At 43.3% G+C, this 50,916-nt stretch carries 46 protein-coding genes; 26 read left to right on the top strand and 20 right to left on the bottom strand.

Going from position 1 to position 50,916, the window contains the following annotated elements:
- Positions 1-615 precede the first annotated feature (615 nt).
- The 3 genes from Q4561_RS18655 to Q4561_RS18665 all read right to left on the bottom strand — a co-directional run bounded on the left by Q4561_RS18655 (position 616) and on the right by Q4561_RS18665 (position 3,339).
- The gene (locus Q4561_RS18655) at positions 616-1,053 is read right to left on the bottom strand and encodes a hypothetical protein (protein WP_303462762.1); all 438 of its coding nucleotides are present in this window, start codon (positions 1,051-1,053) and stop codon (positions 616-618) included.
- On the bottom strand, positions 1,040-1,318 hold the full coding sequence (locus Q4561_RS18660) for a hypothetical protein (RefSeq protein ID WP_303462763.1): 279 nt from the start codon (positions 1,316-1,318) through the stop codon (positions 1,040-1,042). Before Q4561_RS18660 ends, Q4561_RS18655 begins: the two co-directional genes overlap by 14 nt.
- A gap of 818 nt (positions 1,319-2,136) precedes the next feature.
- Positions 2,137-3,339, bottom strand: coding sequence for a glutathione S-transferase family protein (locus Q4561_RS18665; protein ID WP_303462764.1), 1,203 nt, complete (start codon positions 3,337-3,339; stop codon positions 2,137-2,139).
- Between the two features lie 214 nt (positions 3,340-3,553).
- Here Q4561_RS18665 and Q4561_RS18670 point away from each other — a divergent pair, with 214 nt between their 5' ends.
- The 4 genes from Q4561_RS18670 to Q4561_RS18685 are packed head-to-tail and all read left to right on the top strand — an operon-like array spanning position 3,554 to position 9,249.
- Positions 3,554-4,273, top strand: coding sequence for an ABC transporter ATP-binding protein (locus Q4561_RS18670; RefSeq protein ID WP_303462765.1), 720 nt, complete (start codon positions 3,554-3,556; stop codon positions 4,271-4,273).
- Positions 4,273-5,715 carry a DUF3526 domain-containing protein gene (locus Q4561_RS18675; RefSeq protein ID WP_303462766.1) on the top strand — a complete coding sequence of 481 codons (1,443 nt, stop codon included), beginning with the start codon at positions 4,273-4,275 and terminating at the stop codon, positions 5,713-5,715. Before Q4561_RS18670 ends, Q4561_RS18675 begins: the two co-directional genes overlap by 1 nt.
- Positions 5,712-7,040 (top strand): DUF3526 domain-containing protein, encoded by a 1,329-nt coding sequence (locus tag Q4561_RS18680; protein ID WP_303462767.1) that lies wholly within the window; start codon positions 5,712-5,714, stop codon positions 7,038-7,040. The genes Q4561_RS18675 and Q4561_RS18680 overlap by 4 nt, the downstream gene beginning before the upstream one ends.
- On the top strand, positions 7,030-9,249 hold the full coding sequence (locus Q4561_RS18685) for a TonB-dependent siderophore receptor (protein ID WP_303462768.1): 2,220 nt from the start codon (positions 7,030-7,032) through the stop codon (positions 9,247-9,249). The genes Q4561_RS18680 and Q4561_RS18685 overlap by 11 nt, the downstream gene beginning before the upstream one ends.
- A gap of 251 nt (positions 9,250-9,500) precedes the next feature.
- Here Q4561_RS18685 and Q4561_RS18690 read toward each other — a convergent pair whose 3' ends face one another.
- The 5 genes from Q4561_RS18690 to dapA form a co-directional block, all read right to left on the bottom strand.
- Entirely contained in the window at positions 9,501-9,824 is a 324-nt protein-coding gene (locus Q4561_RS18690; protein WP_303462769.1) for a hypothetical protein, read from the bottom strand.
- A 140-nt stretch (positions 9,825-9,964) separates the two neighbouring features.
- Positions 9,965-10,882 carry a DMT family transporter gene (locus Q4561_RS18695; RefSeq protein WP_303462770.1) on the bottom strand — a complete coding sequence of 306 codons (918 nt, stop codon included), beginning with the start codon at positions 10,880-10,882 and terminating at the stop codon, positions 9,965-9,967.
- 206 nt (positions 10,883-11,088) lie between these two features.
- Positions 11,089-11,802 (bottom strand): phosphoribosylaminoimidazolesuccinocarboxamide synthase, encoded by a 714-nt coding sequence (purC, locus tag Q4561_RS18700; protein ID WP_303462772.1) that lies wholly within the window; start codon positions 11,800-11,802, stop codon positions 11,089-11,091.
- Between the two features lie 12 nt (positions 11,803-11,814).
- Positions 11,815-12,918: an outer membrane protein assembly factor BamC gene (gene bamC / locus Q4561_RS18705; RefSeq protein WP_303462773.1), complete on the bottom strand. Its 1,104-nt coding sequence runs from the start codon at positions 12,916-12,918 to the stop codon at positions 11,815-11,817.
- A gap of 12 nt (positions 12,919-12,930) precedes the next feature.
- Complete coding sequence (gene dapA / locus Q4561_RS18710) at positions 12,931-13,815, bottom strand: 4-hydroxy-tetrahydrodipicolinate synthase (protein ID WP_303462774.1); 885 nt, start codon at positions 13,813-13,815, stop codon at positions 12,931-12,933.
- Positions 13,816-13,995: 180 nt separating this feature from the next.
- On the opposite strand from dapA, the gene Q4561_RS18715 reads away from it, so the two are divergent.
- Positions 13,996-14,559: a glycine cleavage system protein R gene (locus Q4561_RS18715; RefSeq protein ID WP_303462775.1), complete on the top strand. Its 564-nt coding sequence runs from the start codon at positions 13,996-13,998 to the stop codon at positions 14,557-14,559.
- Positions 14,537-15,007, top strand: coding sequence for a thioredoxin-dependent thiol peroxidase (gene bcp / locus Q4561_RS18720; RefSeq protein ID WP_303462776.1), 471 nt, complete (start codon positions 14,537-14,539; stop codon positions 15,005-15,007). The genes Q4561_RS18715 and bcp overlap by 23 nt, the downstream gene beginning before the upstream one ends.
- 212 nt (positions 15,008-15,219) lie before the next feature.
- Here the strand turns inward: bcp and Q4561_RS18725 are convergent, their stop codons facing one another.
- A complete protein-coding gene (locus Q4561_RS18725) occupies positions 15,220-16,308 on the bottom strand; it encodes an AI-2E family transporter (protein WP_303462807.1) in 1,089 nt (362 codons plus the stop codon).
- 280 nt (positions 16,309-16,588) lie between these two features.
- Between Q4561_RS18725 and Q4561_RS18730 the strand changes: the two genes are divergently transcribed.
- Positions 16,589-18,058, top strand: coding sequence for a M48 family metalloprotease (locus Q4561_RS18730; protein WP_303462777.1), 1,470 nt, complete (start codon positions 16,589-16,591; stop codon positions 18,056-18,058).
- Positions 18,059-18,148: 90 nt separating this feature from the next.
- On the opposite strand, the gene Q4561_RS18735 is transcribed toward Q4561_RS18730, so the two are convergent.
- Positions 18,149-18,634: a TlpA disulfide reductase family protein gene (locus tag Q4561_RS18735; protein ID WP_303462778.1), complete on the bottom strand. Its 486-nt coding sequence runs from the start codon at positions 18,632-18,634 to the stop codon at positions 18,149-18,151.
- Between the two features lie 398 nt (positions 18,635-19,032).
- Between Q4561_RS18735 and arsC the strand changes: the two genes are divergently transcribed.
- Genes arsC through Q4561_RS18750 form a run of 3 tightly spaced genes read left to right on the top strand, consistent with a single transcriptional unit; the run spans position 19,033 to position 20,448 of the window.
- Positions 19,033-19,386 (top strand): arsenate reductase (glutaredoxin), encoded by a 354-nt coding sequence (arsC, locus tag Q4561_RS18740; RefSeq protein WP_303462779.1) that lies wholly within the window; start codon positions 19,033-19,035, stop codon positions 19,384-19,386.
- Positions 19,386-20,039 carry an NAD(P)H:quinone oxidoreductase gene (gene wrbA / locus Q4561_RS18745; protein WP_303462780.1) on the top strand — a complete coding sequence of 218 codons (654 nt, stop codon included), beginning with the start codon at positions 19,386-19,388 and terminating at the stop codon, positions 20,037-20,039. Before arsC ends, wrbA begins: the two co-directional genes overlap by 1 nt.
- Positions 20,029-20,448, top strand: a complete 420-nt coding sequence (locus tag Q4561_RS18750) for a DUF2069 domain-containing protein (protein ID WP_303462781.1) — start codon at positions 20,029-20,031, stop codon at positions 20,446-20,448. The genes wrbA and Q4561_RS18750 overlap by 11 nt, the downstream gene beginning before the upstream one ends.
- 30 nt (positions 20,449-20,478) lie before the next feature.
- On the opposite strand, the gene hda is transcribed toward Q4561_RS18750, so the two are convergent.
- On the bottom strand, positions 20,479-21,213 hold the full coding sequence (gene hda, locus Q4561_RS18755; RefSeq protein WP_303462782.1) for a DnaA regulatory inactivator Hda: 735 nt from the start codon (positions 21,211-21,213) through the stop codon (positions 20,479-20,481).
- 10 nt (positions 21,214-21,223) lie between these two features.
- Positions 21,224-22,552, bottom strand: a complete 1,329-nt coding sequence (locus Q4561_RS18760) for a DUF2066 domain-containing protein (protein WP_303462783.1) — start codon at positions 22,550-22,552, stop codon at positions 21,224-21,226.
- A 277-nt stretch (positions 22,553-22,829) separates the two neighbouring features.
- Between Q4561_RS18760 and purM the strand changes: the two genes are divergently transcribed.
- From purM to Q4561_RS18785, 5 genes are all read left to right on the top strand, one after another.
- A complete protein-coding gene (purM, locus tag Q4561_RS18765) occupies positions 22,830-23,870 on the top strand; it encodes a phosphoribosylformylglycinamidine cyclo-ligase (RefSeq protein ID WP_303462784.1) in 1,041 nt (346 codons plus the stop codon).
- The gene (purN, locus tag Q4561_RS18770; RefSeq protein ID WP_303462785.1) at positions 23,867-24,517 is read left to right on the top strand and encodes a phosphoribosylglycinamide formyltransferase; all 651 of its coding nucleotides are present in this window, start codon (positions 23,867-23,869) and stop codon (positions 24,515-24,517) included. Before purM ends, purN begins: the two co-directional genes overlap by 4 nt.
- On the top strand, positions 24,477-25,220 hold the full coding sequence (locus tag Q4561_RS18775; RefSeq protein ID WP_303462786.1) for a DUF3108 domain-containing protein: 744 nt from the start codon (positions 24,477-24,479) through the stop codon (positions 25,218-25,220). The genes purN and Q4561_RS18775 overlap by 41 nt, the downstream gene beginning before the upstream one ends.
- A 305-nt stretch (positions 25,221-25,525) precedes the next feature.
- Positions 25,526-27,988 carry an acyl-CoA dehydrogenase FadE gene (gene fadE, locus Q4561_RS18780; RefSeq protein WP_303462787.1) on the top strand — a complete coding sequence of 821 codons (2,463 nt, stop codon included), beginning with the start codon at positions 25,526-25,528 and terminating at the stop codon, positions 27,986-27,988.
- Positions 27,954-28,661 carry a CAP domain-containing protein gene (locus tag Q4561_RS18785; RefSeq protein WP_303462788.1) on the top strand — a complete coding sequence of 236 codons (708 nt, stop codon included), beginning with the start codon at positions 27,954-27,956 and terminating at the stop codon, positions 28,659-28,661. Before fadE ends, Q4561_RS18785 begins: the two co-directional genes overlap by 35 nt.
- 126 nt (positions 28,662-28,787) lie before the next feature.
- On the opposite strand, the gene Q4561_RS18790 is transcribed toward Q4561_RS18785, so the two are convergent.
- Positions 28,788-29,423, bottom strand: a complete 636-nt coding sequence (locus Q4561_RS18790; protein WP_303462789.1) for a response regulator transcription factor — start codon at positions 29,421-29,423, stop codon at positions 28,788-28,790.
- A gap of 175 nt (positions 29,424-29,598) precedes the next feature.
- Here Q4561_RS18790 and cmoA point away from each other — a divergent pair, with 175 nt between their 5' ends.
- From cmoA to Q4561_RS18830, 8 genes are all read left to right on the top strand, one after another.
- Positions 29,599-30,327 (top strand): carboxy-S-adenosyl-L-methionine synthase CmoA, encoded by a 729-nt coding sequence (gene cmoA, locus Q4561_RS18795; RefSeq protein ID WP_303462790.1) that lies wholly within the window; start codon positions 29,599-29,601, stop codon positions 30,325-30,327.
- Positions 30,328-30,461: 134 nt separating this feature from the next.
- A complete protein-coding gene (gene cmoB / locus Q4561_RS18800; RefSeq protein WP_303462791.1) occupies positions 30,462-31,445 on the top strand; it encodes a tRNA 5-methoxyuridine(34)/uridine 5-oxyacetic acid(34) synthase CmoB in 984 nt (327 codons plus the stop codon).
- Positions 31,446-31,540: 95 nt separating this feature from the next.
- Positions 31,541-32,422: a kinase gene (locus tag Q4561_RS18805; protein ID WP_303462792.1), complete on the top strand. Its 882-nt coding sequence runs from the start codon at positions 31,541-31,543 to the stop codon at positions 32,420-32,422.
- Positions 32,422-33,231, top strand: coding sequence for a mannosyl-3-phosphoglycerate phosphatase (locus tag Q4561_RS18810; protein WP_303462793.1), 810 nt, complete (start codon positions 32,422-32,424; stop codon positions 33,229-33,231). Before Q4561_RS18805 ends, Q4561_RS18810 begins: the two co-directional genes overlap by 1 nt.
- A gap of 12 nt (positions 33,232-33,243) precedes the next feature.
- Positions 33,244-34,467 carry a glycosyl transferase gene (locus tag Q4561_RS18815; protein ID WP_013784255.1) on the top strand — a complete coding sequence of 408 codons (1,224 nt, stop codon included), beginning with the start codon at positions 33,244-33,246 and terminating at the stop codon, positions 34,465-34,467.
- Positions 34,468-34,473: 6 nt separating this feature from the next.
- Positions 34,474-36,228 (top strand): sugar phosphorylase, encoded by a 1,755-nt coding sequence (locus Q4561_RS18820; RefSeq protein ID WP_303462794.1) that lies wholly within the window; start codon positions 34,474-34,476, stop codon positions 36,226-36,228.
- A gap of 150 nt (positions 36,229-36,378) precedes the next feature.
- Positions 36,379-37,611 carry a gephyrin-like molybdotransferase Glp gene (gene glp, locus Q4561_RS18825; RefSeq protein WP_303462795.1) on the top strand — a complete coding sequence of 411 codons (1,233 nt, stop codon included), beginning with the start codon at positions 36,379-36,381 and terminating at the stop codon, positions 37,609-37,611.
- A gap of 2 nt (positions 37,612-37,613) precedes the next feature.
- Complete coding sequence (locus Q4561_RS18830; protein ID WP_303462796.1) at positions 37,614-38,978, top strand: MATE family efflux transporter; 1,365 nt, start codon at positions 37,614-37,616, stop codon at positions 38,976-38,978.
- Between the two features lie 24 nt (positions 38,979-39,002).
- On the opposite strand, the gene Q4561_RS18835 is transcribed toward Q4561_RS18830, so the two are convergent.
- From Q4561_RS18835 to Q4561_RS18845, 3 genes are all read right to left on the bottom strand, one after another.
- The gene (locus Q4561_RS18835) at positions 39,003-39,731 is read right to left on the bottom strand and encodes a nucleotidyltransferase family protein (RefSeq protein ID WP_303462797.1); all 729 of its coding nucleotides are present in this window, start codon (positions 39,729-39,731) and stop codon (positions 39,003-39,005) included.
- A 103-nt stretch (positions 39,732-39,834) separates the two neighbouring features.
- Positions 39,835-41,016, bottom strand: a complete 1,182-nt coding sequence (locus tag Q4561_RS18840) for a VWA domain-containing protein (protein WP_303462798.1) — start codon at positions 41,014-41,016, stop codon at positions 39,835-39,837.
- Entirely contained in the window at positions 41,016-41,852 is an 837-nt protein-coding gene (locus Q4561_RS18845) for a MoxR family ATPase (protein ID WP_303462799.1), read from the bottom strand. The genes Q4561_RS18840 and Q4561_RS18845 overlap by 1 nt, the downstream gene beginning before the upstream one ends.
- 201 nt (positions 41,853-42,053) lie before the next feature.
- On the opposite strand from Q4561_RS18845, the gene cysK reads away from it, so the two are divergent.
- Both cysK and Q4561_RS18855 read left to right on the top strand, forming a co-directional pair.
- Entirely contained in the window at positions 42,054-43,019 is a 966-nt protein-coding gene (gene cysK / locus Q4561_RS18850) for a cysteine synthase A (RefSeq protein ID WP_303462800.1), read from the top strand.
- Positions 43,020-43,265: 246 nt separating this feature from the next.
- Positions 43,266-43,724, top strand: coding sequence for a hypothetical protein (locus Q4561_RS18855; protein WP_303462801.1), 459 nt, complete (start codon positions 43,266-43,268; stop codon positions 43,722-43,724).
- Between the two features lie 122 nt (positions 43,725-43,846).
- On the opposite strand, the gene ggt is transcribed toward Q4561_RS18855, so the two are convergent.
- Together ggt and Q4561_RS18865 are read right to left on the bottom strand one after the other, a co-directional pair.
- Positions 43,847-45,604 (bottom strand): gamma-glutamyltransferase, encoded by a 1,758-nt coding sequence (ggt, locus tag Q4561_RS18860; protein WP_303462802.1) that lies wholly within the window; start codon positions 45,602-45,604, stop codon positions 43,847-43,849.
- A 15-nt stretch (positions 45,605-45,619) separates the two neighbouring features.
- Positions 45,620-46,384: an enoyl-CoA hydratase gene (locus Q4561_RS18865; protein WP_303462803.1), complete on the bottom strand. Its 765-nt coding sequence runs from the start codon at positions 46,382-46,384 to the stop codon at positions 45,620-45,622.
- A gap of 142 nt (positions 46,385-46,526) precedes the next feature.
- On the opposite strand from Q4561_RS18865, the gene rrtA reads away from it, so the two are divergent.
- Positions 46,527-47,111 carry a rhombosortase gene (gene rrtA / locus Q4561_RS18870; RefSeq protein ID WP_303462808.1) on the top strand — a complete coding sequence of 195 codons (585 nt, stop codon included), beginning with the start codon at positions 46,527-46,529 and terminating at the stop codon, positions 47,109-47,111.
- Between the two features lie 72 nt (positions 47,112-47,183).
- On the opposite strand, the gene Q4561_RS18875 is transcribed toward rrtA, so the two are convergent.
- Positions 47,184-49,739, bottom strand: a complete 2,556-nt coding sequence (locus tag Q4561_RS18875) for a prolyl oligopeptidase family serine peptidase (protein ID WP_303462804.1) — start codon at positions 49,737-49,739, stop codon at positions 47,184-47,186.
- Positions 49,740-49,961: 222 nt separating this feature from the next.
- The gene (locus Q4561_RS18880) at positions 49,962-50,570 is read right to left on the bottom strand and encodes an FMN-dependent NADH-azoreductase (protein WP_303462805.1); all 609 of its coding nucleotides are present in this window, start codon (positions 50,568-50,570) and stop codon (positions 49,962-49,964) included.
- Between the last annotated feature and the right edge of the window lie 346 nt (positions 50,571-50,916).

Genomic DNA, 50,916 nt, shown 5'->3' on the forward strand with positions numbered 1-50,916 from the left:
CAGAAAACAGCTAATTATGGACCGAAAAAATGTCAGGGAGACACTCGGTTTTTATTGACAAGGGGAGTCATACCAACGCTAAGCTTTGGGGCGCTAGCACGTGGGCTAAAATCCGAGCGAAGCGAGTCAGCCCACGTGTTAGCGTCCCAGCGACCGGAGGGAGTGCCAACAGCGTTTTGTTAGGCGTACAAAGGAAAGTACGCAGCTTTGCTGCTACCACTAGCCAATTAGCCAGCTTGTTTGAATTATTGAATTTAAGATAAAACAACCCTGTGCGAAATGCCAGATGTTAACGGTATTGCTGGATAAAAGAGCAAGTTCAGAAAACTGGTGATGTTGAATGTTGGCGTTTCGGTGTTGATAAAAAGCGCGTTGCTAAAGCCGTTGAAACTACCGAAAAAGCAAGCCGTAAAGACAACCTAGCGAAACAACCTTGATGCTGGAATGTCATGGTTTAACCTACTTTTTAATGCTGTAAGTAAATGACGCCTAACTTTTAAATAAGGGGCGCAGGCATGTGGGCTAAAATCCGAACGAAGTGAGCAGCCCACATGTTTGCGTCCCAGCCCGCGCAGCGGGCGAACTTAATTTTTTTGTTATGTGCCAGCACACTTTTTACTGCCGCCATAACTTTACTGTGCCCAATAAATAAAACGTACCATAAATACAGCATATAATTGAGCTGACTAACCAAAAGGTTATTGAATTTTGGTGCACCACAGGGTCTGAAGTTAAAAAAGGACCAACTAAGCCTGCGATACCACGCAACAAGTAAATGGCAGTAATTAAAGCTAAACATGTTTTTAGGAATGGTAATTTGATGATGATACCTGCACCAGAAAATGCGTATAAGCCCCAGCCAGTAAGGATTGAAGCAATTACCAAAGTTGCAATTGTGGGGTACGGGTCGCCTTGGGCAGCGAGTTGAGCCATACGTTGACCAGCACCAAAAAAAAGATACCAATCAGGACCACCGAAAATACAACTGACATGAAGCAGTGCAGCTAAGATGCTTAAACTACCAGCGATGAATAGTTGATTATTCTTGTGCATTCAAATTCCTTTTGGTACATAACATTAAGCTAAGCGGCGCAGTTGCGGGGGGCATAATGGCGAAGCCGCCCCGCGTAAATGCGTCCGAGCGACCGAAGGGAGTGGTCTTAAGCGCTTTGTTAGAAGCAGAGCCAGTTCCCTTGGTCTGTTTAAAAACTGATAAAGCCAGCATACGATTGATTGTTAACACAGACAAGAAAAACGACTGTGCATTGATGTTTTTGATTTGACTGAAGCTAGCCGCCATTTGAACTGTCAAACGCATTGGCGCTTGTTGACGTTGAATAATAACTTGGCGATAAAGCGCCTAATGCGCAACCTTTGAATTGAAAGCGGCGGATTTAAACCTACCACAAGCCAGTACGATGCTAATGAAAACAGGTGAGGGCAGTTGCACTGGGATTTGTATTAAGCCAAACGCAGTTTAGGCTGACGCCTTATAACGCTAAGCTTTGGGGCGCTAGCACGTGGGCTAAAATCCGAGCGAAGCGAGCCAGCCCACGTGTTAGCGTCCCAGCGACCGGAGGGAGTGCCAACAGCGTTTTGTTAGGCGTACAAAGGAATGTACGCAGCTTTGCTGCCACCACTAGCCAATTAGACCGCGTACTTAAATTATTGAATTTAAGATAAAACAACCCTGTGCGAAATGCTAGATGTTAACGGCAATGCTGAATAAAAGAGCGAGTCTAGAAAGCTGGTAATGCAGAATGTTGGCGTTGCGGTGTTGATTAAAAGCGCGTTGCTAAAGTCGTTGAAACTACTGAAAAAGCAAGCCGCAAAGACAACCTAGCGAAACAACCTTGATGCTGGAATGTCACGGCTGAACCTATTTTTTATACTGTAAGTAAATGACGCCTAACAGCTTATTATATCGAAAAATTCCTTTATACAAGATGGAAAGTTTCCGTACATAATTTCCCTAATTCACAAACTTTCGCACAAAAATCCCATTGTATCAATCCACTACAATCCAACCTTTCAAAAGCGCCCCCACATTCCGGAATAATTCCGTTTTATTATCAGTGAGTCCAAAACCTCAAACCACTGCATAAAAACACACACCACTAACAACCTCAACCCAACTCACTCAAACACCAATCTATTCCGTTCAATAGCCACCCTGTCTTTCACGTCCAACCGCATGTATTCCAAGCCCCCTACTTCTTCTAACAGTTTCGTCAATTCCGGGCGTGGCTGTTCAATACTATTAAACACATCTAACACCCGTTGTAATTTGTATTGATGAAAGCTCGATATAAAGCGTTGCTCTCCTATATATCCAGTTTCGCCACGCCCTATTTTAAAACTGTGCTGACCTATTGTTCTTGGGATAAAGCGCAAAGTATTTTCACTACTCGCATTCTTTTCTCGCCAATCGGTTAACGCTTCTGAAGTGTTTTTCAACACTGGCCACTGCTGAGTGAACATATCTTTTAATAGTGGCAGCAAGGTTGCGGGTATTTCATCGTTCTCTAAAAACGCAGGGGTACTGGCAGGGGTATCGGTATCGTTACTAGCAGAAGTATTTGCTTGCTGTGCAGTATTTGGGTTATTCATGCGCTTAACCCACGCGGCTACATTGGGGGCTATTTTATCCATTAACTGCTCGGGAACTGGGTCGCGGTACAAGTGGGCATACAATGGGCCTAGTAAGCCAAAGTCACCAGTGCAGGGTTTATCGCCCAACAAATACTTGTGTGTGGCGAAATGTTCGTTTAAATAGTGCAGAACGGTGTTTTCATACCAGTCTTCAATATAAGGAATACTTTTTTCGGTAATGCCTAACAGTGGCACAAACCCTTGGAATTTTTTGGCTAGCTTTTTACCGAAATACGCTTTAATAAATTTTGGTGCTTTGGGGGTAACTACTTGCCCGAACTCTTCATAGATAAAAGGGAAGTTATCTTTATTCCAGCGGTAGTGCATGGCGGGAATAACCAACCATTCATCGCCCCATAAGGCGAATAGTTCGCTTACAAGGTGCTGTGCCGATGTGGTGGGTACTACTGATAGATGATTGCTGTCGGCGATTGGCTGGATATTCGATTGTGTATTTTCCCGAGTCTGAGCTTCAAAGTAATCAATAATGCGGGCGGTATCTTGTAAGTATTCACCTGTGGGTGTTTTAACCACCGGAATAAAGGTAACACCGGTTTTCGGGCGAATAATCTTCTTGTATACCGATACAGTAGATAATACCTCGGTAAAAGGCAGTTGCTTATACTTAAGGTAAGCGCGAATTTTACCCGTGTACAAAGACACTTCTGAACCATACAAAATATACACTACAACATACTCTTAAACGATGAATAACAACAAGATAATAGTAAGTGTCGTTTGCGTCTATCGTATGCCTATTTTGTTAAGTGATACAGCATCATAAGAACGGCTTTTTACCAACCGCCTATTAGCTTTATAAACCAAAATTGCTAAAAATATTTCACATTGCAATTGTTACAATATAACATATCAACAAATTTCGACTTTATACCGCAAATCAATGACATCAAAATCTGTAATCAGCGCTAGTGAATTATCGGTACGCATAGATCAACGTACTATTCTCGATAACCTTAATTTTGAAGTAGGCAAAGGTGAAGTATTTGCCCTTCTTGGTGGAAACGGTGCGGGTAAATCCACCACCCTTAAAACCTTTTTAGGGCTAATGAAACCTAGTACTGGAACAGCGTCTGTTATGGGCATGTCGGTAGCAGAAAATACCAACGAAGTGCAAAAGTCGGTGGCTTATTTGCCTGAATCAGTAACCCTTTATGGTCATCTTTCAGGGTATGAAAATATTCGCTACTTTTTGTCGGTAGCCGGTGTCGAGAAAACGGATGACGCTATTCATGAAGCCCTTAATAAAGTGGCGTTGCAGGAAAATGCATGGCACAACACTTTATCGAACTACTCAAAAGGAATGAGGCAGAAAACCGCTATTGCATTAGCCATTCTACGTAATGCCCCAGTGCTGTTTTTAGATGAACCTACTTCTGGTCTAGATCCTGCCGCTATTGATGAATTTAACTCGCTAGTGTCTGAGTTAGCCAACAATGGTGCCACCATATTTATGGTAACTCACGATGTGTACGGCGCTTGTCAGGTTGCTCACCGCATTGTGCTATTAAGCAACGGCAAGCTTACCGGTTCATTCGAACGTGTGGGCGATACGCCTATCGATACCGAAGCCGTTCACGCAGCCTTTGCTGGGCGTAAATAATGATGAGCAATACAATAAAAACCATTTGTGCTGAGCAGTGGCGTTATTGGCTTCGAACCAAGGTTGCCACTACGGTGTTAATTTTGGGTAGTGTACTTACCCTAGCAGCGCTTGTGGTAAATGCCTTTCATATTGAAGAAGCAGCGCACGCCAGAGAAAACCTTCAACATGAAGCTGAAGAACGCTTTTTATCGCAGCCAGATAAACACCCCCACCGCATGGTGCATTACGGGCATTATGTGTTTCGTACACCTACCCCGCTTAGCGTAATAGAGCCTGGTGTAGACACTTACACAGGTAACGCTATTTTCTTGGAAGGTCACAGGCAAAACAGTGCCATGTTTGCCGAGCAGCGCCAGTCTGCAGGGCTTACTCGCTTTAGTAGTTTAACGCCAAGCTTTTTGGCGTTAGTGTTGGCGCCGCTGTTTATTATTCTGATTGGCTACGGCAGCGTTTCGCGGGAACGTGAAGCAGGCACGCTAACCTTATTACTTACCCAAGGCGCTAGCCGCTGGCAGTTGGTGCTAGGAAAGCTAGTGGCATTAATGCTAGCTAGCAGTATTTTCTTATTGCCATTGCTACTAGCCTGCTTGTATGTCGCTTTTTCCAATGAAAGCGCGTTAGTGGTAACGCTTTTCTGCTTAGGTTACGCACTTTACTTCTTGTTATGGGCTGTGGTGGTTACCGCCTGCTCTACGCTGTTTGAAAAAAGTAGCGCTAGCTTTACCGTGCTTATTGTTATTTGGATGAGCGCTTGCATATTGCTACCTAGAATGGGAAGCAGTGTGGCTACCAGTGTAGAGCCTTCTATCGGTAAGTTAGAAGCCGACTTTAAAGTAGAAGAAAAGCTTCGAAACTTAGGTGATGGTCACGATGTTAACGATCCGGCTTTCGTTAAGCTTAAACAAGAGCTGCTAGATAAGTACAACGTAAATTCTGTAGACGACCTACCCGTGAACTTCAGAGGCATAGTGGCGCAATATTCTGAACAGCGCCAAGCTGTTGTGATTAATGAATTTGCTGAAAGCCGCATGCAAGAAGAACTAGCGCAAGCGCGTATTGCTAGGCAGTTTGGTTGGCTTTCGCCTACCGTTGCACTGCGTTCATTCTCAACGTTGCTTGCAGGCACCAGTATTGAAACCCATCACCGCTTTTTACGTGAAGCTGAAATCCTACGTATGCAGTTTGTACAAGGCTTAAATAAGGTGCATGTAGAAAAGCTAGATTACAAACTGGATATGAACCGCAATTCAAGCGAAGAAGCCGCAGACAAAGCGGTAGTTGAAGCCAGTAACTGGGCAGTATTATCTGAATTTAGTTTTCAGCCAGAAGCCCCGATGGCGCGCTTAAGCAGTGCTGCCATGTATTGTTTACAACTTCTTCTTTGGGTGGGTGTTGCTGCCCTACTTCTTAAGCTTGCAGTAAGGAGACTAAACCCATGATGCGGTTTAACGATATTAAGCGCGAAGCAGGGTTTGTATTTGCCCACCGCCAATTTAAACTCACTTTGTTAGTGGTATTTCTATTAAGTACTGCGGCCTTATGGTCGGGTCATGCGGAAATGCAGGCACAACAAGCCACTATTGAACGCTTACTAGAAAAAGACCAGGTAGAGCGTGAAGCTGTGCTTTCGCATCAAGATAGTTACGGCATGGTGGCCTATTACGCATTTCACCTAACGTATGCGCCGCCTTCTCCCCTAGCCTTTGCGGTTGTTGGCGAACGTGATGTGTTCCCGTGGAAACATCGTGTACGTATGTTGGCCCTTGAAGGCCAAATTTACGAAAGCGATACCGACAACCCAGAATTGGCGTTTTTAGGGCGTTTCGATTTTGCCTTTGTGGTAAGCGTACTGCTACCGCTGTTTATTATTTTGCTGCTGTACGATTTAAAAGCCAAAGAGCGTGAAGCCAGACGCTTCGACTTACTTAACGTTACGGCGCGTAATAGCCATGCGGTATGGACATCTCGTACCCTCGTTACGCTGGTTCCGTTAGCGTTAGTTACGCTGGTTCCATTTGTGGCCTTTGCGATTGTGAATGGCGCTTCTGTAAGCTCTATCTTGTTAGCCTGCATTATCGTGCTGGGTACTATAAGTGTGTGGTCTGCCATTGTATTAGCCATTGGCGCAGCACAACGTTTTGCTAAATACAGTGCCACTCATCTTGCTTCGTTAATGTTAGGCGTATGGCTTATTACCACCGTAATCGTACCTGTTACCGGTCATACCGTTATTAATGCTGCGGTTGAAACCCCTGAAGGTGGCAAAATAGTCCTTACACAGCGTGAAGCCGTAAACGGTGCATGGGATAAACCCGTTGAGGAAACGTGGGAAAAGTTTATTGAAACTCACCCACAATGGTCTGATTACACGGCTTACGATCCTAAGCGTGATGGCTCGTTTAACTGGAAGTGGTACTTCGCGTTTCAACAAGTTGGCGATGAAAGTGCAAGCGAACTTTCTAACGCGTATCAGCAAGCCACTATTCGAAAAAATCAGCTGGCGGGCTATGTCTCTTTGCTATCGCCTTCGTTGCTAACCCAGCGTTTGTTATCGAACACTGCAAGTACGAACGTGCAATCTATGATTGATTATGAAAATAAGGTGCGCGCTTTTCACGCGTCGTTGCGCGAGTTTTACTACCAACAACTTTTTGCTGCGCCTGAGTTTTCAGAATCAAGCCTTAAGCGCTTACCGCAATTCACTACATCTTCACAATTTACTACTACACCAATGAACACACAGGAAAACACCAATGAAAAATAACTGGGTGAAATCTACACTCGCCATCAGTATTGCTGCCTTTTTCAATGCGCCGACTTTTGCTCAAAGTGATGCTCAAGCAAATGCCCAAAGTAATGCACAGAGCGAAGAAGAAAAAGTAGAAAAAATTACGGTACATGGCATGCACCGCGCTTATCAAGGCGCGTTTGAATACAAAGAAGTGCCTGCCGCAGCACAAGACATCGACTTGGGCTTAATTGGTGATGCGGGTGCCATTAACTTAAATGATGCGTTAGACCTTTCTGCTTCCGTAGCAAGGCAGAATAACTTTGGTGGACTGTGGAATAGTTTTGCAATTCGTGGTTTTTCTGGTGATGAAAACTTACCAAGTGGGTTCTTGGTAAATGGTTTTAATGCTGGCCGTGGCTTTGGTGGCCCTCGTGATTTGGCTGGCATTGATCATGTGGAAGTATTAAAAGGCCCTAAAGCGGCTTTGTTTGGCCGCGGTGAACCTGGCGGCGCGGTAAACTTAGTCACTAAGCGTCCACAATTTTTTACTGGTGGTGAAGTAAAAGCCACTTACGGCAGTTGGGAACAAGTACGTGTTGAAGCCGACGTACAAACGGTAGTAGGTGTTAAAGAAGACATTGGTGTACGTGTTGTTGGTTTTTATGAAGATGCTGAAAGCTTTAGAGATACCGTAGAAACTGAAAAGCTAGGCTTTTACCCTTCTGTTACGTGGGAGTTCTCTGCAGATACCCGTATTACCTACGAGCTAGAATACACGAAACAGAAAATTCCTTTCGATCGTGGCGTAATAGCGGTAGATGGTAAATTAGGCATTCAGCCTATTGAAACCTTCGTGGGCGACCCATCAGGCGATAGAATTAACACTGATGTAGTTGGGCACCAGCTTGAGATTTCTCACGAGCTTAACGATGACTGGAACCTGCTTATTGGCGCTGGCTTGCGAGACACTACCTTTGAAGGTAATGCGTTAGAAACCAACTTCGAAGGTCGCCAAACCTTGTTCATCGACCCAGATCAAACCCTACTGTCTCGCTTTAAACGCTACCGCGATTTTGAAACCGATTACGTAGTACTGCGCGGCGAAATTGCCGGTGAGTTCGATACAGGTTCAGTTAGCCATCGCGTTATTATTGGTGGTGATTACGATAAGTTTGAAAACGATCAAGTTATCTTGCGCTACCGCCCACCGTATTTCTCAGACGACACAAACATCAACGATTTGGATTTAAGCCAATATCTTGTGGTAGATATTCTTAACCCAGATTACTCGCCTTTGGCTGATGTTGAGTTGTCAGATAATTTAGACCGCTTAGAAACTCAAGAAGCTTGGGGTATGTACATTCAAGACCAAGTTAACATTACCGATAAATTTCAAGTGCGCTTTGGTGGCCGAATTGACAAATTCGAACAAGAAATCCAGAACCGCTTAAGCGATCCGGTTTCTATTACATCGCAAGATGATACCCAATTTTCACCTCAGTTAGGAGCGGTATACTTGCTTGATGACAGCATTAGTTTTTACGCCACGTACGGTGAAGGCTTCCGTCAGCTAACGGGTTCTGATTATGCGGGTAACCCATTTGAACCAAATCAGTCTGAGTCTACTGAAGTGGGTGTTAAAACCGACTTAACGTCATTCTTTGATGATGTACGCGGCGATATCACATTATCTATCTTCAACATCGAGCAAAGTAATATTTTAGTGTTCGATAGCAGCGATGAAGCCTCTGATGGGTTCTTTTTAACCCCCGGCGGCGAAGCGCGCAGTCGTGGTGTTGAGCTAGATGTTAACGCTGAGTTTAGCAACGGCATTTGCTTGTGGGTGTCTTACGCTTATATCGATGCTGAAAGCACCAATGATGCTGCTGATGCTAACTTTGTGGCCGCTATTGAATCGGGCGATCCGCTGATTAACGTTCCTGAAAATCAGTTAAGCGTTCAAGTCGGGAAAAGCCTTACGGTTTCAGATATGCCAGTACGCCTAGGCACTGGCTTGTTATACGTAGATGAGCGTTTAGGGCAAACGGCAACAGACTTCTATTTGCCTAGTTACACAACCGTACGTGCTTTTGCGCAAATTGAACCAGTTGAAAACTTAATAGTACGTGCAGAAGTAGACAACCTTTTCGACAAAGAGCATTACACCAACTCTTTTGCTGAAGTATGGGTTGAGCCAGGTGCACCGCGCCGCTTCAGAGTTTCAGCGTCTTACCGTTTTTAGTGGTTGAATCAGAAGATGGTGATAATAAGCCGTTATTTAAGGCCGAGTTCGAAGGACGAGTTCGAATGCTACTATTTAACGCCAAGAGCGAAGGCTGTAAGTAAAAATTGCATTAGTAACAGCGTGTTATTACTTTAATCGCTCTGACATAACAGTTCTGTTGGTTTTAAAATGATGTGGGCAAGCTTTGTTTCCCTTATGCTTGTTCACATCATCTTTTTTAAAAAGTTAGCCCCTAGCCCGCACCCAATTCATTTACTAGGAAAAGATTGCACTGTTAAGTTGAAGTCTTTACCAATGCCCTCAACAATTCGAGTTAACCCCGCTATTTCGCCTTCGTCATCGTTATTCCACTTGAAGACTAATGTACTGGTACCCTTTCGAAGTTTGCCTTGCCATGAATCAAGACTCACATCCAGATCGCCTCGGGCGTTGGTAAGCTCCCAGCCTTTTTCTTTGAATTGAAAATAGATGATTGCGAAAGTTTCTGTAGGAATAGTTTCAATAATTTTTAAATCGTGGCGTTTAAATTTTGAAACAGTAAGTGCTCTTCGGATTTTGGTAAATAAGCTCACGGTAGCCCTCTAAAGCGTTAGTGCTATTTTGGTTAACATCACCCTTATTTAGTAGTTAACTACTTTTTGAGCGATTTTACCAACATCTCTAGTTAAACTTTAGTTTAACTAGTACATCTTCAAAACCAGTCTGAATTCCATTAACTTCGCCTCTTTTGTATTACTAACCCAATACCACCTAGGGTCATTAACGAGGCCACCACTATTTGAACGCTAATGGCTTCTGACAGAAACGCCCAGCCCATAAGTGTGGCAATTACCGGAACACTTAATTGCACGATAGCGGCCGTTGTCGATTGAATTAAGGGGAGCGCTTTGTACCAAATGGCATAGCCACAGCCAGATGCCAGTACGCCAGAAGCAAGTGCATAAATTACACCGTCGTTACTCCACTGCCACGTATCACTCACCCACAACCAAATGATTAAAGGAATGGTAAGCAGCGTGGCATACAAAAAATTACCTGCGGTAAGCAGCAATGGTGCATTACTCTTTTTACCCAACAAGGAATAAAAGCCCCATGCAACACCGGCGCTAATCATTAGTAGTGCAGACAATAATGGCGGTGCGCTAGCCCCCGGTAAAAGCAAAATAACCAGGCCCGCAAAGGCGAGTAAGAAACCTAACCATTGAAATGCCGCAAAGCGTTCGCCTTTTAATAGCCCCACTGAAATCATAGTAAGTTGTACCGCGCCAAATAAAAGGAGTGCGCCTGTGCCTGTCGACATGGAGATATATGCGTAAGAAAACGCAATAGCGTAAACAAATAAACTTAGCGCACCTAGCAAAGAGGCTTGTTGTTTAATTGCCGCTACTGGGCTATTTGTAACCGTCACGGCGCTATTTTTATTCGCAGCGGCGCTTGTGTCTACTGTTGAAGGTGAACGTTTAGTAGTGAACACAACTAAAAGTGCTAAACACAAGGCGCCACTGGCCAAGCGTATTGTGGTGAAAAGCCCAGGATCGATATCTGTGTTAGCCAATGCCATTCGGCACAACAACGAATTGGCAGCAAACGCCAGCATGGCAATACACACTAATCCAAACGTGTTACCCATTTGTTCTCTCCAACAACTCACACATAAAAACCCTTTTTACCATGGTTTTGATTTTAATACGCTTATTAGCGCTTCACTGCTATTTTATTGAAATTTCAAATTTCTGTATTCACAAAAATACAATACCGCTAATTTGCCTTTTTACAGACAAAAGAAAAGGACCGCTATGGGTCCTTTTTTCGTTCAATCTTTACAATAAGAAGCAGTTACAGTTCAACGCCTAAACGTTCTGCTACTTCAATGTAAGTTTCAACTACTGAGCCTAGGCCTTGTCTGAAACGGTCTTTATCCATCTTCTTACGGGTTTCTTTGTCCCACAAGCGGCAACCGTCTGGTGTAAATTCATCACCTAAAACAATGTTGCCATCAGGATCAACACCGAATTCAAGTTTGTAATCTACTAGCAACATACCAGCTTCATCAAACAACGATTTAAGCACAGCGTTTACTTTAAACGTTAACGACTTCATTTCAGCAATTTGCGCTTCTGTGGCCCAACCAAATGACACAATATGATAATCGTTAATCATTGGATCGTGCAAAGCATCGTTCTTTAGGAAGAACTCAAACACAGGCGGTGCCAACGTTTGCCCTTCTTCTACACCAAGACGACGAACCAAAGAGCCTGCCGCTAGGTTACGAACAACACATTCCACTGGGATCATGTCTAGCTTTTTAACTAAAGACTCAGTGTCTGAAAGCAGCGCTTCTACTTGCGTAGCAATGCCGGCTTCTTCAAGTTTAGTCATAATGAAATGGTTAAACTTGTTGTTCACTTCGCCTTTACGGTCTAGCTGTTCAATTTTTTCGCCATCGAAAGCAGACGTATCGTTTCTGAAATGCAGAATTAACTTGTTGCTATCGTCGGTAAAATACACAGTTTTTGCTTTACCGCGGTAAAGCTCGTCACGTTTTTCCATTCTCAGTCTCAATTATAGATCAAGGTTATCTTCTGACATGACCTCGGCAAATTTGCCGTAAAGGTCTGAAACCTGATTGGCTTCAAAAGGTTCGCTTTCATTATTCATGAAAGTCACTGAACTGCGTCTTTCACCTGCACGTGAAACTTTCAAACGATAGTCGCCTTTTTCAAGTAGCGCTTGTTCTTTGGAGAACAAACCGCCCCACCAACCAGCATCACCACCATTATAGGAAACAAACAGTAAACCGTTTGATTTATCTAAGTCTTTAACGTCGAAACCAAGTTTACGCAAAACTAGCAGCATACGTGGCCAAACCACATCGTACTGTGCATCAACCATAAAGGCTGGGTTGCCGTCATCGTTAAAGCCCATTTCAGTATTTAGACCTTGGCGAATACGCGCAATTCTGCGTGTTTCTTGTAACTGAATTTGATATTCGTAGTGGCCAATCACTTGGTTAAGTACATCAACTTCTTCACGGCGTTCTTGCATAGTAGATATTTCTGCGACTACGTCTTCGCCAGTGGTTGCCAAGTAATCTTTTAAATCAACTGAAAGTGCAGCGGTTCTGCCATGAGGTTTCACATCTAGAACAAATTCGAAACGACGGCCAATTTCACTTTCTGTAGTAGTCCAGCTATACCAAGGGCTGTCTATTTCTTTTTTGATGATCATCCAGTCAGTGTTTAACACTTGCTGTTCAGGATCGAAGAAATCTACGCCAATGCCCTGCTCATCAAGGAAGCTCAACAATGAGTTCCAAATGGCCTGGCTTAACGGCTGGCTATCATCAACTTGGTCGAACCAAATCGTAGCTGTACTTTTACCTTCTTCTACGTGCGAACCTGTTACTAGCGGCAATACCAATGCTGGGGATTGCACAAGCAACTTCTTCCCAACCAAAGTTTCATCTACGCTATCGTCTAAGTCAGGTACTGCAAACTCTCTAGAAAAAGTTGGCGCATCTAAGTCGGCTGGAACTTTAACTTGCTTTTGTTCTTTCGTTTCTAAGTATTTATACGTACCTGAAGCCGTCTTTCTGTCTGTTTGGCTTGAACAACCTGCAAGTGCGATTACTACCATCGAACTCACTATAGCCAGCGTTCTATTCATCTGTGTTCCTTATTAACCCGAAATCAATGCGTATTTTTGTAATAGTTCTTCGATATGTTTTTGGCTTACAAGTTCCGGTAAAACCATAGGTAATCGCATTTGTGCACTTTCCATCATGCCCATTTTGTATAAAGCCCACTTTGGAATAACTGGGTTAGGCTCGATAAATAGCGCGGTGTGAAGCAATTCGATGCTTTCATCAATAGTGCGACATTTATCAAAATCTTTTGCTAAAGCCGCTTCACACATTTGTGCAATGGCCTTTGGAACCACGTTTGCTGTTACAGAAATAACTCCATGACCGCCTTCACACATGAATTCACTGCTAGTGCCGTCATCACCGCTAAGTAAAACGAAGTCTGAAGGAACAAGCGCTTGCGTGGCTTTTAAACGTGCGATATCGCCGGTTGCATCTTTTAGTCCCACAATGTTTTTGTGAGATGAAAGTTGTGCAACGGTTTCTGGCAACATGTCGGCAACGGTTCTGCCTGGTACGTTATACAGAAGCACAGGTAATTCACTGGCATCTGCAATAGCGTTAAAGTGCGCTACCATACCAGCCTGTTGAGGCTTGTTGTAATAAGGCACAACACTTAAGAAGCCATCAATGCCCGCGGTACCAAGTTGTTGGGTAAGAAAAATCGCTTCGGCAGTTGAATTCGCCCCACTACCTGCAATAACAGGAATAGCGCCAGACACCATAGCAACGGTCTCTTTCACTACGTTTACGTGTTCATCGAACGGTAAGGTGGCCGACTCGCCAGTGGTGCCAACAGACACAATACCATGTGTGCCCTGTTCAACATGAAAGCGCACTAGCTTTTCAAGTGACTTATAATCGATGTCGCCGTTTTCAAACATCGGCGTGACGAGTGCTACGTAACTACCAGTAAACATAATCTCTCCGCAAAATATGAGCGCACATGGTAAATATGTCGGTAGCTAAACACAAGCTATCTCACGCCTAAATGACAAGAATTTGACAATAATCTGCATCAATACTAGAAAAAGCCGCTGGTACTAAAAAAAAACTCTATGCTACCATCACCCAATACGTTTCCTGTGATGTAGGTTTTAATGTCTCAGCACCAACTGATTGTTACCATTTTAGGTACAGATAAAACGGGTATATTAAGCGAAATTGCGACCACGGTATCAGAAGCCCAGTGCAACATTTTAGATAGCCGCCAAGCCGTTTATGGTCAAGAGTTCTCACTTACTATGATCATAGAAGGCTCGCAGTCTGCCATCACTCGTGCTGAGTGTACGGTACCTCCCCTTTGCCAACGCCTCGATCTGCTTTCCATGATGAAACGTACCAGTCACCACGAAAAGCAAAATCTCGATCATTTATTTCACGTTGAGTTCAGCGGCGAAGATACCGCTGGCCTTATTGAAGCGGTTACCGGCTTTTTTGCAAAACGTAACGCGTCGATTAGCGCATTCAGACAAGCCACCTATAAAGCAGCTAAGTGTGTAAATGAATGTATGCGCTGCAAGTTCGTTGTGAATATGCCTGCTTCTGAAGATTTTGCTGCACTAGAATCAGAACTAACTGCGTTATTTGAAGAACTCAATGTAACCGGTAAAGTTGTAGATAAACATATTAAGGAATCAAATGAACACGCTTCAAGCTGGTGATAAAGCACCACAATTTTCACTTCAAAACCAAAATGATGAAACCGTTACTTTATCTGATTATTTAGGCAAAAAAGTATTGGTGTATTTTTACCCTAAAGCCATGACACCTGGCTGCACCGTTCAAGCTCAAGGCTTACGTGACAGCAAAGACGCATTAGATGGCTTAAATGTAGAAGTGATGGGTATTAGCCCAGATGCAGTGAAGCGCTTGCCAAAATTTGCTGAAAAAGAAAGCCTGAACTTTACGTTATTGTCTGACGAAGACCATGCAGTGGCTGATGCATTTGGTGTATGGGGTTTGAAAAAATTCATGGGTAAGGAATACGACGGTATTCACCGCTTAAGCTTTTTAGTGGATGAAAACGGTGTAATCGAACACGTATTCAACAAGTTTAAAACCAAAGAGCATCACACGGTAGTTTTAGATTATTTGGCTGATAACAAGTAATTCCTGTTATGCGTGTTATGTCAGGCTCGGTATCAGTACTGATTTGGAATTGATAGGTATTGATTCAAAGCTAATAGAACTGATTAAACAACGCAAATAACTAGCGAAAGCATCCAAATTCGTGAGTTAAAAAAGAAGGGCGATAGTTCACACTACCGCCCTTTTTCTATATACACGCTCTGTGCGTTAGCACAAATTTCACTTTCGACGAATTAAACGTTTTCTACAACAGGTATTTCTGCGGGTATCTCGGCAGGATTGCTCGACCATGCGGTTATTAACGCTTTTACTAGCGTTGCCAACGGTATCGCAAAGAAAACACCCCAGAAGCCCCATAGGCCACCAAATACCAGCACTGCAATAATAATATACAGTGGGTGTAAGCTTACTGCTTCAGAGAAAAGCAATGGCACCAATAAGTTTCCATCTAACGCTTGAATAATGGAGTAAGCAATAAATAGATACCAAAAGTCAGGTGTTAAGCCCCATTGAAACAACGCCATTACGGCAACAGGAATAGTGACAACTGCTGCGCCAATATAAGGAATAAGTACAGAAATACCTACCAACACACCCAGTAATATGGCGTAACGTAAATCCATGAACGCAAAGGTGACACATGACACTAAACTTACAATTACGATTTCGATTACTTTGCCACGAATGTAGTTGGCAATTTGCGAGTTCATTTCATGGCCAACTTGGCTAATTAACCGCCGCTCTTTAGGTAAAAGGCGTGAAATGCTTTCTAAAAAATACATTTTGTCTTTTAGCATGAAAAACACCATTAGCGGCACCAGCACAGCGTAAACAAGCAACGCAGCTACATTCGCTATATTACTAAACGACGCTGATATTAGCGTTTCACCTACACCCACCAATTTTTCATTCAAGCCTTCCATCATTTGATGAATTTGGTATACCTGAACGTAATCAGGGTATTTGTCTGGCAAGGTTAAGATCCAATCTTGTGCTTTTTGCCATATTAACGGTGTTTCTTGAATTAAATTAATACTTTGCCGTGTAACGATGGGCACTAGCCCTATCAACATAAAGATAACTAGCGTAACAAAACCCAGTAGCACAATGCCGCAAGCAATAGCTCGACTGACACCAATTCGAACCATATGGGTGACAGGCCAATCTAACAAATAGGCAATGATGGCAGCCACTAACACAGGCATGATTAACTCACCCCACAATAGCAGCGCGGCGGTTGTTATTAGTATAAGGATAAGCAGCATCGCTGCATCAGGATCGGAAAATTTGCGTCGGTACCAGCGACCAAACACATTGATCATAAAAGCTTCCTGAGAAATTTTAAGAATAGGATACGCATCATAGTGTAAACACTCATCATCGGGCAATACACTTTCCATTAAAATCAATCTGGTAAGACGATTAAACGTTAATGCAACTGTACAATTACCATGGTTAATTATTATTACAGAATTACACTAAAACTGGCATTAACCTACTTATCTAGGCAGAATAATAAAATTCATAGCAAATAATTGAAACTGAAATGCAACTTTGGTGCTCTAATACGTATTACAGTATTGTTCAGTTAATAACAGGTACATGAAGAAAAGGTTATCTAAAAAACTCGTTGTGCTGTCTTTCCTTGTTACAGCAAGCTTGTCGAGTATTGCGCAAGACGCGAATTACAGTAACAAAAATGCGCTACCTGAAATAGGCGTAGTAGCTTCCGACGCCATATCCTTAGATAAGGAAATGATAGTTGGCGATGCTGTTATGCGCCAAATGCGAGGCCAAAGCCCGCTAATTGCAGATCCTGTTTTAGATGAATATCTTCAAGATTTAGGTAACCGCTTAGTTATTCACGCCGAAAATGCTAAATTTCCTTTTCGTTTTTTCTGGGTAGATAACGATGCCATTAACGCCTTTGCCTTCTTTGGCGGCCATATTGGTGTTCACTCAGGGTTAATGCGCCGAGCAAACACGGAAAGTGAATTAGCTTCGGTACTGGCTCACGAAATATCTCACGTAACACAACGGCATATTGCCCGTAGCATGCAAGCACAGCAGCGTTCATCGCCACTTGCTATTGCATCGTTAATTGGGGGCGTTTTAATTGCCATGGCCAGCCCTCAGGCAGGTATGGCAGCAATGCAGGCGGGTCAAGCCGCCTCTGTGCAAATGCAAATCGACTATACTCGCTCGAACGAGCAAGAAGCTGACCGCATTGGTATTGCGATGTTGTCTCGCGCGGGGTTTGATGCCAATGGCGCTGCAGATTTCTTTTCCATTATGGCTGAGGAATACCGGAATGTATCTCGTCCGCCAGCACGCTTACTAACTCACCCATTAACCGAAACCCGTATTGCCGATGCCCGTTCACGTGCAAATGATTACCCTTCTCGCTTTGTACCTATAAGCAAACAATTTGAATTAGCTAAAGCCAGAATAATGGCGCGATACTCGTTTGAACCCGAGTACGCCGTTGAGTATTTTACTGCTCAGGTTGAAGCGCAGGTTTATCGCGTGAAAGAAGCTTCGCTGTATGCCTTAGCGTTAGCCTACATGCGCACTGAAGAATACGACAAAGCGCAAGACATCATTATGGGTGATTTGTTAAGCAAAGATGGCGGCAACTTATTTTACCTTGATGCTGCTACAGACATTTATATTGCTAAAGGGGAACCGTTAAAAGCGGTTGAGATGCTGTCGCCTTACGTAGAAAACAGCCCACGCAATCAAGTTTTAGCGTTAAACCAAGCAAATGCCATGATAAGCGCAGGTCAATATGACAATGCAATCAGCTTATTAAAAGACTTTTTGCTGGTAAACGATGAATACCAAATTGCTTACCAGCTTATGTCTGAAGCCTATCAAAAAGCCAAGCGTTTCTCGCAGATGCATCAAAGTAAGGCAGAAGTTTATGCGTTATATGGCGCTTATAGCCGTGCGGTAGATGAACTGCAATACGCTTATAACTTTGCCAAAGATGATGACCATCTTCAAAAGCAACGTATTAGAGCGAGAATAAAGCAATTTAGAGATCAAGAAGAGCGATTACAACGGCTTTAGTATACGCCTACTGCGTTCACAGCGACTGCATTCACAGCGACTACATTCACAGCGACTGCATTCACAGCGACTGCATTCACAGCGACTGCTTCACAGCGACTGCAGCTCGTGAATTTTGTCGGTAAGAATGTCAGCAGTAACTTCGCCTAAGATTTCGGCTCGTACCTGCCCTTCAGGACCAATAATATAAGTCGCCGGTAAATACGGCGGCTTACTGATTGGAAGATGTGTTTCTTCGTTAGCCATTATCACATTCAGTGTAATTTCAAACTTATTCATCATTACCTGTAAATCGCTAACAGGCAGTACGTCGTAATTAATCGCGAACAAATGCGTTTTCGGCGGCAAGTTTTTATTTAACTGATGTAGCTCGGGCATTTCTCGTAAACACGGTGCGCACCAAGGTGCAAAGTAATTAATGATGACCCAATCACCTTTTAAATCGCGCCATTTGTACTGTTCCCCTTGAAGGGTTTCAAAGTCGGTTTGGCTGTATTTGTAAAACCAAACTCCAGCCGTTACCGACAGCAACATTACCAGTGCAATAAGTAGCCCTTGCTTCATAGAGTTTGACATGTTTTGTACCTCTTTTACTTTTAAAACAGCGGTATACTTGCTACCCCTCATGGTGTGCAAACATGCCTTGCTGTGTTTTTAATAGCAAGCTTTTTCAATCGAGCGCTTTATGCATCAAATCATGCACTCTACTTATTGTACCTTACGTTATGAGCCTAAAGTTATAAGCCTAAAGTTATGAGCCTTAATTTATACGCCCGAAATTGTACGCGTATCGCTATTTGCTTATTTTCACTCTATTACGTGCTCTTTCACTCTTAACGGGCTTAAACGCCATTAATATTGAGTTACTATCACCCATTAGGCACTGACGCCTCGAAAAACACCTTGAAAAACACTTTCAAACAAGCAATAGTCAGCGCCAAAATTTGGCAACGATTAAACAACGAGGCGACACTATGTCTTCGGTTACTATATTACATAACCCGCGCTGCTCTAAAAGCCGCCAAACCTTAGCCTTACTGCAAGAAAAAGGTATATCACCTACCGTAGTAGAATATTTAAAAACGCCGCTAAGCCTTGCTGAACTTAACACCTTGTTCGGGCAGCTTAACGTCGACACTGTGCGCGACATGATGCGCACTAAAGAAGATGCTTATAAAGCCATGGGCTTAGGTGCTAAAGAAACCACTGACGAGCAGCTTTTCGCTGCCATGGTAGAAAACCCTAAGTTACTTGAACGCCCGGTAGTGATAGCTAACAATGCAGCGCGTATCGGAAGACCACCAGAGGCAGTGTTGGACATCTTATAATGGGCCCTATTTTAATTCTTTATTACAGCCGCCATGGCAGCACGAAAAAGCTGGCTGATGCTATAGCGCAAGGCGCGATTGCTGAACTATCAAGTCGAGCTGTATCAGCTACATCAGCCGTGAAAGCTGAAGTAATAGTGCGCAGTGTAGCAAGCCTAAATGCTAACGCTGACGACGCAAGTTCAGGGGTTAAAAACCCAAATGCTGCGCCTATAGTTACTCTACAAGAGCTTGAGCAGTGCAGCGCCCTTGCGCTAGGTAGCCCAACCCGATTTGGTAATATGGCTGCGCCAGTTAAGCAGTTTTTAGATAACACCAGCAGCCAATGGTTAAAAGGGTCGTTAATTAACAAGCCTGCCTGTGTATTTACGTCGAGTTCTTCAATGCATGGCGGCCAGGAATCTACGTTACTTTCCATGATGCTGCCTTTGTTTCATCACGGTATGGTGATGTGTGGCCTTCCCTACAGTGAACCTGCGCTTCATCAAACTCGAAGTGGTGGCAGCCCTTATGGCGTGAGCCATGTCGCCCTCGACAGTACAATTACGCTTACTGAAGATGAAAAATCTTTATGTATTGCACAAGGTAAACGTCTGGCACAATTAGCCATCGCACTGTGGTTATCGCAATCGGAGAAAACACATGACGCCTAATACCCGTTTTTATCGTTATTTGGCACTCGTTTGTCATAGCTTATTAATCTTTTGGATTATTGCGTGGCAGTTTTTTCTGAATAAAACCCTTACCTATTCGCCAGTATTTATTACTCTGGTGTATTTAGTGCCGCTATTGCTGCCTTACAAAGGCATTATTCAGGGCAAGCCTTATACGCATGCTTGGGCAAATTTTGTTGTACTGTTTTACTTAATGCACGGATGTACGGTGGCGTATGCGGTACCTGAAGAGCGTTGGTACGCAGCATTAGAAATTCTGCTTTGTGTTGGTATGTTTGTTGGTTGCAGTGCTTTTGCTAGAAAGCGTGGCCGCGAGCTAGGTCTTGGGCTTAAAAAGCTTAAGCAAGTGATGCAGGAAGAGAAAGCGCATTTCGAACCAGGGGAATAAATAGAAAGCGGGGCTTGTTAAATTAGTAAATTAAAGCCCTAATTCCCGCTTTACCATAGCGACGGAGAGTTTTTTTTGTTCTTGTAATGAACGGGTATCCAGCCGGGCAAGCAAGCTCAATAAACTACGCAAGTCTCTGTCGCTGTGATGCAATAAAAATTGCAGCGCTTGCTCTGATAAACGCAATCCCCGCTGATGAGCACGTAATCGCACCACTTCTTTGCGTGACTCATCATCTAACCCCGCTAAATGATAAATAACGCCCCACGCAAGCCTAGAGCTTAAATCCGGCAATTGAAATGCAGGATTCGATGGGCCTTGCTGGCTGCTACCCACAATCAGTGCATTCGGATTTTCGATTACGCGGTTAAACAGGTCGAATAAGGCTTCTTCCCATCGCGGCTGTCCGGCTATGCCATGAATATTATCTAAACAAATAACCGATAAGTTTTCTAATCCATCGAAAATATCAAAAGACCATTGCGCGTGGTGATTTAAGTTTAAATAAAGATGGTTAACATTTTGCTGCGCCAGTTGATGGCATAAGGCATACAGTAAGTGACTTTTGCCAAGCCCCTGCCCACCAAGTAAGGTAATAAGAGGAAGGTGTAACGCAGATAAAGAAGCCAAAGACTCCGCTTCTTGCCATGCAGGCATAGCGCTTGGAATACACTTAAGCAACGCCACCACTTCTAGGTTTCCCGTATCAACAAAACTATCGAAGGTTTCATCTGTGGGTAGCGTTACGGGAAGAGTCAGCTGCATAGCAAGGTGATCATTCATTCCAGTAAAAGGTATATCCTTCTACAACTTGACCGAAGGCATCGGTAACAGGCCTTAGTTTAGATTCTAATCTTACGGTATTCAGTAAATCGTCAGGTGTACCCAGCAACGTTAAGTTATAAGTTGCGACTGAGCCTGTCTGCCCCGTAAGCATAGCCTCTTCAATAACACTTAAGCTTTTCAAGTAGGCATTCGCATTTGCGTATTTTTTCAATGAGTCTAAATTTGCTACCGACACAGAAATTTGAATTCGCTCTGCATCAACGGCGCCTGGAATGACCGCATATTGTGACGATAAATAATTGGCATAGGCATCAACCAATTGCTGAGTTAATGAGGTAGGCTCGTCGGCAAAAATAGAACCGTAGCTTACCTTACCATTACCTACAAATACCCAGTCGAGTGCATATTCACCTTCTTGTGCTTTTTGCGCGTATTGGGTGAATTCATCCATGGTAAATGGTGGCATTTCTTTCGCTTCATTCACCATAGAGCCTGAAGCATTACTGTCACCATTTTTACCTATTGCGCCAGCATCTACGCCAGCATCACTTAAGTCCATCTGCCCACTAACCGGCTGTTCACTTTGATCGCCAGAATCATTCATATTAGTGGGCATATCATTATTGGTATCGTAAGCGTTTGCTACTTCTGAAGGTAACCCTTCAGGAATTGACGGCATCTCGCCTGGCTTATTTTTATACAGGCGTGCACCGATAATATTATCAACACCATAACGTTGCGACGATGACGTAAGAGACTGTACAAACCTGCCCCACACATCATAAATAGAAATACTGGCCGAATCAGTTAAGTCCATTAGCGGAAGGCTTACCGGCACACCGCGGGTTTTCGCGGTATTAACTAACATTTCACCAACGGGGGTTGGACGGCCTTCATCTAAAATAATTCGTTCTTTGTCGTCGGTTTCTGTGGCCAGCCACACAATAGTTTCTGGTCTGCGCTCGCCCCACAAAGGAAGGCCTTCACGCTTCATTAATTCAGTAAGCTTAGTTTTATCGAATTCGGCCACATAAAAGGTTTCATTGGCTGCATAGGTAAAACGATACGAGCGAAGGTAAGCTTCTGGGTTTCTTAGCGCAGCCCGTACACCGGCATTTTGCAACACTGTGGTGTTACCAGACACTTTTACCATCACTTGGGTGAGTGCTTCTTTTAACGCGCTGGATTGCGTTTTTTGACTCTGATCGCTAACAGGTATCTGTGCTTCATTAACTACTATCTGTTGGGTAGCATAGGCATTTATTGAACATACCGTTATTGCTAAACCTACACCACGAATTAATTGTCGCTGAAACATACGCCTAATTTTCCTGTTCCGATTAGAAATCAATTTCTTCACTACTCCACTGCAGCGCTAAAAGATCGTAGCGGCTATTCTCTGACATATTCATGTTTATTTCATCAACAAAAACAAAAATCGCCGCCTGTTAGGCCGAATAAATATTAATTCATACTCAAATTACACTTTTTTCACATGATCTGACCCTTATCCGCCTTAGTCAATTGGACTTGTGGTGACTTACTGGTAGAATCCGCGTTTTTCTACCTCTTACTCTTAGTTCTAGGGCGCAAACGTGAGCGAAAATAAAACCTCTCTTAGTTATAAAGATGCTGGTGTCGATATTGATGCGGGAAACCAACTTGTCGACCGTATTAAATCCGTTACTAAAAGGACTCACCGTCCGGAAGTAAAAGGAAACCTTGGTGGGTTTGGCGCATTATGTTCGCTTCCAACGAAATACAAGAACCCGTTATTGGTTTCTGGAACCGATGGCGTGGGTACTAAACTTCGTGTTGCTATGGACGCAAACCGTCATGATGGTGTGGGTATCGACTTAGTCGCCATGTGTGTTAACGACCTTATTGTACAAGGTGCAGAGCCTCTATTCTTCTTAGACTATTACGCTACTGGCAAACTAGATGTTGATGTTGCTGCATCGGTAGTTACCGGCATTGGTAATGGTTGTGAGCAAGCTGGATGTGCCCTAATCGGTGGTGAAACCGCTGAAATGCCGGGCATGTACCACGACGGCGATTACGATATTGCCGGTTTCTGCGTAGGTGTGGTTGAAGCTGAAAACGTTATCGACGGCACTAAAGTAAAACCAGGCCAAAAACTTATCGCATTAGGATCATCAGGCCCTCACTCGAACGGTTACTCGCTGGTTCGTAAGATTTTAGAAGTGAGCAGCGCCGACGTAAACCAAGATTTAGACGGCAAGCCGCTTATCGAGCATTTACTTGAGCCTACCCGCATTTATGTGAAGTCTGTTCTAGCATTGCTTGAGAAAGTTGAAGTTAGCGCTATTTCACACATTACTGGCGGCGGTTTCTGGGAAAACATCCCACGCGTATTGCCTGATGATGCAAAAGTGGTTATCGACGAGAAGAGCTGGCAGTGGCCTTCAGTATTTAGCTGGCTGCAAGAGAACGGTAACGTTACTCGTCACGAAATGTACCGTACGTTCAACTGTGGTGTTGGCTTGGTTATCGTGATTGACGAAGCGGATGTTGATACTACTATTGCTACGTTGAAAGCACATGGTGAAAACGCATGGGTAATTGGTGACATTAAAGCCAAAGATGGCGAGCAGCAAGTTGAGATAAACGCGTGAGCACGTCATCAACTAAACTCTGCGTTTTAATATCGGGTAATGGCAGTAACTTACAGGCTATTATCGATAACATCAGCGCTGAAAAACTTGATGCTGAAATATGCGGTGTGATTAGTAACCGCCCTAATGCGTATGGTTTAACACGCGCAAAGGAAGCCGGCATTAACGCAATCAGTCTTGATCATATGACCCATGATAGTCGCGAAAGCTACGACAAGGCTTTGCAAGCTGAAATTGAATCACTAAACCCTGATTATATCGTGCTTGCAGGCTTCATGCGTATCCTAACGCCTGAGTTTGTAAATACTTTTTCTGGAAAATTAGTGAACGTTCATCCATCTTTGTTGCCCAAATACAAAGGTTTGAATACACATCAGCAAGCTATCGACAACGGCGACGAAGAACATGGCGTAAGCGTGCACTTTGTCACACCTGAGTTAGATGGCGGCCCAGTTATCATTCAAAGCCGTGTTCCGGTTTTCGAAGATGACACTGCGGTAGACTTAGCTGATCGTGTTCAAGAACAGGAGCGTCGCATTTACCCATTAGTGCTTTCTTGGTTTAGTGCGGGGCGACTTAAGATGGTAAATAATAAGGCTATCCTAGATGAGCAAGAACTCCCAGAATCGGGTTATGCAAACGAATAAACGCGGCTTCATTGCAGCGTTTTTATTGGCTTTTGTGGGCGTCAGCGCCCACGCAGCCAATGTATCAGAAAACAGTCTTCAGCCCTACGAAGCCGTTTATACGGCGTATAAGTGGGGAGATGATGTGGGCGAAGCACATATCAAACTTGAAGCGTTGAGCAATGCACAATACTCCCTCACCTACTCTTCTAAAGTCTCTAAATTCTTTTTATCAGACAAACGCTATGAGCACTCTATCTTTAAGGTAGAAGACAGTGCTGTGTTACCTATTGAGTATCATTATACTCGCACCGGTACGGGCCCAGATAAAAACCTTACCGTAAACTTTAATACCAATAGTGGTGGAAAAGTAGTGGTTAAAGATGGTGATGAGTTTGCTTGGAATGGTCAATTTGATAATCAAATATACCGTGTCGATTTAGCTAACCAGCTAGCATCTGGCGAAACCAACCTCACTTACGACTTTGTTAACTATCGAGGAGAGTTACGTACCTACGGTGTAGAAGTAGTCGGTAATGAAAATTTATCATTACCTTATGGTGAGTTTGAAACGGTTAAAGTGAAACTTATTCGTGACTCTAAAACCCGCGAAACCTTTGCGTGGTTTGCACCTTCGTTAAATTATACGCTTGTGCGATTGCAACAATTTAAAGATGGTGAAGAGCAAGGCGACATTAAGTTGAAGTCTTATACCAGCGAGTAAACTTAAGATACACCTTCAATAGGCGGGGATCTGCCCGCCTATTTCCATTTTTCTTTTCTATTTTCATTATTCGAGTGTTTCACTCAACCTAGCTGCTAGCCCATAGCTATAGCGTTCTAGCGCAAACTATAAGCGTTAGTTTTAATGCAAAATTCATGTAAAAATCTTGATCTTTGGGCCATTAAATAATAGGTTTAACCCATGCTGGTCTGACCTCAAATTTATCGTTGCGCAGAATCTTACGTAATGAACCAAAATAAGAGGAACGATTAGCGTTACATTTAACGCCTTCTCAGGAGCGAAGTATGGCAGATTTTATTTGGTTTTTACTGGTAGTGTTAGCTCTGGCTGTTGCCAGCTATCAACGTACCAGCTTAGTAACAGCAGTGTGTATCGCTGGTGGAGTTATGATTTTAGGAACTCTATTTGGTGATATTGGTTTACTTGGTTGGATAGTATTCCTTGCACTTACACTCCCGTTTACCCTTTCTAATATTCGTCAGCAGCACATCACTAAAAAATTATTGGCGTTTTACCGTAAAGTAATGCCAGAAATGTCTAGCACTGAACAAGAAGCTATCGATGCGGGTACAGTTTGGTGGGACGGTGACATTTTCAGTGGTAAGCCTGATTGGGATAAACTTCACCGCATACCTAAAGGACGTTTAACCGCTGAAGAGCAAGCGTTTCTAGACGGGCCGGTTGAAGAAGTATGTTCAATGGTAGATGAGTGGCAGATTAACCATAAAGATGCCGACTTATCTCCTGAAATTTGGGCATTCCTTAAAGAACATAAGTTCTTTGCTATGATCATCAAAAAAGAATACGGCGGCTTAGCGTTCTCTGCATTTGCTCAGTCTCGCGTTCTTCAAAAGCTAGCCGGTGTTAGCGCAGTACTTTCAAGTACTGTTGGTGTTCCTAACTCGTTAGGCCCAGGTGAGCTACTTCAGCACTATGGAACGAAAGAACAACAAGATCATTACTTACCTCGCCTAGCGGCTGGTGAAGAAGTACCTTGTTTTGCTCTAACTGGCCCTGAAGCGGGTTCAGATGCTGGCGCAATCCCTGATGTAGGTGTTGTGTGCAAAGGCGACTGGAACGGTGAAGAAGTGCTAGGTATGCGCCTTACTTTTGATAAGCGTTATATTACTTTAGCACCTGTCGCTACCGTTATCGGTTTAGCGTTTAAGCTTCAAGATCCAGACGGTTTGTTAAGTGAGAATAAAGAGCCAGGTATTACTTGTGCACTTATTCCTCGTGATACAAAAGGCCTAGAAATTGGTCGTCGTCACTTTCCGCTGAATACGCCTTTCCAAAATGGTCCTATTCGCGGTAACGAAATATTCGTTCCAATCGATTACATTATTGGTGGTCCGGCAATGGCAGGTAAAGGCTGGCGTATGCTGGTTGAATGTTTGTCAGTAGGCCGTTGTATTACCCTACCGTCTTCTGCTGCTGGTGGCGCTAAGTCGGTATCATTGGCAACCGGTGCTTATGCACGTATTCGCCGTCAGTTCCGTATGCCTGTTGGCCATATGGAAGGCGTAGAAGAAATGCTAGCCCGCATCGGTGGTAATGCCTACTTGATGGATGGTGTAACACGTTTTTCTACCGTAGGTGTAGATTTGGGTGAGAAGCCGTCGGTTATATCGGCAATTTGTAAATATCACCTTACCGAAAAAATGCGCCAGATCATTAATGATTCTATGGACATTCATGGTGGTAAAGGCGTAATGCTTGGGCCAAATAACTATTTAGGTCGTGGTTACCAAGGTGTACCGGTTTCAATTACCGTTGAAGGCGCGAACATTCTTACTCGTAACATGATGATATTCGGTCAAGGCGCTATGCGTTGTCACCCTTTCGTATTGAAAGAAATTCAAGCCGCGTCAATTGAAGACAAAAAAGAGAGCATTGCAGCATTTGATAAAGCCGTATTTGGTCATATCGGCTTTGCAGTTTCAAATACGGTTCGTAGTGTTTGGTTCTCGTTAACTAGCGGCGTATTCAGCAGTGCTCCTTTTGCCGATGAAACAGCTCACTATTACAAACTGTTACAGGGCTACAGCGCTAACCTAGCGCTACTTACCGATGTTTCTATGGGTGTGTTAGGCGGCGACTTAAAACGTCGTGAGCGTTTATCTGCACGCTTGGGTGATATTTTAAGTGGCTTGTATCTAGGTAGTACTACCTTGAAGCGTTTCGACGAAGATGGTCGTTTGAAAGAAGACTTACCGCTACTTCATTGGGCTATGCAAAACACTTTGCATGACATTGAAACAGCCATTGATGACTTCTTAGCTAACTTCCCTAACAAGGTTATTGGTGTAGTACTTCGTGGTCTTGTTATTCCGTTTGGTCGCCGCGTTGGTAAACCTTCGGATAAAACTGAACATGCTATCGCGCAAATGCTACAAACGCCTTGTAGCGCACGTAGCCGCTTAGGTTATGGTCAGTACCTTGCTCGTGAAGAAGGTAACTTGTTTGGTGACCTAGAACAAACCCTTGATGACGTGTTAGCTGCTGAGCCAATCTTTGAACGCATTTGTAAACATAAGAAAGCGAAACTGCCTTTCACCCGTTTAGCGGCGTTAGCTGATGAGGCACTTAGCGAAGACATCATTAACGAAGAAGAAGCTGATTTACTTCGCCGTACAGAAGCAGGAAGACTAAGAACCATTAACGTGGACGATTTCGATCACGAAGAATTAGTGGCAAAAGTGAACTCTTCTAGTGAAGCGAAAAAACGAGGAGGCAAAGCTGCTTAGCTTAATCCTCCCTAAAAAGGGCCGCTTTGGCGGCCTTTTTTTATGCATCAAAACCACTGTTTTACTTCTGTTATCGTGGCTAGTAAGCATTTCTGCTTACGCTACACCCCAACCTACCCTTGTCGAATTACCCTATTCAACATTTACTTGTGGTAATTCAAAACAAGCTATTAATCTTGCCAACCTTATTGTTAATGATGAAAACCAGCAACGTACTCATATTCGCTGTAACCCTACTCTAGTAGCAATTGCCGAAGAGAAAGTTAATGATATGGCCCAGCGCGGTTTTGTGTCGCATTTCCTAGGGGGTAGCCCAAATACTCGTTTAAGAAACGCTGGTTTAACCCTTCCGTCATATTACGGTAGTGCCATGAGTAATCAGGTAGAAGCACTGGCTGGTGGGTATTCAACAGCGAAAAAAGTGTGGCATGGGCTAAAGAGTTCTTATTCTCACAAACAACATTTATTAGGTGAAATACCCTTTTATGTTGAACAAAATGAGATTGGTGTAGCATTTATTAAAGATATAAAAACTCCTCATGTAGAGTATTGGGCTATTTATATCACCAAGCTTAATAGCCAGACTAACAGCACCCTATTTACCGAGATCCCCGATAAAGGCTTAGGCATAGTTACTGAAGGTGGAGAGATTACTGAGGGTGGAGACAACTGAAGGTAAGGTGATTACACCTACTCAGTAGCTATTTTTTATAGGTTTAAGGCAAATAGTAAAACAGACGCACACAAAAAAGCCGGTGTTTATTGAAACACCGGCCTTTTTATTTATTTTAGTAACAAACTAGCTAAGTTGTAACTTATCCATCAATAGTACCGCTTGGGTACGAGTGTTGATTTCAAGCTTACGTAAAATAGCACTGATGTGTGCTTTAATCGTTGCTTCTGTTACATTCATTTCGTGAGCAATTTGCTTATTCATTAAGCCTGCACGTAAGAATGATAATACTTGAATTTGCTTAGGTGTTAGCTCTCTAAAGCGCTGAAGCAATAGTTTCAACTCATCGTCTACTTTTTCAAGCTCATCTTCCATGCCTTCAGGAAGCCATTTTTTACCCGCTATAATATCAACAATAGCTTGTGCCATTTCACGAGTTGCAGATACTTTTGGAATAAAACCTTGAGCGCCAAGGCTCATCACTTGCGCGACGACTTCTACAGTATCACTACCTGACACTACGCCAATTGGAATATCAGGGTATTTTTCACGTAAAGAAATGATGCCGTTGAAATACTCACCGCCAGGCATATTAAGATCTAATAAGACCAATTCAATACCGTCGTATTCACCTAAAATAGCTAGCGCAGCATCTAAGCTTCCTGCTTCAAGAATTTGTGCGTTTTCAAAATAAGGTGCTAATGCTCCGCTGAGTGCTTCGCGAAACAATGGATGATCATCTGCTACAAGAATTCTTGTCATTAGCGTTGTTGCTTCCTTTAGTTCTTATATCTCTAGGTTAATACTTTAGACCTAATTCTAAAAGCCCTATTAGTGAAAAATCACCGCTTTCTTTGATTTTTTTACGGTTTTCCATTGGCATTTGTATTTGTGAGGGTAAAATTGCCGACCAATTCTAGCTAGCCGGGTACATCTTGTGCAGAAACACGACAGACTATATGCAAATCCTCTTAACAAAGTAGCTGACTTTACTTTTGATGAGTCGGTCGTTGACGTTTTTCCCGATATGATTCAACGCTCGGTACCTGGCTATGAAACTATTGTTCATACTATCGGCGAGCTAGCTAAATCGAAAGTAAAACCAAACTCACGGGTTTACGACTTAGGTTGCTCTTTAGGTGCGGCCAGTTTATCAATTGCACGGGCTACGCAAAACGTTCCTTGTGAAATTATTGGCATTGATAGTTCAGACGCCATGGTTGAGCGATGCCGACGTATGGTACAAGCGTTTAATCTACCCAACCCTATTACCATCGTTCAGCAAAATGCACAGGACACTCAAATAGAAAATGCCTCCATGGTAGTAATGAACTTCACCCTACAATTCATTCCGCCTGCAGACAGAGAAGCGTTACTCAAACAAATCTACAATGGCTTGAATGAAGGTGGCGTGTTAATTCTTTCTGAAAAGATTAAGCACCCTACCATAGCTGGCAATGAACTATTGATAGACCTACACCACCAATTTAAGCGCGACAATGGCTACAGTGAATTAGAAGTCAGCCAAAAGCGCGCCGCTATCGAAAAGGTGATGTTGACCGACACATTCAGTGAGCACGAAACCCGCTTAAAGTCAGTGGGCTTTAAAGATGTCGTGATGTGGTTTAAGTGTTTTAACTTTACATCATTGGTAGCAATAAAATAGTTGGCAATGCGGTTAAGTGGGTACTAATACCCCAAAAATACCCAAAAAAAATACCCCACGAACATTTATAATTAGCATTCCGTAATTGAGCATTAAAAATATTGTGAGTCACAATTAAGAACACCGAGAACACGATGACAAAACCTGAATCAACATGGTTTAACGACTGCTACAAAGCTATTCTAGATACGCCTTTAAGCCATTGGCTTGAAACACTGCCAGCACAAATGAGTGAATGGCAAAAAAGTCAAAAGCACGGTGAATTCGATAAGTGGTGTCGTCTACTTTCAAAAATTCCTTCTACTACTCCTTCATCGACCACTTTAGTTGATGAAGTACGTATTGGTAGTGCGCATGATATTGACCAATATACTCAGAAGAAAATATTGGGTTTACTGCAACAATTCATGCCTTGGCGAAAAGGCCCCTTTCATATACACGATATTCATGTAGATACCGAATGGCGTTCTGATTGGAAGTGGGATCGTGTTTCCCCGCATATATCGCCACTTAAAAGCAGAACGGTACTAGATGTGGGTTGCGGTAGCGGTTACCACATGTGGCGTATGCTAGGCAGTGAGGCTTCTCGCGTAGTTGGTATCGACCCTACCCAGTTGTTTTTAATTCAATTTCAGGCCATTAAACATTTCATTCCAAGTGATCGCATTCATTTTCTACCATTAGGTATTGAAGAGATGCAGCCGTTGAATGCGTTTGATACGGTATTTTCAATGGGGGTGCTCTATCACCGCAAAGATCCTATTCAGTTTCTTACCCAACTTAAACATCAGCTACGCAAAGGTGGAGAGCTGGTATTAGAAACCTTGGTAGTAGACGGTGACGCACAAACGGTATTGATGGCGGGCGAGCGCTATGCACAAATGCGAAACGTGTGGTTTTTGCCAAGCACAGACGCATTAACTGTATGGCTAGAGCGATTAGGCTTCGAAAATATTCGGGTGGTAGATAAAAACTTCACGACGTTAGATGAACAACGTGCCACTGAGTGGATTGAAGGTCAGTCGTTGAAAGATTTTCTCGACCCTGAAGATATTACTCGCACCATTGAGGGGTATCCTGCACCACAACGAGCCGTCATTGTCGCTAATCGTAAATAAGTTCAGCCCTATGTAATGCAACTGAGATGTTGGCATAAATGTTGTAACCTTTCTTCCCCATGATGTACGTTTTCTGCATTTAATAGGGTTGCAACATGGATATTCATGGGTTTTTAAAGACACATCAGCTACCAAGTACGTATGCGGACACTGCACAAAAATGGTTCATACCATTATGCGAACGGCTAGTTAAGCACCAAGAAGGTGCATTAAAATCAAATAAAGCCCCATTGGTGGTCGGTATAAATGGCTGCCAAGGTTCCGGGAAATCCACACTTACTGATTTTATTAGCGCCTATTTAACCAGTATCTACGCTAAAAAAGTGGTCAGCCTCTCCATAGATGACTTTTATTTAGATAAATCTCAGCGAAATGCATTATCTATCAAGGTTCATCCTCTTCTTGCGACTCGGGGCGTACCGGGCACCCATAATATGCCCCTGGCGCTTAATACGTTCAAGCAACTTCAAGGTAGTGGTCAAGTATCCCTACCCCGCTTTAATAAAGCGATTGACGACCCTTTTCCGCATAATCAGTGGCCTGTAATTTCAGCCCCACCAGATATCATTATTTTGGAAGGCTGGTGCGTTGGTGTAACACCTGAACAACCCGCAGATATTAAGCAACCGATAAATAGTTTAGAAGAAAACCAAGATCCCCTTGGTATTTGGCGTTCATTTGTTAATACTGAATTGGCGGGCGAGTATCAAACCTTGTTTGACCAAATCGATTATCGGGTTATGTTAAAAGCACCTTCTTTTGAGTGCGTTTACCATTGGCGCTTAGAACAAGAACATAAACTTGCGATGGCAACACAGGGCGCATCTACAGGCGTAATGTCAGATGAACAAGTTGCACAGTTTATACAGAATTACCAAAGACTCACCGAGCATGCACTTAAAACATTGCCTATAACATGCGACACCGTGTATTCGCTTGATGAAACAAGAACAATAACCGGCGAGGAAGTAAAATAATGACAAGAACGCTCGTTTTCACCGATATGGACGGCACGCTGTTAGACCACCATACTTACTCCTTTGAGGCGGCGAAACCTGCTTTAACAGCGTTAGAGTCACGCGATATACCCGTTATTCCAACCACCAGTAAAACCTTTGCCGAGCTACAGCCTTTACGAGAGCAAATTGGCCTAACTGGACCATTTATCATTGAAAACGGTGCAGCGATCTTTATTCCACATGGTTTTTTCAAAAAGAAACCTAGTGGGACCGTGTGGGTAGATGGCTACTGGTGTAAGTCGTTCATTTCCAATAAAAATTATTGGATAAAACTCTTGGATAAAATCAAAGCTGATTTTGAAGGCGAGTTTAAACAGTTTTCCCAAATGAGTTTGGAAGAAATTCAAAGCAGTACTGGCTTAGATGAAGCATCTGCCGCCCTAGCAGCTAAACGTCAATTTGGTGAACCAGTACTTTGGACAGGTTCTGACGAAAGTAAACAAAAATTCATAGCGGCAGTTAAAGATCGCGGCGCTTACCCTTTAGAAGGTGGACGATTCATTCACGTATCGGGCAACTGCGACAAAGGACAAGCCCTTAAATGGCTTGCCGCTGAATACCAACGACAACATGATACTCATGTTAAGACCGTCGCCCTTGGCGATGGAAAAAACGATATTGCTATGCTTGAAGCAGCACATATCGCGATACGAATTTTATCTCCGGTAAATCCTCCGCCTTCCGTTAAAAAAGACGAGGTTTATACCAGCACGTTGCATGGCCCAGAAGGCTGGAACGAAATGCTAACTCAATTGCTATCCCTATAATCAGGAGGACACATGGCTGATTTTTATCAAAACGGTGTGGTTACAACTTTACATAATCTTTCTCGTAGACCAACAGAGGAACTAGAAGCCGAGTTACTCCGCTTTTCACAGAAACGCCCCATGGCGCTTATTTTGCCATCACTATTCTCAGAATTAGAAGGTGATGCCTTACCTCATATTGTTGATGAATTGACAGGCGTACCCTATTTATCTGAAATCGTTATTGGTCTGGATAGAGCCGATATGGCGCAGTACAAACATGCGCTTAAGTTTTTCGACAAACTGCCTCAACATCATCGCGTGCTGTGGAACGATGGCCCGCGCTTGAAAGCCTTGGATGAAGAGCTACAATCAAAAGGTCTTGCCCCTAAAGAATTAGGGAAAGGTCGTAATGTTTGGTATTGCATGGGCTATGTATTAGCATCAAACCGTGCTGAGTCTGTTGCTCTGCATGATTGCGATATTGTGACTTACAACAAAGACTTGTTGGCGAAGCTTATTTACCCAGTCGCGAACCCGAACTTTAACTATGAATTCTGTAAAGGTTATTACGCCCGTGTAGCGAACGGCAAAATTAATGGCCGAGTATCTCGCTTATTGGTAACGCCATTATTACGCGCACTTAAACGCATTATGGGCGATAACGAATACCTTGAGTTTATGGACAGCTTCCGCTATCCACTCGCCGGTGAATTCTCATTCCGCCGTGATGTGCTAAACGATATTCGTATACCAAGCGACTGGGGCTTAGAAATTGGCGTACTGTCTGAGATGCATCGCAACTATTCGCACAACCGTCTTTGCCAAGCCGACATTTGTGATATTTACGATCACAAACATCAAGATTTGTCGCTTAACGATGAACATGGTGGCTTATCTAAAATGTCTATCGATATCACTAAAGCTATCTTTAGAAAGCTAGCTACTCAAGGCTATACCTTTAGTAATGAAATGTTCCGCTCTATCAAGGCGACCTATTTCAGAATTGCACTAGACTTTATTGAGACCTATCACAACGATGCAGTAATGAACGGTCTTACTCTTGATATACATAGTGAAGAAAAAGCAGTTGAAATGTTCGCCAGTAACATCATGAAAGCTGGTCAGAACTTCTTAGAAAACCCAATGGAAACCCCTTTCATTCCAAGTTGGAACCGAGTAACCAGCGCTGTGCCAGATATTCTCGAGCGCTTGCTGGAGGCCGTTGAAGCTGACACCGCAGAATTTATGGAGTAATAGACAATGACATGGCAAGTACTCCATGACAAAGTGAAGCACCATCTAGAATACATCTATGCAGACGTGCCTCTTGAGCATTCCTTAGAAAGCTTAACCATGTCTTTAATGGAAACTATGGGCATTACGCCTGAAGATGATATCGACCTTCCTCAATCCCATTCTAATTATTGGGATGAGGAAGACGTTATCATGATCACCTATGGCGATAGCGTTATTGATGCAGACGAGCGGCCGCTCGTCACTCTCAATCGATTTTTGAATCGCTATAGTAAAAACACCATTAACAATGTGCATATTCTGCCATTTTTCCCATACAGTTCAGACGATGGCTTTTCGGTTATCGACTATTCAAGTGTGAATGAGGCCCTAGGCAGTTGGGACGATATTGAAGCCATTGCGAAAGACTACGGGTTAATGACTGACTTAGTGATTAACCACTGTTCTGCACGCAGTGTATGGTTCGATAATTTTATCAAAGGTGAAGGGCCTGGTTCAGACTTTTTCTTTACCGGTGACCCTGCTGACGACTTGTCTATTGTTACCCGCCCTAGGGTTTCACCGCTGTTGCGTGAAACAGAAACCAAAGATGGCACTAAACATGTCTGGTGTACTTTCAGTCACGACCAAGTCGATTTTGATTTCAGGAACCCTAAGGTACTTCTTACGTTCATTGATATCATTCGTTTGTATATCGACAAGGGCGCCAAGATTTTCCGCTTAGATGCGGTCGCATTTTTGTGGAAAATTGTAGGCACCAACTGTATTAACCTGCCGCAGACCCATGAGGTTATTAGGTTAATTCGTACCCTAATTGAACATGTCGACCCGTCTATTATAATCATTACTGAAACCAATATTCCCAATAGGGAAAATTTGACCTATTTCGGTAATGCTAATGAAGCCCATGCTATTTATAACTTTTCATTACCGCCCTTATTGGTAAACACCTTAGTAACCGGTAATTGTAAGTACTTAAAGAGTTGGATGATGAGTATGCCGCCAGCGCAAAATGGCACCGCGTACTTTAACTTTATTGCTTCACACGATGGTATAGGTCTGCGCCCTGCCGAAGGGTTATTAGACGACGAAGAAATCTCTGAGTTAGTGCATACCATGCAAAACTTTGGTGGCAAAATTTCATGGCGCGCTTCAGATCATGGGCAACAAAAGCCTTATGAGATTAATATTACTTTGTTCGATGCCCTTCAAGGGACAACTAAAGGGCCTGATAGATGGCAAATTGACAGATTTATTTGTGCTCACGCCATCATGCTTGGCATGGAAGGTATTCCAGGCATCTATATTCATAGTTTATTGGGAACGTCTAATGACTATGAAAAAGTGGCCAATACCGGTCAGAACCGTTCTATAAATCGTAGACGCTGGGATTTTAAGGAACTAGAAGCATTACTTGATTCACCCTACTCCCAGCATCATAAGGTGTTAACCAGGTTGTCTCAGCTAATTCGAATTCGCAAAGCACAGCCAGCATTTCACCCGAATGCGACGCAGTTCACATTGCAGCTTAATGAAAGTATTTTCGGTTACTGGCGTCAAAGCTTGGACAGAAAACAAAGTATTTTTTGTATTAGTAATGTGTCCGATGAAGAGCAAACTATTTTACTGTCGGATATTAATCTAATTGGTACCGACAACTGGATAGATTTGGTAACTCGTCAGCAAATTGCGTTATCTGACGCCTTTTTGCAGCTAAAACCCTACCAAGTGCTTTGGATAAGTAACCAAGACTTTGAGTAAATTCATATTCTTAACCTTTTTATTCACCTCTTCCAAACGGCGCTTATAGCGCCGTTTTTGTTTTAATTTCCTTATTGTCACTGCCTAATCCATTGGTTTATTGGCGCATTTAGGTGATAATCCACACCCTCAAATTAGGGAGTGGTTTTCATGTCTTCAAAATGGTTATCGTTAGAACACGCATTAGAAAAAGCGATTAGTGCAACTCGCACCATAGGTGAAACCGAAACCATTCCGTTAAACAGCGCTTTAGGCCGAATTACTGCATCAGCAGTGAGTGCGTCTATATCTGTGCCCCCTTGGGATAACTCAGCAATGGACGGCTTTGCGGTTAATACTGCTGATGAAAAGAATACGCCACTGTTAATTCAGAGCACTATCACCGCAGGTATGGCCGCAAATGAGTCGCTTAAATCAGGTCACGCCATTAAAATTATGACTGGCGCACCAGTGCCTGCTGGTGCTGATGCCGTGGTGATGGTTGAGAATACGACTACCGAAGACAATGGTGTTGTTATAAACCAATGGCCCTCATCCGGCGAAAATATTCGTAAGAAAGAAGCGGATATTAAAATTGGACAGGCACTCGTCAATCAAGGCGTTCGGTTACAACCACAACACCTTATGCTGCTGTCTTCGCAGGGCTTAGCTACTGTTGAAGTGTTCAAGCAGGTAAAAGTAGGTGTTGTAGCCACCGGAACTGAACTCGCTCAACCCGGCGAGCCTTGTCTACCCACTCAAATCTATGAATCTAACCGAATTGGGGTCAGCGCCCTACTTTCAGAGTTAGGCGTAGAAATCATTGATTTCGGCATTGTAAAAGATGACGAGCAATCACTCACCAGCTTATTTAAAGAAGCAAGCGAGCGAGTAGATGTAATGGTAAGTAGTGGCGGCGTTTCCGTTGGCGATGCCGATTATGTGAAAGATGTGATAGACACCTTGGGCAGCATCGATTTTTGGAAAGTCGCCATTAAGCCTGGAAAACCTTTTGCTTTAGGGCAAATAGCTAATACCTTGTTTTGTGGCTTGCCTGGCAACCCTGTTTCTGCGTTTGTAACGGCAAAATTACTTGTTACGCCGTTAATTAGAAAAATGCAGGGTGAACAGCTTATACGCAAACCATTAACTGTTAACGCGAAAATTACCTGCGATATTAAACGTCGTGCAGGACGAAGGGATTTTCAGCGAGCTACCATGTCTTATGATGATAATTTCGACCTTTGTGTTACCCCGTTTCGTACTCAAAGCTCTGGTGTAATGACGTCTATTACCGCAGCAAATTGTTTAATGATAATTCACGAAGACATTAGTCATGTTGAAAAAGGCACCACTTTGCCTGTTATCCCTTTTGATTTACTTTCACCTGAACCGGACGCTTAACCTTGAAGAAAAAACGCTATCTACTTGAAGGTAGAGATATAATAAAGCTGGCTTGGCCATTATTAATTGCGCAAATCACCCAAATGCTGATGGGCGTGAGCGATACCATTATGGCGGGGCGTTATAGCGCCACTGATATGGCAGCGGTGGCCCTTGGTTTTAGTATTACCGTGCCCCTATTATGCTTTATACAAGGTATTGCACTTGCCTTACCGCCGATTATTTCAAGGCTTCAAGGTACAAAAGACATAACCGGCATTGCCAATGCCAGTCAACAAGCAGGCTACTTAGTGTGTTTCGTTGGTTTAGCGGTGGCCGCCCTTATTCCGTTTGCCGGTAACATCGTATCCTTATTCCCTATGGCAGATGAGCTTCATACCATTACCGTAGATTATGTAGTTTACGTGCTTTGTGCCATGCCGGGCTTTGCGCTTTATCAGTGGTTAAGAAACTACTGTGAAGGGTTAGGTAAAACTAAGCCCACCATGTTAATTACTGTGATTGGTTTAATGGCTAATATTGTCGGTAACTACCTGTTTATTTACGGTGTGGGCCCTATTCCTGCTTTTGGTGGCGCAGGTTGTGGTGTAGCAACGGCTATTGTTATTTACACCATGCTTATTGCTACGTTTATTTACGTGCGTTTCAGCCCTGCCCTAAAAAAATACCAGCTGTTTGATACGTACTACAAGCCGTCTGTGGTGGCCATAAAGCGCACTTTTAAATTGGGTTTACCTATCGCAATGACCTTGTTGTTTGAAGTGACTTTATTTGCGGTAGTCGCACTGCTACTTGCGCCGTTCGGTTCAACCACCGTTGCTGCACACCAAGTTGCGCTAAACTTCTCTGCCTTGATGTTTATGGTACCCATGAGTATTGGTATGGCAGCGTCTATTCGTATTGGTTATCGCATAGGGCAAGATAATAGACGCCAAGCAAAAATCGCCGCAAAGTGTTCTATTTTAATTGGCTTTGTTACCGCAGCTTGTACTGCTACATTCACACTCAGTGCTAAAGCATTCATTATCGGGCTTTATACCAGCGACGATGCGGTTTACCAAATGGCGAATGCTCTACTTATTTATGCGGCTATTTTCCAGCTTTCCGATGCAATTCAAGTAATATCAGCCAATGCACTTAGAGGTTACAAAGATACTACGGCTATGTTTATCATTACCTTTGTGTCTTACTGGTTAATTGGCTTGCCCACCGGCGTAATATTAGGGCGTACCGATTGGATCACGGCTGAACCTATGTCTGCGAGCGGATTTTGGATTGGGTTTATTGTGGGGCTAAGCGCAGCGGCAATAATGCTAGGCGCAAGACTTTATTATATTCAACGGCCAAGCTACCGTTACGCTACCTAGTCTAATAGATACTATGCCTATCGGTTACACGCCTGTGCTCCGATAGGCTTTCCAATCCCTTGGCGAATCAATATCTAATGCAGATTCAGGGTGAGCTACGCCAACGGCTTTCCCTTTTCGCTTCCAGTCTTCTATCACTTTCTTAGCGCCTTTGTCGCCGCTTAGCTTAAGTAAGCTATCAAACGCCGCTCTAGGGAAGATAGCTGGCACCGTCGCTTGTAATTCGCCCCGATGGTTATTCCACTGACTGTATATAATGTCATCAGGATGAACGGATACTTGTTCAATCAAGTTATCAAGCGTACTTGTGGTTACACTCGCTAAGTCTGCTAAATGCACTAAAACATGGGTGTACTGATTGTCCTTGGATTCCAACACGGCGTTAAGGCCACAGCGTATGCTTGAAGCAATACCTTCATCCCACACATCGTTGTGACATATTTGAATTGTGGTTTGGTGGGTTGGCTTGTTATGAATTGTCTCTTTGAGGATTGTCTCGTTTTGAGTTGTCTTTATTTGAGTTACGTCTATTTGATTTTTAGTACTTTGACTAGCGAAAGTCTGTAGCACACCAAAAAGGCCAGAATGCCAGCGCCCCGTAACCACATAGATTGAGGAAAGATGTAGCCCTTGAACTTGTTGCAAAGAGTAATGGATTAACGGCAACCCGCTATAATGCGGGGAAAGTAATTTGTTACCACCGTAACGCTTACTTTCCCCACCCGCTAACAGTATGCTTGCAATCTTAGTCATGCTTACTCGTGTGAATTTAGGGTTTTTACCGTATTTGTCGTACTAATTTTTAGCGTATTCACCAGTACTCGCGCTTATTCATGGTTGCAAAACAAAACATGAACTAGCGTGAACGGCTGAGTTCTTTAATAGCTTGGGTTAGCCCTTCAAGAGTTAGCCCGTACATTCTGTCTTCCACAATTTCTTTGATGATTGAAATAGACGAATAATAAGGCCAATAATTCTCCGCTTGAGGGTTTAACCATACCGCTTTGTTAAAGTGGTTCAGTATTCGGCCTAGCCATGCACTACCCGGCTCTTCGTTCCAGTGCTCAACACTTCCACCTGGATAGGTAATTTCATAAGGCCCCATGGTGGCATCGCCAACAAAAATGACTTTATAGTCTTTACCATACCGATGAATAATATCGTGAACCGAAACCCGTTCTTTTTCGCGGCGCAGATTATCTTTCCACACTTCTTCATACACACAGTTATGAAAATAGAAGTACTCGAGGTATTTGAACTCACTCTGCACTGCGGAGAAAAGCTCTTGAGTGGTTTTAACGTGAGGATCCATAGAACCGCCCACATCAAAAAACATTAACACCTTTACCGCGTTATGACGCTCGGGCGACATGTGAATATCTAACATGCCACCTTTTTTCGCGGTTTCACCAATGGTGGTGGCCACATCAAGCTCTTCACTGGCACCGGTTCTGGCGAACTTACGTAATTTACGCAAAGCCACTTTAATGTTTCGTGTACCTAGCTCTACGTCGGCAGATAAGTTCTTAAACTCGCGTTTGTCCCATACCTTTACCGCAGAGTTACGACGATTGCCTTTCTGCCCAATACGAATACCTTCTGGGTTATCGCCATAAGCACCAAAAGGAGACGTTCCACCCGTACCAACCCATTTGTTTCCGCCTTGATGTCGCTTTTCTTGCTCTTCAAGGCGCTTCTTAAGGGTATCCATTAGGGCTTCTAATCCACCAGACTGGCGCAGTGCTTCACGTTCTTCTGCACTTAAGTTTTTCTCAATTTCTTTGCGTAACCATTCTTCGGGAATTTCTTTACCGAATAAATCGATAGATTCCACCCCTTCAAAATAATCGGCAAATGCTCTGTCGAATTTATCGTATTGAGATTCGTCCTTCACCATGATGGTTCGAGACAAACTGTAAAAGCCTTCTAAATCTGCATAAACAATATGCTTTTCCAAGGCCCGGAGTAAATCAAGCAGCTCCCGCAAGCTCACTTTTACTTGATATTTTCGCAGCGTGAAAAAGAATTGAATAAGCATTAGCGGCGCGCCATGAATACCAATTTTTCGAACAAGTGAATGTCTTGTTCGTTTTTAAGTAAAGCACCGTACAATGGTGGAATAGCAGCTTTACCATCTTTAGTTTGCAATGCTTCTGGTGGAATGTCTTCCGCCACCAGCAATTTCAACCAATCGATAAGCTCAGAGGTTGAAGGCTTTTTCTTAAGCCCAGGTACATCACGGATTTGGAAAAAGGCTTTTAATGCTTCATCAAGTAACTTTTTCTTTAAATCAGGAAAATGCACATCTACGATTTGCTGCATTTCTTCTGGAGTAGGAAATTGAATATAATGGAAGAAACAACGACGTAGGAAGGCGTCTGGCAGATCTTTTTCATTATTTGATGTGATAATTACGATGGGGCGTACTTTTGCCACTACGCGCTCTTGAGTTTCATATACAAAGAACTCCATTTTATCGAGTTCTAGCAATAAGTCGTTTGGAAACTCAATATCCGCTTTGTCTATTTCATCAATCAAAAGAATCGGACGATTGCCCGCTTCAAAGGCTTGCCACAATTTACCTTTAACAATGTAATTGCCAATATCGTGAACACGATCATCACCAAGTTGTGAATCTCGCAGGCGAGATACCGCATCGTATTCGTATAAGCCTTGTTGTGCTTTGGTAGTAGATTTGATGTGCCATTGAATTAAATCGGTACCAAGACTGGCCGCCAACTCTTCTGCCAACATGGTTTTACCTGTGCCAGGCTCCCCTTTGATTAGCAGCGGACGCTCTAGCGTAATTGCTGCATTCACAGCCAATTGCAGATCTTTTGTAGCAATGTAATTCGACGTTCCACTAAAAGCCATTATGTTTCTACCTCTTCCGTTCTGATTCGTCATGTAAAATAACAATAACATATAGCGAAAAAGCACTTTGCATTTTCACGTTTGGGACCAATGATATAGGGGTATGACGAAATCCCCTAATTCAGGCTATGAATTATTAACTATTATAAAGGTCGTACAGATCACGACTGCTGGGATTTCCTAACTAGGTAAGGATTAATAATGCAAGTATTTGACGACAACTCTCTTTCTATTGGCCGCACGCCTCTAGTTAAATTAAACCGTGTGACTTCAGGTAACGTTTACGCTAAGGTTGAATCTCGTAACCCTAGCTTCAGTGTTAAGTGTCGTATTGGCGCCAACATGATTTGGGACGCTGAAGAACGTGGCGTACTTACCCAGGGTAAAGAAATTGTAGAGCCTACCAGTGGTAACACAGGTATTGCCCTTGCGTTTGTTGCCGCATCTCGTGGTTACAAACTAACACTTACCATGCCTAGCAGCATGAGTTTAGAGCGCAGAAAGCTATTAAAAGCCCTTGGTGCCAGCTTAGTATTAACTGAAGCACCAAAAGGCATGAAAGGTGCGGTGGCCGCAGCACAAGAGATTGTGGCTTCTGATCCTGAAAAATACGTTTTACTTCAGCAGTTCGATAACCCTGCCAACCCTGCTATCCATGAAAAGACCACGGGTCCTGAAATTTGGAATGACACCGACGGTAAAGTGGATGCATTCGTGGCGGGCGTAGGTACAGGCGGAACCATTACTGGTGTTAGCCGCTACCTTAAAAACACCCAAGGTAAAGCTATTACCTCAATTGCGGTAGAGCCAACTGACTCGCCAGTGATTACCCAAGCGATGAACGGTGAAGAACTAACACCAGGGCCACATAAAATTCAAGGTATTGGTGCCGGCTTCATTCCAGGTAACTTGGACTTAAGCTTGATTGACGAAGTTGAGCAAGTGACCAACGATGAGTGTATGGAAATGGCGCACCGCTTGATGACCGAAGAAGGTATTCTTGCAGGTATTTCTTCTGGCGCAGCAGTGGTAGCAGCAAAACGTTTTGCTGAACGCCCAGAGAACAAAGACAAAATTGTGGTTGTACTACTAGCAAGTGGTACCGAACGTTACTTGAGTAGCCCATTATTTGCAGGCGCATTTGGCGACCAAGAAGAAACACAGTAATCTTTACGCATAGCTAACGAATTGCTGATGCAATAACGGTCGCGATGACGGTTGTGGTAAAGAATACAAAAGAAACAGTAAAACGAGGCTTCGGCCTCGTTTTTTGTTTTTATCCCCCTATGCTTTTCAAACTGCATCTTTACCTTTATTGACCCTATTAAAATAAGTATTAGGTTGCACCTCACTAGATCTGGTTCGATAATATAAGGGTTCAATTTTTCCTATATTTTATCTGAGGTTTTTTCAATGCGTTCTTTTCGTCTAGGGTTATATGCAATTTTGCTGAGTGTTTTGTGTTTAGCAGGTTGCGAAGAAAAGGAAAAAGGAATGGGTCGCTACGGTATGCTTGCTGAAAGTACACCGGAATATTCAGCGGTGACCTTTTTAAAAAGTGTTTATGAAGATGACAACCTTGATGTTGCTATCAGCCTGTCTTCAGAACGCTTGGCTAGAATTTTGACCAACTATCACAGCAATAGAAATGTTCAGCGCCATCTTTTGAACTTGAAGTACGATACGGTGATCATTACCCCGCAAAGTGGCAACAGTGTTGGCCGTTCTGAGTTTTCAAAAAAAGCAACGGTTACCATATTTTTAAGCGGTATGTACGAGGATGACAAAATTGAAGACTTACGCAGTTTAGATCTCATTAAAGAAGATGGTATGTGGAAAGTGTCTCAAATTCATCCAGACCATTTTATGTAATAAAAAAGGCTGTTCGAAACCTAATCTCGAACAGCCTTTCATAGGTAAGTATTGTCTCTCATGTTTAGGCGCTGTGAATTACAGTTAATTACAGTTAATTACAGCGCAGTACACTATAAAGCTTAGCGTCCTACTGCAATACCTTCCCTTCTTGGATCGGCACCGCCAATAATTTTGCCCGACTTAATCTGAATGCCATGTAGGCCACTGTTCAAATCGACCACTTTCACTTGATGACCTAATGCCGTAAGCGGTGCTTCTAATTCAGCAATAGGCGTTCCCTTTTCAAGGGCGGTATAATCGTTTCGGTTAGTGATCTTAGGTAAATTAATAGCCTGTTGTATATCTAATCCAAAATCCAACACGCCCACTAAGGTTTGCGCAACATAACTTACAATACGTGAACCACCAGGAGAGCCCACTACTACTTCTAACTCACCTTCTTTATCGAATACCATCGTAGGGCTCATTGCGCTACGTGGGCGTTTACCCGGCTCAACACGGTTAGGCACAGGGAACCGGTCTTGTGTAGGCGAAAACGAAAAGTCAGTTAGTTGGTTATTTAGCAAGAAACCGCCAACCATAAGACCGGAACCAAACATAAATTCGATACTGGTGGTCATCGATACCGCATTACCTTCTTTATCTACGATAGAGAAGTGCGACGTATTCGGCTGTTCCATGTTGCTGCCCAGGCTAATGTTAGCGTCGCCGTAAGGGTTACCAGCGCGTACACGTCGCCATTTTTTATCCGGTGCAACTCCTTCAGCGCGGCGATTTAAATACGCGGTATTTATCATGGCAGCGAACGGTAAGTTCGTGAAATCGCTATCCGCTATAAATTTTTCTCTATCAGCATAAGCCAACGCGCTAGATTGAGTAAAAACGTTAGCAAACGCTACCGAGTCAGGAGCGAGTTTAGAAAAATCCTGACCTTCTAACATTTTCAAAATTTGATAAACGTTAATACCACCTGAACTTGGTGGCGCCATGCCACAAATCTGTCTGTCTCGGTACAGGCCACAAACCGGCTCACGCTCTATGGGTTCGTAAGCAGCTAAGTCTTCTGTGGTCATTTGACCAGGATTGATTGAGGCAGAGTTTACGGTTTTAACAATCTTCTCAGCAAGCTCGCCTTTGTATAAGTAGTCAGTTCCGTTTTCAGCAATGCCTGTTAACGTTTTAGCTAACGGTTTGTTTTTACGGATCGCGCCTTCTTTTAACGGAATACCAGCGGGGAAAAAATACGTAGAACTTGTTGGGAATGTTTTTAAGCCAGGATGGTAATCAAGAGCAATCAACTTGGCTAGTCTTGGTGAAACACGAAATCCTTCGTTTGCCGTTTTTATGGTATCGTTAAACAGTGCGTTCCATTGCAACTTACCAAACTTAGCTTGTGCTGTTTCCAGCGCTTTAATAGCACCAGGTACGCCTACGGATTTACCACCCACAACGGCTTCAAGCCAACTCATGGGTTTATTACCTTCCATAAACCAATGGGCGTTTACCGCAGCCGGTGCAGTTTCCCGTCCATCGAAGGTATGCAGTACTTTGTTTTTATTATCCCAATACAGTATGAATCCGCCGCCACCAATGCCTGATGACTGTGGCTCAACAAGGGATAACATAGCTTGAACAGCAACGGCGGCGTCGATTGCACTTCCGCCCTGTTCTAATACATTTTTACCTGCCCATGACGCATAAGGGTTAGCCGCTACTACCATGTAATCTTCAGCAGTAAACGCTTTTTTCTCCACATATCCTGTGGCCGCCTCTGGCTCCCCTACTTCTCTAACTTCTTTTGCATTAGCAGACACCAATAGGCAGCTTGAAACTGCAATGGTCAACAACGATGAACTAAACCATGAACCACGTTTCAAAATAGTATTTCCTCTTTATTTAAATTTCTCCGGATTGATCGGACGTTTTGACAAGAAGGCGTCAAACGCTTCACGCGCAGCTTCGGTACCCGCAGCTTGGGTAAATACGTCAGTCTCAATATCCATATGGTGAAGCGTTGATTCTGAGTCATTTTTAAGTAGTGATTTAGTTTGTAATAGCGCAAAGAGAGGCTTACCCACTAACTTTTTACATACCGACTCAACCTTTGCTGGTAACTCAGCGGCAGAAAAACTACCTGTAATCACCCCAAACTGACAGGCATCTTCTGTGCCAAATGGTTCGCCTAGCATGAGCAACTCACTTGCTTTTGCATGACCCGCCATTTTTGGAAGAAGATAACTTGAAGCAAATTCAGGAACAAGACCTAAGTTGATGAATGGTAGAACAAATCGGGTGTTTGTCTCAGCATAGATAAAATCACAGTGTAAAAGCATTGTCGTACCAATACCTACAGCAACCCCATGCACTTGTGCCACTACAGGGACTTCACAGTTAAACAAGGCGCGCATAAAAATGAGTGACTCATTAACCGTATCACCCTCTTTGCGTTCTGCGAAGTCAGTAATATCATTACCAGAGGTAAAACAGTCGCCTTCACCGCGAAACAAGACTGTCTTTATACTCTCGTCATGTTCGATACCCAATAATGCATCGGCCATACTGAGGTACATCCCTCGCGTTAGGGCATTTTTCTTTTCCGGACGGTTAATCGTAATGGTTAGTACGCCGTTATGTTTTTCACTTAGTATTAAAGACATTGGTCACCTCTTAAGCATTTAAGGTTGTTATAAGGGATGAAAGCAGACGAAAAAAGCAATTTAACCGATAACGGTGCCCACCCCACAGGCAATTTTATGTATCATACCCAGCACACACGAATTACTAAAATAAATAACAATGATGATGTCACTACCGGTCTCCCCTAAGTATAGCGTAGGCCCACTTATTTTAGCGCTTTGCGCTATCGTCGCATTCCTTTTCGAACCCCTTTCGGGCGAATGGCTGGCCTACGACCGTTTCGCCATTCAAGGCTTAGAAACCTGGCGTTTACTATCAGGAAACATTGTGCATACCAATGGGTATCACCTGTTGCTGAATTTATCAGGCCTTACCCTACTGTGGGCACTACACGGCGAACATTACCGAATAGGTCGGTTCTTAAAAGTGTTTGTATGGTGCAGTTTAGGCACCAGTGCAGGACTTTACCTGTTTTCAGAGGACCTTATTTGGTACGCAGGGCTTTCTGGCGCCCTCCACGGTATATTCGTATGGGGTGCATTAATGGACATTATGAATAAGATGCGTTCTGGCTGGATTTTATTGGCGGGTGTGGCTTTAAAAGTTACTTATGAACAAACGGCAGGCAGTAGCGCACAGGTTGCTGCACTGATAGATGCCAAAGTGGCGATTGATTCGCACTTATTCGGTGCGATAAGTGGTTTGATCATTTTCACGCTTATGTGGTTAACCGCTAAAAAACACTAGTTAACAAGAATACTAACAGCAAAACGCCCCTACGAAAGGGGCGTTTTTTATCTGTGTAAAAGCTTTAGCCAGTTATAAATTCTCTTCGAATAACTTATAGATTCGGCGGTATTCATCTAACCAAGAACTTGGTTGCACGAAGCCATGTGGCTCTACTGGGTAGATAGCCGTTTCAAAGTCTTCTTTTTCTAGCTCAATTAAGCGCTGAACTAGTCGAACCGTATCATGGAAGAACACATTGTCATCTACCATAGGCGCGTTAATTAACAATGGCTTTTCCAACCCTTCGGCAAAATAGATTGGTGAACTACGCTCATAAGCAATAGGGTCGACATCTGGGGTATTTAGGATGTTTGATGTATACCCAATATTATAATGCGCCCAATCGGTAACGGGGCGAAGCGCTGCTCCAGCCGCAAAAAGATCTGGTGCGTTAAACATAGACATAAAGGTTAAGAAGCCACCGTAAGAGCCGCCATAGGTTCCTATTCGGTTACGATCGACATTGGCATTTTCTACCAACCAATTCACACCATCCCGTAAATCTTGTACTTCAGGCGTACCCATGTTGCGGTAGATAGCCGTGCGCCAATCGCGCCCGTAACCTGCCGAGGCACGGTAGTCCATATCTAGTACCACATACCCTTGTTGCACTAGCATGCTGTTGAACATGTACTCTCTAAAATACAATGACCACCCTAAATGAGCATTCTGTAAATAACCTGCCCCATGATTAAAGACAACTGCCTTTAGCGGCTTGTCTGCTTGGTAATCTTTCGGCAAGTATACCCGAGCATAAATAGGTGCATCGGTGTGGCTAGACGGAATAGCAACCACATTAGGCACAGCCCAAGGCATGGCGGTGAACGCTTCGCTTACCGTATCGGTAATTTTTGTAGCGGCTTCTTTGCTATCCACAGCTTTAACATAAAGCTCAGGCGGTCGTGTTACTTTACCGTGGCTTAATACTAATGTGGTGTTATCTGGGCTAAGTTCATACTCTGTTAAACCATTAAGGTCGGTTAACGCCTCTACTTCACCGCCTGTTGTTTTCACACGGTATACTTCGAATATACCAGGGTGTTTACTGTTCGCAGTAAAGTACATCCACATGTCGTCTTTAGACAATGTTGGGCTATCGGTAATGTACGTACCTTTGGTTAACGCTTTAGGCGCTTGGCCGGGGACTTGCGTATAAAGGTGTGAATACCCTGAATGTTCAGACTGATAATACAGAGTTTCACTGTTATTGAACCAACCAAAGCTATTGAATCGATAGTTTACCCACGCATCATCATGTAGGCGGTGTTGGTTTACTAATCGCTGTTTACCGGTATCTACCGTTGCAATCCAGCGGTCTTTGTTGTCCCAAGCTTCAAGCATTACCGCAACTTGCTCACCGTCTTTATGCCAACTAATAGAAGGTTGTTGCCAGTTCCAACTAGACAGCAAGGTAATTGCTCTTGGTAAGCGATTCACATCATAAGTTTCACCCTTAGCTTTTGCATTTTCAGTCTTAACATCGGCCAATACGTCATCGTTATAGCCCGGTAAGCTAAAATAATTTAACGGTGACTTTTCGCCGTTAGATAAGTTAAGCAACCAAAGGTGATGGTTAATAGGCTCTGCATCGGCAACCTTTCTGCGTACCGGCTTACTGGCTATGCGGCTATCTTCCTGAATATAGTGCGGCATAATGTCACTATCATCACGAGTAGGCTTATCTGGGGTGGTTGCTATAATCGCGTAATCCCCTTTCGGCGACACACTTACACCAACCAACTTATGGGTTTTATCAAAGTAAAACGTGTCGGGCGCCACGCTTGTATTGTTTGCGGCTAATTCATCGTCAGCTTTCGCTTTCGATTCACTGGCATGACGCTTTTTCGCAATATATTGAATTAAAGATTGTTGTTCTTCTGCGATATAGTCTTTGGCGGGCGCTACTGCTTCTGGCTCGTCACTGAATGACCAACTAACTAGTTCTTCTCTACTCCCGTTAGATAAATTTATGGCAATGGCACTGCTACCACTTAAGGCCATCAATCGCCCGTCAGTCATAAATGATAGCGACGATAAGAAGCTGCCGCCACGGGTGAGTTGTACAATCTCGTCATTGGTGAACTGCACATATACGCTGTCTTTGAACCGATACGCAATAACACCATCATCTCGGGTTACTTTTTCGTCGTACTTATAGCGCTGCAATTGTGCTAATGGTGCATGAGTACTTTTACTCGGGGTATCGATGCTAGCAATATAAACATCGTTCAGGTCACCGTTAATCTGCTTACGTTCATAAACGATATGGCTTCCATCTACAGACCAACGCATACGACTAGGCGCTCTACCTAACCATTTTGGATCTGCCATTATTTGCTTTAAGGTAATTTCGCCGTTTTGTGAATACGCTGCGGTGCTCTTTTCAACATCAGGAGTGGGAGTGTAAGAGTTCGCTGAATTGTTAACTCGGCTTTGGGCTGTGTTGGAAGACGTGGTATCAGTTTTTGATGAGCTAGAACTTGTGTTAGGTACCGTGCTTGAATCAGTCGTTGAATCCGTAGTGGCACACCCTGATAACAACAACGTGATACTAGAAGCTAGAACGAGAGAGGAAAATTTCTGCATTATGTCGACTTTGTTTTTTAGTTATTCCCGCATTATAGCCAGAGAATTGTGTCGTTGACTAATCGACGTGAAAAATTGCGTTAAAGCACTCGTTTTAAATCATTAGATCTGAAACAGTAGGCATAAAAAAGCCCCGCATAATATGCGGGGCAATCAAGCACACTCAACTTGGAACACACTTTAGCTCAAACGCACTCATTGCGTTTCGCTAACTGCATAGATTTAGTCCGCGTTTAATGGGGTTAGTTCAATTATTTTATTCTTAGCATTAATGATACTTACATTAGCAGGCTCATCACCCAGGCTAAGCCCTTCTGCATAAACAAAATTTACGTCAGTAATACCCACAAAATTTAAAAAATGAGTAAGGTACGGCGTTTGGGTATCGTAGTCTCCACCTTCATAAATACCACCACGGCTAGCGAATACTTTAGCTTGCTTACCTACTAGCAAACCCACCGGCCCTGTTTCAGTATATTTAAAGGTAATACCGGCACGGGCAATACGATCAAAATACGCTTTCAAAGAAGAAGGAATACCGAAATTATACATTGGCACTGCGAATACAATCTCATCTGCAGCTTGTACTTGGGCTACTAGGTTATCGGATATTTCAGCCAACGCTTGCTGTGCTGAGGAACGCTCGCTAGCAGGCGTCATCCATGCTTGCATTTCTTCGCCTGTTAAATGGGGTAACGCAAGTTCAGCCACATCAACTTTCGTTATTGAAACACCTTTACCCTCTAGTGACTGAAGGTAGTAGTCGGCAAGTTCGGTAGATTTACTGTTTTCGCCATTTAGGCTTGAATACACAACAAGGATAGATGTCATCAAATTTCTCCAATTAAGTCAGTTTGGGTACTTTAAGATAAATATAATCGAATTAATATTAGGAAAAAACCTGCCTATCGTTCGATTTTAATGGATAAGTTGGAGAGCTACTTGGTTACGTGTTTTAACTCGACTTAGGCTTAGTGTTCGGCATAAGTTCGGTTCAAATACGGTTTAAATACAGTAATGACCCAGCAATGAGAGAATAATAACGATAGCGGCAGAAGAGTTCGGACGGTAATAGCGGTAATAAGGGCAAGAAGCTGATCCTCTCATTGCTAACCCAGAATCAATCGAGTTTGCCACAACACAACTAAGAGAATTAATGCGATGAAAAGGATCGAGC

Origin of the sequence: Alteromonas sp. 1_MG-2023 (genome assembly GCF_030547075.1) — a bacterium.
Lineage (GTDB): Bacteria > Pseudomonadota > Gammaproteobacteria > Enterobacterales > Alteromonadaceae > Alteromonas.

Coding starts and splice junctions, on each gene's coding strand:
- Q4561_RS18655 (WP_303462762.1), bottom strand. CDS start 1,053: ATGCACAAGAATAATCAACTATTCATCGCTGGTAGTTTAAGCATCTTA.
- Q4561_RS18660 (WP_303462763.1), bottom strand. CDS start 1,318: ATGCGTTTGACAGTTCAAATGGCGGCTAGCTTCAGTCAAATCAAAAAC.
- Q4561_RS18670 (WP_303462765.1), top strand. CDS start 3,554: ATGACATCAAAATCTGTAATCAGCGCTAGTGAATTATCGGTACGCATA.
- Q4561_RS18675 (WP_303462766.1), top strand. CDS start 4,273: ATGATGAGCAATACAATAAAAACCATTTGTGCTGAGCAGTGGCGTTAT.
- Q4561_RS18680 (WP_303462767.1), top strand. CDS start 5,712: ATGATGCGGTTTAACGATATTAAGCGCGAAGCAGGGTTTGTATTTGCC.
- Q4561_RS18685 (WP_303462768.1), top strand. CDS start 7,030: ATGAAAAATAACTGGGTGAAATCTACACTCGCCATCAGTATTGCTGCC.
- Q4561_RS18695 (WP_303462770.1), bottom strand. CDS start 10,882: ATGGGTAACACGTTTGGATTAGTGTGTATTGCCATGCTGGCGTTTGCT.
- purC (WP_303462772.1), bottom strand. CDS start 11,802: ATGGAAAAACGTGACGAGCTTTACCGCGGTAAAGCAAAAACTGTGTAT.
- bamC (WP_303462773.1), bottom strand. CDS start 12,918: ATGAATAGAACGCTGGCTATAGTGAGTTCGATGGTAGTAATCGCACTT.
- dapA (WP_303462774.1), bottom strand. CDS start 13,815: ATGTTTACTGGTAGTTACGTAGCACTCGTCACGCCGATGTTTGAAAAC.
- Q4561_RS18715 (WP_303462775.1), top strand. CDS start 13,996: ATGTCTCAGCACCAACTGATTGTTACCATTTTAGGTACAGATAAAACG.
- bcp (WP_303462776.1), top strand. CDS start 14,537: ATGAACACGCTTCAAGCTGGTGATAAAGCACCACAATTTTCACTTCAA.
- Q4561_RS18725 (WP_303462807.1), bottom strand. CDS start 16,308: ATGATCAATGTGTTTGGTCGCTGGTACCGACGCAAATTTTCCGATCCT.
- Q4561_RS18730 (WP_303462777.1), top strand. CDS start 16,589: ATGAAGAAAAGGTTATCTAAAAAACTCGTTGTGCTGTCTTTCCTTGTT.
- Q4561_RS18735 (WP_303462778.1), bottom strand. CDS start 18,634: ATGTCAAACTCTATGAAGCAAGGGCTACTTATTGCACTGGTAATGTTG.
- arsC (WP_303462779.1), top strand. CDS start 19,033: ATGTCTTCGGTTACTATATTACATAACCCGCGCTGCTCTAAAAGCCGC.
- wrbA (WP_303462780.1), top strand. CDS start 19,386: ATGGGCCCTATTTTAATTCTTTATTACAGCCGCCATGGCAGCACGAAA.
- Q4561_RS18750 (WP_303462781.1), top strand. CDS start 20,029: ATGACGCCTAATACCCGTTTTTATCGTTATTTGGCACTCGTTTGTCAT.
- hda (WP_303462782.1), bottom strand. CDS start 21,213: ATGCAGCTGACTCTTCCCGTAACGCTACCCACAGATGAAACCTTCGAT.
- Q4561_RS18760 (WP_303462783.1), bottom strand. CDS start 22,552: ATGTTTCAGCGACAATTAATTCGTGGTGTAGGTTTAGCAATAACGGTA.
- Q4561_RS18775 (WP_303462786.1), top strand. CDS start 24,477: ATGAGCAAGAACTCCCAGAATCGGGTTATGCAAACGAATAAACGCGGC.
- fadE (WP_303462787.1), top strand. CDS start 25,526: ATGGCAGATTTTATTTGGTTTTTACTGGTAGTGTTAGCTCTGGCTGTT.
- Q4561_RS18790 (WP_303462789.1), bottom strand. CDS start 29,423: ATGACAAGAATTCTTGTAGCAGATGATCATCCATTGTTTCGCGAAGCA.
- cmoB (WP_303462791.1), top strand. CDS start 30,462: ATGACAAAACCTGAATCAACATGGTTTAACGACTGCTACAAAGCTATT.
- Q4561_RS18805 (WP_303462792.1), top strand. CDS start 31,541: ATGGATATTCATGGGTTTTTAAAGACACATCAGCTACCAAGTACGTAT.
- Q4561_RS18810 (WP_303462793.1), top strand. CDS start 32,422: ATGACAAGAACGCTCGTTTTCACCGATATGGACGGCACGCTGTTAGAC.
- Q4561_RS18815 (WP_013784255.1), top strand. CDS start 33,244: ATGGCTGATTTTTATCAAAACGGTGTGGTTACAACTTTACATAATCTT.
- Q4561_RS18820 (WP_303462794.1), top strand. CDS start 34,474: ATGACATGGCAAGTACTCCATGACAAAGTGAAGCACCATCTAGAATAC.
- glp (WP_303462795.1), top strand. CDS start 36,379: ATGTCTTCAAAATGGTTATCGTTAGAACACGCATTAGAAAAAGCGATT.
- Q4561_RS18835 (WP_303462797.1), bottom strand. CDS start 39,731: ATGACTAAGATTGCAAGCATACTGTTAGCGGGTGGGGAAAGTAAGCGT.
- Q4561_RS18840 (WP_303462798.1), bottom strand. CDS start 41,016: ATGCTTATTCAATTCTTTTTCACGCTGCGAAAATATCAAGTAAAAGTG.
- Q4561_RS18845 (WP_303462799.1), bottom strand. CDS start 41,852: ATGGCTTTTAGTGGAACGTCGAATTACATTGCTACAAAAGATCTGCAA.
- cysK (WP_303462800.1), top strand. CDS start 42,054: ATGCAAGTATTTGACGACAACTCTCTTTCTATTGGCCGCACGCCTCTA.
- Q4561_RS18855 (WP_303462801.1), top strand. CDS start 43,266: ATGCGTTCTTTTCGTCTAGGGTTATATGCAATTTTGCTGAGTGTTTTG.
- Q4561_RS18865 (WP_303462803.1), bottom strand. CDS start 46,384: ATGTCTTTAATACTAAGTGAAAAACATAACGGCGTACTAACCATTACG.
- rrtA (WP_303462808.1), top strand. CDS start 46,527: ATGATGTCACTACCGGTCTCCCCTAAGTATAGCGTAGGCCCACTTATT.
- Q4561_RS18875 (WP_303462804.1), bottom strand. CDS start 49,739: ATGCAGAAATTTTCCTCTCTCGTTCTAGCTTCTAGTATCACGTTGTTG.
- Q4561_RS18880 (WP_303462805.1), bottom strand. CDS start 50,570: ATGACATCTATCCTTGTTGTGTATTCAAGCCTAAATGGCGAAAACAGT.